Origin of the sequence: Paenibacillus glycinis (assembly GCF_009909185.1) — a bacterium.
Lineage (GTDB): Bacteria > Bacillota > Bacilli > Paenibacillales > Paenibacillaceae > Paenibacillus_Z > Paenibacillus_Z glycinis.
Genome location: NZ_JAAAMV010000002.1, coordinates 459,299 through 516,969 on the forward strand (window position 1 = coordinate 459,299; position 57,671 = coordinate 516,969).

General features: G+C 58.2%; 56 protein-coding genes (2 of these 56 running past the window's edge). 6 read left to right on the top strand and 50 right to left on the bottom strand.

What is annotated here, in order from left to right:
- The 5 genes from GT019_RS06120 to GT019_RS06140 all read right to left on the bottom strand — a co-directional run.
- Nucleotides 1-103 carry the start of an APC family permease gene (locus tag GT019_RS06120; protein WP_161741898.1) on the bottom strand. 1,604 nt of this gene lie to the left of the window's left edge, so the window shows 103 of its 1,707 coding nt (coding positions 1-103); it begins with the start codon at nt 101-103; its stop codon lies beyond the left edge, outside the window.
- A gap of 353 nt (nt 104-456) precedes the next feature.
- Entirely contained in the window at nt 457-1,026 is a 570-nt protein-coding gene (locus GT019_RS06125) for a response regulator (RefSeq protein WP_161741900.1), read from the bottom strand.
- A 19-nt stretch (nt 1,027-1,045) separates the two neighbouring features.
- Nucleotides 1,046-1,660, bottom strand: coding sequence for a DUF3298 and DUF4163 domain-containing protein (locus GT019_RS06130; protein ID WP_161741902.1), 615 nt, complete (start codon nt 1,658-1,660; stop codon nt 1,046-1,048).
- 86 nt (nt 1,661-1,746) lie between these two features.
- Complete coding sequence (locus GT019_RS06135) at nt 1,747-2,283, bottom strand: GNAT family N-acetyltransferase (RefSeq protein ID WP_161741904.1); 537 nt, start codon at nt 2,281-2,283, stop codon at nt 1,747-1,749.
- A complete protein-coding gene (locus tag GT019_RS06140; RefSeq protein WP_161741906.1) occupies nt 2,280-3,005 on the bottom strand; it encodes a phosphonate ABC transporter ATP-binding protein in 726 nt (241 codons plus the stop codon). The genes GT019_RS06135 and GT019_RS06140 overlap by 4 nt, the downstream gene beginning before the upstream one ends.
- A 171-nt stretch (nt 3,006-3,176) precedes the next feature.
- Here GT019_RS06140 and GT019_RS06145 point away from each other — a divergent pair, with 171 nt between their 5' ends.
- Nucleotides 3,177-3,398 carry a hypothetical protein gene (locus GT019_RS06145; RefSeq protein ID WP_161741908.1) on the top strand — a complete coding sequence of 74 codons (222 nt, stop codon included), beginning with the start codon at nt 3,177-3,179 and terminating at the stop codon, nt 3,396-3,398.
- 100 nt (nt 3,399-3,498) lie between these two features.
- Here GT019_RS06145 and GT019_RS06150 read toward each other — a convergent pair whose 3' ends face one another.
- Entirely contained in the window at nt 3,499-3,636 is a 138-nt protein-coding gene (locus tag GT019_RS06150) for a hypothetical protein (RefSeq protein ID WP_161741910.1), read from the bottom strand.
- Between the two features lie 124 nt (nt 3,637-3,760).
- Between GT019_RS06150 and GT019_RS06155 the strand changes: the two genes are divergently transcribed.
- Nucleotides 3,761-4,537, top strand: a complete 777-nt coding sequence (locus GT019_RS06155; RefSeq protein ID WP_161741912.1) for an HAD family hydrolase — start codon at nt 3,761-3,763, stop codon at nt 4,535-4,537.
- 92 nt (nt 4,538-4,629) lie between these two features.
- Here GT019_RS06155 and GT019_RS06160 read toward each other — a convergent pair whose 3' ends face one another.
- The 11 genes from GT019_RS06160 to pdhA form a co-directional block, all read right to left on the bottom strand.
- Nucleotides 4,630-7,206 carry a DNA topoisomerase 3 gene (locus GT019_RS06160; protein WP_161742159.1) on the bottom strand — a complete coding sequence of 859 codons (2,577 nt, stop codon included), beginning with the start codon at nt 7,204-7,206 and terminating at the stop codon, nt 4,630-4,632.
- 21 nt (nt 7,207-7,227) lie between these two features.
- The gene (locus tag GT019_RS06165) at nt 7,228-8,349 is read right to left on the bottom strand and encodes a glucosaminidase domain-containing protein (RefSeq protein ID WP_161741914.1); all 1,122 of its coding nucleotides are present in this window, start codon (nt 8,347-8,349) and stop codon (nt 7,228-7,230) included.
- Nucleotides 8,350-8,397: 48 nt separating this feature from the next.
- Entirely contained in the window at nt 8,398-8,721 is a 324-nt protein-coding gene (locus GT019_RS06170) for a hypothetical protein (protein ID WP_161741916.1), read from the bottom strand.
- 97 nt (nt 8,722-8,818) lie between these two features.
- On the bottom strand, nt 8,819-10,306 hold the full coding sequence (locus tag GT019_RS06175; protein ID WP_161741918.1) for a glutamate synthase subunit beta: 1,488 nt from the start codon (nt 10,304-10,306) through the stop codon (nt 8,819-8,821).
- A 206-nt stretch (nt 10,307-10,512) separates the two neighbouring features.
- Nucleotides 10,513-11,010 carry a type 3 dihydrofolate reductase gene (folA, locus tag GT019_RS06180; RefSeq protein ID WP_161741920.1) on the bottom strand — a complete coding sequence of 166 codons (498 nt, stop codon included), beginning with the start codon at nt 11,008-11,010 and terminating at the stop codon, nt 10,513-10,515.
- A gap of 45 nt (nt 11,011-11,055) precedes the next feature.
- Complete coding sequence (locus tag GT019_RS06185; protein ID WP_161741922.1) at nt 11,056-12,018, bottom strand: thymidylate synthase; 963 nt, start codon at nt 12,016-12,018, stop codon at nt 11,056-11,058.
- A 57-nt stretch (nt 12,019-12,075) separates the two neighbouring features.
- On the bottom strand, nt 12,076-12,564 hold the full coding sequence (locus GT019_RS06190; RefSeq protein ID WP_161741924.1) for an acyl-CoA thioesterase: 489 nt from the start codon (nt 12,562-12,564) through the stop codon (nt 12,076-12,078).
- A 136-nt stretch (nt 12,565-12,700) separates the two neighbouring features.
- A complete protein-coding gene (gene lpdA, locus GT019_RS06195; RefSeq protein WP_161741926.1) occupies nt 12,701-14,119 on the bottom strand; it encodes a dihydrolipoyl dehydrogenase in 1,419 nt (472 codons plus the stop codon).
- Nucleotides 14,120-14,123: 4 nt separating this feature from the next.
- A complete protein-coding gene (locus GT019_RS06200; RefSeq protein ID WP_161741928.1) occupies nt 14,124-15,437 on the bottom strand; it encodes a dihydrolipoamide acetyltransferase family protein in 1,314 nt (437 codons plus the stop codon).
- A 54-nt stretch (nt 15,438-15,491) separates the two neighbouring features.
- Nucleotides 15,492-16,469, bottom strand: a complete 978-nt coding sequence (locus tag GT019_RS06205; protein ID WP_161741929.1) for an alpha-ketoacid dehydrogenase subunit beta — start codon at nt 16,467-16,469, stop codon at nt 15,492-15,494.
- A 41-nt stretch (nt 16,470-16,510) separates the two neighbouring features.
- Nucleotides 16,511-17,578 carry a pyruvate dehydrogenase (acetyl-transferring) E1 component subunit alpha gene (gene pdhA, locus GT019_RS06210; protein ID WP_161741931.1) on the bottom strand — a complete coding sequence of 356 codons (1,068 nt, stop codon included), beginning with the start codon at nt 17,576-17,578 and terminating at the stop codon, nt 16,511-16,513.
- A gap of 352 nt (nt 17,579-17,930) precedes the next feature.
- Here pdhA and GT019_RS06215 point away from each other — a divergent pair, with 352 nt between their 5' ends.
- Nucleotides 17,931-18,671 (top strand): alpha/beta hydrolase, encoded by a 741-nt coding sequence (locus GT019_RS06215; protein ID WP_161741933.1) that lies wholly within the window; start codon nt 17,931-17,933, stop codon nt 18,669-18,671.
- 89 nt (nt 18,672-18,760) lie between these two features.
- Here GT019_RS06215 and GT019_RS06220 read toward each other — a convergent pair whose 3' ends face one another.
- Nucleotides 18,761-19,243 (bottom strand): low molecular weight protein-tyrosine-phosphatase, encoded by a 483-nt coding sequence (locus GT019_RS06220; RefSeq protein WP_161741935.1) that lies wholly within the window; start codon nt 19,241-19,243, stop codon nt 18,761-18,763.
- Complete coding sequence (locus GT019_RS06225) at nt 19,240-19,920, bottom strand: trimeric intracellular cation channel family protein (RefSeq protein WP_161742161.1); 681 nt, start codon at nt 19,918-19,920, stop codon at nt 19,240-19,242. The genes GT019_RS06220 and GT019_RS06225 overlap by 4 nt, the downstream gene beginning before the upstream one ends.
- A gap of 286 nt (nt 19,921-20,206) precedes the next feature.
- Between GT019_RS06225 and GT019_RS06230 the strand changes: the two genes are divergently transcribed.
- Nucleotides 20,207-20,848, top strand: coding sequence for a thiamine diphosphokinase (locus GT019_RS06230; protein ID WP_161741937.1), 642 nt, complete (start codon nt 20,207-20,209; stop codon nt 20,846-20,848).
- 37 nt (nt 20,849-20,885) lie between these two features.
- On the opposite strand, the gene GT019_RS06235 is transcribed toward GT019_RS06230, so the two are convergent.
- The 19 genes from GT019_RS06235 to metH form a co-directional block, all read right to left on the bottom strand.
- On the bottom strand, nt 20,886-22,856 hold the full coding sequence (locus GT019_RS06235) for an endonuclease MutS2 (RefSeq protein WP_161741939.1): 1,971 nt from the start codon (nt 22,854-22,856) through the stop codon (nt 20,886-20,888).
- Between the two features lie 465 nt (nt 22,857-23,321).
- Nucleotides 23,322-24,095 carry an MBL fold metallo-hydrolase gene (locus GT019_RS06240; protein ID WP_161741941.1) on the bottom strand — a complete coding sequence of 258 codons (774 nt, stop codon included), beginning with the start codon at nt 24,093-24,095 and terminating at the stop codon, nt 23,322-23,324.
- 39 nt (nt 24,096-24,134) lie between these two features.
- Nucleotides 24,135-24,803 (bottom strand): GNAT family N-acetyltransferase, encoded by a 669-nt coding sequence (locus GT019_RS06245; RefSeq protein ID WP_161741943.1) that lies wholly within the window; start codon nt 24,801-24,803, stop codon nt 24,135-24,137.
- Nucleotides 24,804-24,832: 29 nt separating this feature from the next.
- Nucleotides 24,833-25,495, bottom strand: a complete 663-nt coding sequence (locus GT019_RS06250) for a GNAT family N-acetyltransferase (RefSeq protein ID WP_161741944.1) — start codon at nt 25,493-25,495, stop codon at nt 24,833-24,835.
- 32 nt (nt 25,496-25,527) lie between these two features.
- A complete protein-coding gene (locus GT019_RS06255) occupies nt 25,528-26,391 on the bottom strand; it encodes a carbon-nitrogen hydrolase family protein (protein ID WP_161741947.1) in 864 nt (287 codons plus the stop codon).
- 24 nt (nt 26,392-26,415) lie between these two features.
- Entirely contained in the window at nt 26,416-27,774 is a 1,359-nt protein-coding gene (locus GT019_RS06260; protein WP_161741949.1) for a HAMP domain-containing sensor histidine kinase, read from the bottom strand.
- A complete protein-coding gene (locus tag GT019_RS06265; RefSeq protein WP_161741951.1) occupies nt 27,771-28,469 on the bottom strand; it encodes a response regulator transcription factor in 699 nt (232 codons plus the stop codon). The genes GT019_RS06260 and GT019_RS06265 overlap by 4 nt, the downstream gene beginning before the upstream one ends.
- 202 nt (nt 28,470-28,671) lie before the next feature.
- Nucleotides 28,672-30,309 (bottom strand): serine/threonine protein kinase, encoded by a 1,638-nt coding sequence (locus GT019_RS06270; protein ID WP_161741952.1) that lies wholly within the window; start codon nt 30,307-30,309, stop codon nt 28,672-28,674.
- 116 nt (nt 30,310-30,425) lie between these two features.
- Nucleotides 30,426-31,442 carry an SAM-dependent methyltransferase gene (locus GT019_RS06275; RefSeq protein ID WP_328803915.1) on the bottom strand — a complete coding sequence of 339 codons (1,017 nt, stop codon included), beginning with the start codon at nt 31,440-31,442 and terminating at the stop codon, nt 30,426-30,428.
- The gene (locus GT019_RS06280) at nt 31,439-32,221 is read right to left on the bottom strand and encodes an ABC transporter ATP-binding protein (protein WP_161741954.1); all 783 of its coding nucleotides are present in this window, start codon (nt 32,219-32,221) and stop codon (nt 31,439-31,441) included. Before GT019_RS06280 ends, GT019_RS06275 begins: the two co-directional genes overlap by 4 nt.
- 22 nt (nt 32,222-32,243) lie before the next feature.
- Nucleotides 32,244-32,549, bottom strand: coding sequence for a cyclic-phosphate processing receiver domain-containing protein (locus GT019_RS06285; protein WP_161741956.1), 306 nt, complete (start codon nt 32,547-32,549; stop codon nt 32,244-32,246).
- Between the two features lie 4 nt (nt 32,550-32,553).
- Nucleotides 32,554-33,387, bottom strand: coding sequence for a deoxyribonuclease IV (locus GT019_RS06290; protein WP_161741958.1), 834 nt, complete (start codon nt 33,385-33,387; stop codon nt 32,554-32,556).
- Between the two features lie 6 nt (nt 33,388-33,393).
- Entirely contained in the window at nt 33,394-34,233 is an 840-nt protein-coding gene (locus GT019_RS06295; protein WP_161741960.1) for an Fpg/Nei family DNA glycosylase, read from the bottom strand.
- Nucleotides 34,234-34,248: 15 nt separating this feature from the next.
- A complete protein-coding gene (locus tag GT019_RS06300; RefSeq protein WP_161741962.1) occupies nt 34,249-35,076 on the bottom strand; it encodes a TIGR01457 family HAD-type hydrolase in 828 nt (275 codons plus the stop codon).
- Between the two features lie 5 nt (nt 35,077-35,081).
- Nucleotides 35,082-36,575, bottom strand: a complete 1,494-nt coding sequence (locus GT019_RS06305) for a ribonuclease H-like domain-containing protein (RefSeq protein ID WP_161741964.1) — start codon at nt 36,573-36,575, stop codon at nt 35,082-35,084.
- An 87-nt stretch (nt 36,576-36,662) separates the two neighbouring features.
- A complete protein-coding gene (locus GT019_RS06310) occupies nt 36,663-38,912 on the bottom strand; it encodes a DEAD/DEAH box helicase (protein WP_407945062.1) in 2,250 nt (749 codons plus the stop codon).
- Nucleotides 38,913-39,244: 332 nt separating this feature from the next.
- Complete coding sequence (locus GT019_RS06315) at nt 39,245-40,219, bottom strand: metal-dependent hydrolase (RefSeq protein WP_161741966.1); 975 nt, start codon at nt 40,217-40,219, stop codon at nt 39,245-39,247.
- An 86-nt stretch (nt 40,220-40,305) separates the two neighbouring features.
- Nucleotides 40,306-41,244, bottom strand: coding sequence for a ribonuclease Z (gene rnz, locus GT019_RS06320; RefSeq protein ID WP_161741968.1), 939 nt, complete (start codon nt 41,242-41,244; stop codon nt 40,306-40,308).
- Nucleotides 41,245-41,343: 99 nt separating this feature from the next.
- Nucleotides 41,344-44,781 (bottom strand): methionine synthase, encoded by a 3,438-nt coding sequence (gene metH, locus GT019_RS06325; RefSeq protein WP_161741970.1) that lies wholly within the window; start codon nt 44,779-44,781, stop codon nt 41,344-41,346.
- A 227-nt stretch (nt 44,782-45,008) separates the two neighbouring features.
- Here metH and GT019_RS06330 point away from each other — a divergent pair, with 227 nt between their 5' ends.
- On the top strand, nt 45,009-45,545 hold the full coding sequence (locus GT019_RS06330; protein ID WP_161741972.1) for a 1,2-dihydroxy-3-keto-5-methylthiopentene dioxygenase: 537 nt from the start codon (nt 45,009-45,011) through the stop codon (nt 45,543-45,545).
- Between the two features lie 359 nt (nt 45,546-45,904).
- Here the strand turns inward: GT019_RS06330 and GT019_RS06335 are convergent, their stop codons facing one another.
- The 5 genes from GT019_RS06335 to GT019_RS06355 all read right to left on the bottom strand — a co-directional run bounded on the left by GT019_RS06335 (nt 45,905) and on the right by GT019_RS06355 (nt 49,125).
- Nucleotides 45,905-46,690, bottom strand: coding sequence for an HAD family hydrolase (locus tag GT019_RS06335; protein ID WP_161741974.1), 786 nt, complete (start codon nt 46,688-46,690; stop codon nt 45,905-45,907).
- 23 nt (nt 46,691-46,713) lie between these two features.
- Nucleotides 46,714-47,232, bottom strand: coding sequence for a hypothetical protein (locus tag GT019_RS06340; RefSeq protein WP_161741976.1), 519 nt, complete (start codon nt 47,230-47,232; stop codon nt 46,714-46,716).
- Nucleotides 47,233-47,281: 49 nt separating this feature from the next.
- Nucleotides 47,282-48,268, bottom strand: a complete 987-nt coding sequence (locus tag GT019_RS06345) for an aldo/keto reductase (protein ID WP_161741978.1) — start codon at nt 48,266-48,268, stop codon at nt 47,282-47,284.
- A 29-nt stretch (nt 48,269-48,297) separates the two neighbouring features.
- On the bottom strand, nt 48,298-48,495 hold the full coding sequence (locus tag GT019_RS06350) for a DUF896 domain-containing protein (protein ID WP_161741980.1): 198 nt from the start codon (nt 48,493-48,495) through the stop codon (nt 48,298-48,300).
- A gap of 177 nt (nt 48,496-48,672) precedes the next feature.
- Complete coding sequence (locus GT019_RS06355) at nt 48,673-49,125, bottom strand: LysM peptidoglycan-binding domain-containing protein (RefSeq protein WP_161741982.1); 453 nt, start codon at nt 49,123-49,125, stop codon at nt 48,673-48,675.
- Between the two features lie 115 nt (nt 49,126-49,240).
- Between GT019_RS06355 and lexA the strand changes: the two genes are divergently transcribed.
- Nucleotides 49,241-49,861, top strand: coding sequence for a transcriptional repressor LexA (gene lexA, locus GT019_RS06360; protein ID WP_161741984.1), 621 nt, complete (start codon nt 49,241-49,243; stop codon nt 49,859-49,861).
- A gap of 88 nt (nt 49,862-49,949) precedes the next feature.
- Here the strand turns inward: lexA and GT019_RS06365 are convergent, their stop codons facing one another.
- From GT019_RS06365 to GT019_RS06395, 7 genes are all read right to left on the bottom strand, one after another.
- Nucleotides 49,950-50,531 carry a hypothetical protein gene (locus GT019_RS06365; RefSeq protein WP_161741986.1) on the bottom strand — a complete coding sequence of 194 codons (582 nt, stop codon included), beginning with the start codon at nt 50,529-50,531 and terminating at the stop codon, nt 49,950-49,952.
- Nucleotides 50,532-50,831: 300 nt separating this feature from the next.
- Nucleotides 50,832-52,186, bottom strand: a protein-coding gene (locus tag GT019_RS06370; protein WP_161741840.1) for an IS1182 family transposase whose coding sequence is annotated in 2 segments (ribosomal slippage) — nt 50,832-51,616 and nt 51,616-52,186 — 1,356 coding nt in all. Because the reading frame shifts where the segments join, the coding sequence is not laid out codon by codon here.
- A gap of 145 nt (nt 52,187-52,331) precedes the next feature.
- Nucleotides 52,332-53,660 (bottom strand): type I glutamate--ammonia ligase, encoded by a 1,329-nt coding sequence (glnA, locus tag GT019_RS06375; RefSeq protein WP_161741988.1) that lies wholly within the window; start codon nt 53,658-53,660, stop codon nt 52,332-52,334.
- Nucleotides 53,661-53,708: 48 nt separating this feature from the next.
- Nucleotides 53,709-54,119 carry a MerR family transcriptional regulator gene (locus GT019_RS06380; RefSeq protein WP_161741990.1) on the bottom strand — a complete coding sequence of 137 codons (411 nt, stop codon included), beginning with the start codon at nt 54,117-54,119 and terminating at the stop codon, nt 53,709-53,711.
- Nucleotides 54,120-54,180: 61 nt separating this feature from the next.
- Nucleotides 54,181-55,449 (bottom strand): methionine gamma-lyase family protein, encoded by a 1,269-nt coding sequence (locus GT019_RS06385; protein WP_161742166.1) that lies wholly within the window; start codon nt 55,447-55,449, stop codon nt 54,181-54,183.
- Nucleotides 55,450-55,507: 58 nt separating this feature from the next.
- Nucleotides 55,508-56,800 (bottom strand): GTPase HflX, encoded by a 1,293-nt coding sequence (hflX, locus tag GT019_RS06390; protein ID WP_161741991.1) that lies wholly within the window; start codon nt 56,798-56,800, stop codon nt 55,508-55,510.
- Nucleotides 56,801-56,834: 34 nt separating this feature from the next.
- Nucleotides 56,835-57,671, bottom strand: the 3' portion of a protein-coding gene (locus tag GT019_RS06395) for an AAA family ATPase (RefSeq protein WP_161741993.1). Its footprint extends 147 nt past the window's final position; 837 of the gene's 984 nt are visible here — the last part of the coding sequence; its start codon lies beyond the right edge, outside the window; it ends in the stop codon at nt 56,835-56,837.

Consider the following 57,671-nt stretch of genomic DNA (forward strand, 5'->3'; position numbering starts at 1 on the left):
GATGGAGCGACCGCTTCATGTTCCCTTCCGCGACCCGCGCCAAGAAGAGCGACAGCCCGCATACCGCGGCAAAAACCGCGCAACCCATCCACAGCAGAATCATGCCTTCACCTCCTATTTGACTTTATGAGGCATCCCAATGCCTCAGCACACGCATAGGGAAAAAGCCGCCGCTGGCTTCGGCTTCCCCCGCTTCTTATCCCGGAGCCCCGGATCGAGCGAACTCATCCGGTACTTTGGCGGGAGTCCAGGAACGAGCGGCCGCTGCTAATTGCCCGGGAGTCCAGCATCGAACGGTCGCTGCCATCCGCGCTTCCTTCTCCCGCGCAGGACCAGCGAAGCCATGCCGCGGCGTCCGCGATACATGCGCGGATCGATTCCGCGCCTCTTCTTGCCATAAAAAAACGCCGGCAGAAGCTCTGCCAGCGGAGTATGCGGATCGTGAAGCCGGGCGGATCAGGACACTTCCCCTTCTTTGTATTTCACCTTCTTCAGGCTGTTCATAACATGCTTCTTCACGTTTTGGAGATCGAACGGCTTCATGAAGTACGTCTTGACCCCGAGCAGCTCGGCTTCGGCCAGCTGCTCCGGACTTCCGAAGCCCGTCATGAGCGCCGCGGAGACGGAATCGTTGATTCGGCGCATGCCCTTCAACGCTTCGATGCCGCTCATATCCGGCAATTTCAAATCCAGCAGCACGTAGTCGACGCAGTGCTTGCGGACGGCCTCGATCGCCGAAGCGCCGTCAGGCGCTTCGAACACCGTGACCCCGTCCTGCTCGAGCAGCTCCCTCAGCATCATGCGAATCAATGGCTGATCGTCCACGATAAGCACGGTTCCGGGGCAAGCGCCGAACGATTGGCCGTCTCCCGCGTCGTCTTCGGCTTGCTCTTCCCACGGCTTGATGCGCATTGGCTGAATCGTCTCATGCTTGACCAAGACCGGCCTGCCGTTCTCGCGCTGTCGCCGCCTTCCATAGAAAAAGGCGCCGATACAGACAAGCAGCACGATGAGAACATAAATCATAAGGATCTCCTTCTATCGGTTAATCGTTCACGTCCATCCTGCCGAGCGGTCCGTTCGGATTGACGATGTCGCTCAGGTCGTACACGGATATCGGAAAATACGGGAAGCCGTAAGCGTAAGGCGTGATTTCGTATAGCGCGAAGTAAATGACCAAGGAACGGTCCGCGATGTAGAACGGCTGATCCGGACGGATCGTCTTGAACGGCTCGAACGTCTCGATCTGCCGTTCCGCGATCTGCGCCCGGATCAGATCCGACAACCGTTTCGCGTAATCGCTGCCCGGCTTGAACAGCTCCGCGAGGGTATAGACCTTCCCCGTTCCCGAATCGAACGTGAGCGACTCCTGAAGCGTCAAGCCGTGCGCTCCGCCGGTATACGCATAATTAAAGAGGGAAAGGCTGAGCACGTTCTTTTCGTTCGTCTTCGTCTCGAAATACCCGATCATCTCCGCCCTCGGATCGGTCAGCGCGCCTTGGTCCTGCACGAGCTGGCGCTCGGTCTGGCGGATTTTGTTGTTGATCGCGTTGCGCGCCGAAACGTGAAGACCGTTCACAACGGGCACGTAGAGCTCGGCTTTGGGGAACGTCACCCGCGAGGATTGGATGACGGCCGGGGACTGGAATTGAAACGCCATGACGGAACACCTGCCTATTTAGGTTGATGTTTCATTCTATGCCGCATTCCCGCCGCCATTGACATCCGTATTCGTTGAAGTGCCGGTTACGCCAGCCGAAGCTTCATCTCATGCCACTGGATGCCGCCGTGCTCGGAAGCCGAACGTCCCGCATATCGAAAGCCGAGTCCCTCGTAAAATCCGATCAGATGCGCTTCGCACATGAGCACGACCGCTTCCAGCCTATCGGACGCCGCCTGGCGGATAAGCGCTTCCATGAGCGATTGCCCGATGCCGCGCCTCCTCCGGCCGCGATCGACGGCCACGGACAACACGCAGAGGAACCGTCCATCCGTTTCGGCGCCGTGAGCGCCTTTCACATGATCCGACTCGCTGCTGTCCTCGTTCGTCCGCACCCCGCAAGCCAGGCCGATCAAAGTGCCGTTCTGCCATGCGGACCAGAAATAGCCCGGGAAATGCTGCTGCCGAAACGCGAAGGCTTCCCGGCTTGCCGCCGCTTCCGGCGGATAACAAGCCAGCTCGAGCGCATGCGCCGCATCCAGTTCGCCTTGGCGGATGAGCCGCAGTTCGAACGGACGCGCGGATTCGTTATCGTTCGCCCGATGGCCGACGTTCGCGATCACAGCAGGTTTTTCTCCCGTTCCGTCATTCTTCGGCCTTTGATGTCGAGCACGATCTCGCCGTTGTTCAAGCCGATGATGCGGTCCGCGAACCGTTCGGCCCAATCGCCTTGGTGCATGACGGCTACGACGGATACGTCCTGGATCCGGCACATTCGCTTCAGATCGGAGAGGACCTGCTCGGCCGCGTGCGGATCGAGACCCGACACGGGCTCGTCGACCAGCAGCGTCTTGGCCCCGTGCGCGAGCGCCCTCGCCATCGCGATCCGCTGCTTCTCGCCGCCGCTCAGCTTGTCGCCTTTCTGATGGGCTTTGTCGAGGAGGCCCATTTTCTCGATCATGTCCATCGCGCCCATGTAATCGTCGTTGCGGACCATGCCGCTCATCCGGCGCCAGAACGGCGTTTGGCCCACGGCGCCGATCAATACGTTCTTGAGCGCCGTCCGGTTGCCGTAGAGCGTAGGCTTCTCTTCCAGGTAAGCGATCTCACGCCGGACCTTCAAACGGCCTTGGATGCCCTTGCCGAAGATATCGACGCCGTCGACGGCGTACGAACCGCCCGTCCACTTCTCCTTCAGCGCCAAGCATTTCAGGAGCATGGATTTGCCGCTTCCGCTGGCGCCTTTGACGGCGATGAACTCGCCGGGTTCTATATTGAACGTAATGCCGGAGAGAACCTTGGGCCCGCCCGGAATTTGTTTCGATAACTGCGATACTCTGATCATCATCGGTTCTCCTTGTCCGCTTGAATAGCGCTTCGTCTGCGTCATTATGAATTTCCTATGAATCTAGTGTAAGGGAAAAAAATAATAGTTTCCATACGAACAAATGTTTGCTATAATAAAAACAAGAACAAATGTTCTAATCTCCCTTTAACCGTTAGGAGGCTACCCATCATGACAAACTGTGAAAACTATCGTTTTATCGAGACGCATCGACCTTTCCGGGATCTCACCTTCAAGTTTTATTCCAACGGCTCGTTGACCATTATCGACAACAGTGAGGATGCGGTCATAAGCCCTCGCGAATTGAAGGGCGCCAGCTACGATTTCTACGTCAGGAAGCGACTCGCTTTCATCAAACAAGACCTTACCGCCAAGTTGAACAAATATGCGTAATGCCTTGTCCCGTGCGGCGCTATATGCCAGCCTGATTCCGCGTGAGTACCGCTGGCATATAGACGCCCCAATCTTCCGCCGACTGCTTCTCGATGTTGGTTTAAGGCAGCTGCTTGTTAATGCCGTTTAAGCTTGCCGGCCTGTTCGCCGCTTTTTCCGGCTTAAGGCTTACATAATACTCTTTCATCCCGGACTGACCGTCCTCTCGGTTTCGTTTGCCGTTCTTATTCAGCGCCACTCCTCATCACCTCCGGCTACAGTATTTGTAAATCATCCCAGCGGTATACGATTTGACGGCGAATCCCAAGATGCGGTAGATTGAATCTACAGCGAAATCATCCGGGGAAGGAGCCGTGCCTAAGATGAAACAAACCATTCTGTTCGATCTCGATGATACGCTTATTTACTGCAACAAGTATTTCTTCTTCGTCGTGGAACAATTTACGGATTGCATGATGGATTGGTTCCGGGGATATGGAGTCACGTCCGAGGAAATCCGCGACATGCAGACGGAAATCGATATTGCCGGCGTACATGTCGAAGGATTCAAGAGCGATCATTTCCCGCAGTCGTTCATTGAAACCTACCGTCATTTTTCCAACCTGCTGGGCCGTTCCACTTCCGCAACAGAAGAGGATTTCTTATGGAAGCTCGGGCACAGCGTATATGATTTTCAAGCGGAGCCCTATCCGAATATGGAGGAAACGCTCTACGAGCTGTCTTCCCAGGGTCACGAGCTGCACCTGTATACGGGCGGCGAGCTGCTCATCCAGCGCAAAAAAATCGACCAAATGCAGCTGGACCGTTATTTTGGTCCGCGCATCTACGTGCGCTCCAAGAAAAACACCGAAGCGATGGAAGGCATCCTCCAGGAAGGGAATTTCAACCGCAAATCGACCTGGATGATCGGCAACTCGATTCGTACCGACGTCATTCCCGCCTTGACGACCGGCATCAACGCCATCCATATGAAAACGGACGCGGAATGGGTCTACAATATCGTCGGGATCGACGTCGAACCGAAAGGCGCGTTCCTTACGTTAAACCAGCTGTCCGAGATTCCGGGCAGCATCCAGAACTATATCGTGCAGTTGTCGCGAACTCACGATCGCGATAAGGAACAGACGCACCTGACTTAGATCTGGGTCCGCATAACCCCTGAAACCGAATAAGCATTCGGCCGCTGCCTGACGACAGCTGGACGAATGCTTATTTTTATTGACTGCCTCTATCAAATTGACGGTTGGAATGCGATCGTTCCGGTCGATGGGTCGGTTAACCGCCACTTGCCCGATACGGTCGTACCGTCCCCGAGCTTGAACGTCGATTTCCGCGATTCGCCGCTCTCCGCCAGCGCTTTCGCCATGGCAGGCGTGATGGTCTTCCCCTGTTGTTCCTTCCAAATCACGAAGGTGCAGCCTTCTCTGAACCGCAGGCAGCCGTATCCGCGTTTGCCTTCGATCAATTGTCCGCCGCAGCCCGGGCGCGGACATGCCGCGAGCGTTCCGCGCGGAGCTACGGCCGATTGGGTCGCGCCTTGTTGAGTCGAGGCTGGTCGGACCGAGGTTGGCTGCTCGCTTCGAGTGTTTACCGTCGAGGTTGGCTGCTCGCTTCGGCTGTTTCCTGTTGCGGACAGTTCCTTGCTTCGGCTGTTAACCGCCGCGGTCGTCTTCTCGCTCCCGCTCCTTCCAGTCGCGCGAGAAGCGGAGCCTCTCGAAGCGGCAGCGCGCGCACCGGTTCCGCTGCTTGCCGCCAGCTTCGGTCCATCAGCCGTCGACGCGGATCTCGACGATCTCGTCCCGGCGGCGGCGGATTTGGATCGTGCACTGCCTCGTTCGGCAGAAGCGCCTGCTTTACGAGGAGACGCATCTTTGCGTGCGGTTGTCTTCGAAGTGCGGCCCTTCCCTTTGGCTCCGCTCTTGCCGGCCGATTCGGGTTCATCGAATAAGTTGGCCGCCGCCTGCTGCTGCAGCTTCACTTTCGCCACGATCATCTCCGCGAACTGTTTTACCTTCGCGATGAACTGTTCATCCGATGCTTCTCCCTTGGAGATTTGATGGAGCCGCTGCTCCCAGCGGCCCGTCATCTCCGGCGAAGCCAGCAGTTCGACGCCGGCGCCGCGTATCAGCTCGATGGCCGTGCAGCCTTTGATCGTAATATCGAGCCGCTTCCCCGCGGTCGTGATATAGCCGACCTGCTTCAGCCGTTCGATCGTCGCCGCCCGCGTGGCCGGCGTTCCGAGTCCCGTCTGCTTCATGGCATCGCGGAGCTCTTCGTCCTCGATGGATTTGCCGGCGCTCTCCATCGCCTTCAGGAGCGTGCCTTCCGTATAAGGTTTCGGCGGCTTCGTTTCCTTCTCGACGGCAGCCGCATCGTCGCAATGAACCGGCTGTTCGGCATTGACGGAGAACGGCCGGTCCGTCTCGACCAAATCATCCTCGCCATCATCCGTAGCGTCCTCGGATTTTTTCTTGCCTTTGCCTTTTGCCTTGGCCACGCTTCCTTCCGCTTGATCCAGCACGACGCGCCAGCCGATATCGAGCTGTTCCTTGGCCCGCGTGCGGAACGACTCGCCTTCGACCTCCGTGATGACTTCGTGATTGTTATACACCGCGGGCGGATAGTAGTGCGACAGGAAGCGCCGCACGATCATATCGTAGATATGCTGTTCCTCGGCACTCAGCGTCCCCGGCTTCTTCGGCGTCGGCAAGATCGCGTGATGGTCTTCGACTTTGGCCGGATTGCAGACCGCCCGGTTTCCTTTGTGCACGCGGCTGCGGTCGGCTCCGTTGGCAAGGTCCGCGTAAGATGTCCCTTTGAGCATTTGCAGGACATTGCCCATGACGGGGATATTCTCTTCCGTAACGTAGTTGGAGCTTGTCCGCGGATACGTGATGACTTTGTGCTTCTCGTAGAGCGCCTGCGCGATATCCAGCGTCTTCTTGGCCGGATAGCCGTATCTGCCGTTCGCTTCGCGCTGCAGCAAGGTCAGATCATAGAGACGGTACGGGTATTCCTTGGACTCGTTCACGGTGTAGCTGACGATGCGCCCGGGCTTCCCTTTCACTTTGGCGGCAAGCGCCTCCGCTTCTTCGCGCTTCGTAATGCGATCGCCTTGCCAGATCCCCTTATAATCAAAATCCAACTGGCTGAAGGCAGCCTGTACGATGAAGAATGTCTCGCTGTTAAAGGCCGTGATTTCCTTATGCCGATCGTAGAGCAGCGCCAGCACCGGCGTCTGCACGCGCCCGACGGACAGCAGCGCCTTGTGCCGGATCGTAAAGGCGCGGGACGCATTCATGCCGACCAGCCAATCCGCTTCGCTCCTGGCGCGCGCTGCGCGCGTCAGATCGTCGTATTCGGCGTCGCTGCGCAGTCCGTCGAAGCCGCGGCGGATCGTTTCCGGCGTCAGGTCGGATATCCATAATCGGTCCGTCGGCTGCGGCAGCTTCAAATACTGCCGTATGAGATGGAAAATAAGCTGACCCTCGCGCCCGGCATCGCAAGCATTGACCAGCCGGCCGCAGCGCTTCGACAGATCGCCGATGACCGTCAGCTGATCCTTCGTCCGCGCGTTCGGCCAAAGCTTGAACCGATCCGGAATAATGGGCAGATCAGCTTCGTTCCAACGTTTGTATTTCGGGTCGTATTGATCCGGTTCGGCCAAGCTGACCAGGTGACCGATCGCCCACGTAATGATGTAGCGCTCGCCTTCCAAATACGTGCGTTTATTTTGCGCCTTCGGTTCCACGACGGCGGCGATCGTCCGGCCCATATCGGGTTTTTCCGCAATGATTAATGTTTTCAGGACCATCCCTCTTCTTTATCGTTACTTGTCCGTCGTAATTTGGGCGATCATCGCTTTGAACAGGCTGTTCACGCCGTCCGACCAATTCGTATCCTCCGCGTATTCGCGGTTGATCCATTTGACGGGGTCGACATCGTCCGGCCGCTCGAAGCTCAAACGGTTAATCGTGTTGCCCGCGATTCGCGCGGATTCGTCGATCGTCGTATTGAACGACTTCCAGCTATAAAACACGTTGAAGGGGTTGTTGGCGATTTTGGCGGCGTTCTTGGCCGTTTTCGGCACGAATCCTTGCTCCTGGCCCGTAATCGCGAACATCAGCAGCGGATGGATGTCGTGGTCTTTAGCGGCCTTAATAATCGCGCTCAGATAAGGCTCCTCGGCGAGCAAGGAGGATTTGGTCCGCAAATACCGAACGAGCCGCTGACGGTCGACTTCGGCATAGCGCAAATGCTCCGGCAGCGCGTTCTTCAGCTTCACGACCGGAGGCGCCTGCACCGATACCCGCGTGACGACTGGCGATCGTTCGATCGCGACCGGCGCCGGCCGAAGCGTCCACCACCCGTAACCGAGCATCGCCAAGCAGAGCGCGACGGACATCGCCAAATAAACGCCCGGCTTCGTTCGCGTCCGATTCGCACCAAGCGAAGCGAGCGTACCTTCGATTCCAAGCGAGCTGCTGCCGGCGATACGCCCGGGGTCCTGAAGTCCGACGGTTCCGATCACCGCATCCCAGGCCGTTACGCCTATTTCGGGCGCGGACGCGATCCGCCTGCCTTCGGCTACGGCCTCCCGGAACAAATCCGGGGCGATGACGGTACCCAAGCGCTTCTCCGCCCAGACATGCAGCGCTTCCAGCAGCTCCGGCTCGCCGGCGTCGTCCAATTTCACGCAGGCTTCGAAAATAAACGAATCGTTGACGGGCATTCCTCTTCCGGCAACGACGTCCCGCAGCACCGTTCTCATGACGGTCTGCTTCTGTTCTTCCGGAAACTCCGGCAGCTGGCGCAGCACGATGCGCTGCATCGCGTCCGCGACGATTTCGGCGCGCCGTTCCGTCGGCAGGTCGCCGTGTTTATGATGGACGTAATGGCGGATTTTATGGATGTCAGCTCTCGTTAGCACGCCCGCGGCATTGCTGTACATGACATCGCCCTCCTGAACAGTCAAGATCTCAGGATAATAGTACCACAGCTAGTCCTCGCTGCGCGCTAGATTTGCAATGGCAGCCTGCATCTCGCTGCTTTCGACGTAAACGCTGATCTGCTCTTTCTCGTCGGACGTGAACTGGAATTCGCAGTCCGTTCCTTCGTCGAGCGGCACGATTTGCGCGATGACGCCGCCGTGCGTGCAGATGACGAGCGCCGTTAATTCCGCCAGTCCTGCCGGTACCGGCGTGCGATCCTCGACCTCTACCGCGAGCTCGATATCGATCCACTGGTTGTCGCGGCGCTCGAGACGCGGCTTGAACGATCGGAACTTCAACTGCGTGATGGTTTCGGAACCATATTGTATCACGATGGACACTCCTTTCAAGTAGGCGCAACGAAATAAAAAGCGCCCGAGGGCGCTTTATTTCATAAATCGATTACGTTGGATTGCGATGAAGGTGAATTTAAGGAAGCATCGAGGAGCCCATCAAATAGCGGTCCACTTCGCGGGCAGCCTCGCGGCCTTCGTTGATTGCCCACACCACGAGGCTTTGTCCGCGGCGCATATCGCCGGCGGCGAACACTTTATCCACGTTGGTTCTGTATTTGCCGTAAGCCGCTTTCACGTTGGAACGACGATCCTGCTCCAAGCCGAGCTTCTGGATCAGCGTGTTCTCCGGTCCTTCGAAGCCAACCGCGATCAGTACGAGATCGGCCGGCCATACTTTCTCCGTGCCCGGGATCTCTTTGTAAATCTTGCGGCCGGTTTCGTCCACCGTACGCTCGATTTGCACCGTGTGCAGCTCCTTCAGGTTGCCGTTCTCGTCGCCGACGAATTTCTTCGTCAGCACGGAGAAAGCGCGCGGGTCTTCGCCGTACAGCGCGCGAGCTTCCTCTTGCGCATAATCGAGCGTATAGACGTTCGGGAACTGCGGCCAAGGGTTCTTGTCGTTGTCGCGCGTAAGCGGAGCTTTGCCGTGCGTACCGAATTGGGTCACGGTTTTGCAGCCGTGGCGGAGCGCCGTAGCCACGCAGTCCGTGCCCGTATCGCCGCCGCCGATGACGATGACGTCTTTGCCTTCCGCGTTGATATAGTTGCCGTCTTCCAGATTGGAATCCAGGTAGCTCTTGATCGTGCCGTTCAGGTAATCCATCGCCATATGAACGCCGTTCAAATCGCGGCCTTCGATCTCGACGTCGCGCGCTTTCGTGGCGCCTCCGCAAAGGACGACGGCATCGAATTCGTTCATCAGCTGCTCGGCCGGAACGTTCGTGCCGACTTCGGCGTTCGTCACGAAATTAATGCCTTCCGCTTCGAGAAGATCGACGCGGCGCTGCACGACCTTCTTGTCCAGCTTCATCGTCGGGATGCCGTACGTGAGCAATCCGCCGATTCGGTCGGCGCGCTCGTAGACGGTAACGGTATGGCCCGCTTTGTTCAATTGCGCTGCCGTCGCAAGTCCCGCGGGACCCGAACCGACGACCGCGACTTTCTTCCCGGTACGCATATGAGGCGGCTGCGGTACGACCCAGCCTTCCTCGAAGCCTTTATCGATGATCGCCGATTCGATCGTCTTGATCGTGACGGCGTCGCCGATGAGGCCGACGGTACAGGAGCCTTCGCACGGAGCCGGGCATACGCGTCCGGTGAACTCCGGGAAATTGTTCGTTTTATGCAAACGGTCGAGCGCTTCGCGCCACAGTCCGCGATAAATGAGATTGTTCCATTCCGGGATCAGGTTGTTGACCGGACAGCCGGAAGTGCCGCCCGGAAGCTCGATGCCGGTATGGCAATACGGCGTACCGCAATCCATGCAGCGCGCGCCTTGCGTTTTCAGTTGATCGTCGCTGAAATGCTTATGAAATTCATTCCAATCCTTGATCCGTTCCAGCGGATCCCGGTCAGCCGGCAGCTCGCGTTTGTAGTCCATAAATCCTGTAGGTGTAGACATGATCGCTTTCCTCCATCCATTTTCCCATTGCCGAATGTTCGTATTCTCTCTCAAAACTATATCGAGAAAACCACTATTATTCAATATCAAACTTTCCCATAAACTATTTCCAATATCGTAGCAATAAGGACCTATTCATTAAATGGATTTTCCGTACAATCATTTGCACTTTGTAACATAATGTTCGACGTTTGGCGCAGCAGCCTTCAGTTGGCCGACTTCGTTCTCACGTAGGTAACGATGGTGAAATCATAAGCGTTTTTCTCGTCCCGGGCATGGAAATCCCGGTTCTCGACCCGCCACTCCGTCTCGTCGAAGTCCGGAAACCGGGTATCGCCATCGACGGATGCCTCCACCTCGGTAAGCAGCAGCTTGTCCGCATGGGGCAGGAATTGCTCGTAGATCTCCGCGCCGCCGATAATCATCAGCTCGTCTTCCCCGCCGAGCGACGCGATCGCGTCTTCGACGGAATGCACGGTCTCCGCGCCTTCCGGCGCATAAGTTTCGCTGCGCGTCAGCACCACGTTCCGCCTGTTCTTGAGCGGACCGCCGAACGATTCGAACGTCTTCCTGCCCATGATCACGGTCTTGCCGGTCGTCGATCTGCGGAAATGGGCCATCTCCGCCGGCAGATGCCACGGCATCGCATTGTCGATGCCGATGACGCGGTCGCGGGCCATGGCGGCAATCATCGTCATGCTCATCTTCCGGTCACGCTCCTTTCGGTTTTTCCTTCTAAGCTTCGATGCTTATACCGCGACGGGCGCTTTAATGGAAGGATGCGGCTCGTAGCTTTCGACTTGAATGTCGTCGACTTCGAAATCGAAGACGGACGAAACGTCCGGATTCAGCTTCAACGCCGGCAGCGGCTTCGGCTCGCGTGCGAGCTGGGTATCGATTTGGTCCAAGTGGTTCAAATAGATATGCGCATCCCCGATCGTATGCACGAACTCGCCGACGTCCAGTCCGCATTCCTGCGCGATCATATGCGTCAGCAGCGCATAGCTGGCGATGTTGAACGGAATGCCGAGGAAAATGTCGCCGCTGCGCTGGTACAGCTGGCAGGACAGTTTATTGTTCGCCACGTAAAATTGGAACATCGTATGGCACGGGGGAAGCGCGGATCGCTGCGGCGTCGCGTCTTCCGGCGACCAGGCCGTCACGAGCAGCCGTCTGGAATCCGGATTGCGCTTGATTTCCGCGATGACGTTCTGCAGCTGGTCGATCGTCTCCCCTTGCGACGTCTGCCATCTCCGCCACTGCTTCCCGTACACGTTGCCGAGATCCCCGAATTCGGCCGCGAAATGCTCGTCGTTCAAGATGCGTCCCACGAACAGCTGCTCCTGTTCCTGGTAGAGCCGGTTGAACTCCTCGTCCTGCTGCGACCGCAAGCCGAAGTTCGTCATGTCCGGCCCGTCATAGGCTTCGCTCTCGACCCATTTTTTGAATGCCCACTCGTTCCAGATATGGTTCCGATGCTGAAGGAGGTAACGAATGTTCGTATCGCCCTTCATGAACCACAGGAGTTCGCTCGCGATCAAGCGAAGCGGCACGCGCTTGGTCGTCAGAAGCGGAAAGCCCGCCTGCAAATCAAAGCGCATCTGGTAACCGAAGACCGACAGCGTCCCCGTTCCGGTCCGGTCTTCCTTCCGCGCGCCGTGCTTCAATACATGCCGAAGCAAATCCAAGTATTGCTGTTCGCTTGTGCTCAACCTCATTCCACTCCCGTTCCTCAGCGAATGACGCCGAATGCTATTTCTGTTATTTTATCACTTTATGTCGGTTCTGTCCCGCTTTCGCTGCATGCGCAGCTCATATCGGGCAGGCGCCGAGTCGTGAAGCGCCCGTTCCTCGTCCGTCTCCGGAATCACCGCCGCGACCGGCTTCGGCTTGCCGTTCTCGTCCAGCGCGACGAACGAGAAGAACGCGGTGACCGCCGTTTTGCGCTCCCCCGTGTACAGGTTCTCCGTCTCCACCTTCACGTAAATTTCCATGGAGCTTCGGTGGGTCCAGGTCACGTAGGCCTCGACGTCGATCACGTCGCCCACCCGGATCGGCGCGACGAAATCCAAGCTGTCCGTCGATGCGGTCACGACCGGCCCTCTGGCATGCCGCATGCTGGTGATCGCCGCGATTTTGTCCATGTACTCCATGACCTTGCCGCCGAACATGGTGCCGTGATAGTTCGTATCCGACGGAAAAATCAGCTGCATCATGGTGGATCGGGATTCGCTGGTCGGTTTGCTGTTTTCGGACATGCCGCTCACCACTCCTTCTGTTCTGCTGCCGAACCGAGGCCCGGCTATGTAAAAAGAGGCCCGCCGCAGAACAACTGCGGCGTGACCTCTTCGCTCTTATCCGTAATAAGCTATGCGATTGTTCCGGTATGCGTGATTATTTCTTCGCGATGGCGTGAATCGGGTGACCAAGCGCGACTTCGACGGCATCCAGGACGATCTCGCCGAGCGTCGGATGCGCATGGATCGTAAGCGCGATGTCTTCGAGCGTCGCGCCCATCTCGATCGCCAAGCCGAGCTCCGCGATCATGTTGGACGCTTCGATGCCGGCGATTTGCGCGCCGAGAACGATGCCGTTATCCGCATCCGCGATGATTTTGACGAAGCCTTCGTTTACGCCGAGCGACAAAGCGCGTCCGTTGATGTTGAACGGGAATTTGCCGACTTTGACGTTATAGCCTTTTTCCTTCGCTTCCTTCTCGCTGTAACCGACGCTGGAGCATTCCGGATCGGAGAAGACGACGAGCGGGATGCATTTGTAGTCGATTTTGCTCGGCTGTCCGGCAATGGCTTCAGCCGCGACGCGGCCTTCGTACATCGCCTTGTGCGCAAGCGCCGGACCCGGAATGATGTCGCCGATCGCATAGATATGCGGAATGCTTGTCCGGCATTGGTCGTCGACCTCGATCAGACCGCGGTCCGACATCTTGAGGTTGATCAGGTCGAGGCCAAGCTCGCCGTCGGTATTCGGACGGCGTCCGACCGTTACGAGCAAGTAGTCGGCCGTGACTTGTTTGTCTTCGCCGCCGACCGTGTAGGTCACGGTGACGTCTTTGTCCGTTTGCTCCGCGCTCTTCGCTTGCGCGCCGGTCACGATCTCGGCTTTAGCGCCTTTGAGTTTCTTGGCGACAAGCGAGGACATGTCGGAATCGAAGCCTGGCAGGATCGTATCGGAACCTTCGATGATCGTCACTTGCGTGCCGAATTTCGAGTACATTTGGCCAAGCTCGATACCGATGTAGCCGCCGCCGATCACGACGAGGCTCTTCGGAATTTCCGGCAGCGACAGCGCTTCTGTCGAAGACACGATGCGACCGCCGTAAGGGAATGCTTTCAGCTCGATCGGACGGGAGCCCGTCGCGATGATGCAGTTTTTGAACCGGTAACGAGGCGCTTCCTGCTCGTTGAAGACGCGGGCTTCGTTCTCGCTGATGAACATCACTTCGCCGGCGAAGTATTGAATTTTGTTCGCTTTGAGGAGCGAAGCGACGCCGCCCGTCAATTTCTTGACGACGCCGTTTTTGAATTCCTGCACCTTGCTCCATTCGACTTTCACGTCGGATGCCGTGATGCCGAACTCGGAAGCGTGGCTGATGGATTCATATTGATGGGAAGCGGAGATGAGCGCCTTGGACGGGATGCATCCGACGTTCAAGCACACGCCGCCGACATATTGTTTATCTACGACCAATACGTTTTGACCGAGCTGAGCCGCGCGGATCGCCGCAACGTAGCCCCCCGGTCCTGCACCTATGACAAGCAAATCGATATCGAGTGATGCGTCGCCTACGACCATGGTTTTAGACCTCCATTACTAGTAATTGCGGATCAGCAAGCAGCTGTTTGATGTAATTCATGAAGTGTTGAGCTGTCGCGCCGTCAATCAGACGGTGGTCAAAGCTTAGGGACAGCGCCATGACTTGGCCAATAACGATCTCGCCGTTCTTGACGACCGGCTTCTCGGAGATCCGGCCCGTGCCGAGGATCGCGACTTCAGGGAAATTGATGACCGGCGTAAAGAACATGCCGCCAGCGGATCCGATGTTCGTGATGCTGATCGTGCTGCCGCGCATTTCCTGCGCGCTCAGCTTGCCGTCGCGCGCTTTGACCGCGAGATCGCGAATCGCGTCGGCGACCATCCAGACATTCTTGCGATCGGCATCCGGAATGACCGGAACGACCAGACCGTTATCCGTATCGGTTGCGATGCCGATATTGTAGTATTTCTTGTACACGATCTCTTGCTTCTCTTCGTCGAGCATCGCGTTCACGATCGGGAACTCGCGGCAGGCCGCGACGAGCGCCTTCACGATGAACGGCAGGTACGTCAGCTTGACGCCTTTCTTCTCGGCCAGCGGCTTCGCTTTCGCGCGAAGCTCGACAAGCGCCGTCACGTCCACTTCGTCCATGATCGTGACGTGCGGAGCCGTATAAACGGATTTGACCATCGCGTTCGCGATCGCTTTGCGGATCCCTTTGAACGGAACGCGCTCTTCGACGCGGTCGCCGATAGGGGCTGCCGCTGCCGGAGCGGATTTCGTCTCGGCTGCAGGAGCTGCCGCCGAATCTTGGGATGCAGGCGCGCTTGCCGTGCCGCCGCCCGAAGCAAAGGCCGTGATATCTTCGCGCGTGATGCGGCCGTTCTTGCCCGAGCCAGCAACGTTCGAGATATCCACGCCTTGCTCGCGGGAGAATTTGCGCACGCTCGGCGTCGCCAGAACGAGCCCGCCCGCCGTTTTAGGGGCCGGAGCCGCTGCCGTGACTGCCGCCTTCGGAGCTTCCGGTGCAGGCGCTTCGGCTTTCGGCGCTTCCGCTGCCGGTGCTGGAGCACTGTCGTTGCCGCCTGCCGGAGCGGCTTGTTCAGGCACTTCGCCTTCTGCGTCGATAACGGCTACGATATCGCCTACGTGGCAAACTTGGCCGTCTTTCACGAGGACTTCCAGCACTTTGCCGTTTACTGGACAAGGAACCTCGACGATCGCCTTGTCGTTCTGCACTTCCATGATGATATCTTCGTCCGTTACCGTATCGCCGGGCTTGATATGCATTTTCACGATTTCGCCTTCATGCAGGCCTTCGCCCAACTCCGGGAAACGATATTCAAACTTTGCCACGTCCCGTGACCTCCTTCCAGGTCTCACGACCTGTCTTTGTCGTCTAGCGATGCTTTAAAAGTTAAGAACTTGGTTAGCGGCTTTCACGATGCGATCCACGTTCGGCAGCCAGCTGTCTTCGACTTGAGCGAATGGATACACCGTATCCGGACCCGCGACGCGAAGGACCGGCGCTTCCAGGTGAAGGATGGCATGCTCGTTGATTTGCGCGATGATCTCGGCTGCGGCGCCGGACGTTTTTTGCGCTTCCTGCACCACGATGGCGCGATTCGTTTTCTGAATGGAAGCGACGATCGTCTCGATATCGAGCGGAAGCAGCGTGCGAAGGTCGATGACCTCGGCCTTGACGCCGTTTTTCTCGAGCTCGTCGGCTGCTTTCTGCGCCGTATGGACCATCAGGCCGTAAGCGATGATCGTCACGTCGGCGCCTTCCCGAACGACGTTCGCTTTGCCGATCTCGACCGTGTACGCTTCTTCCGGCACTTCAGCGCGGAAAGCATGGTACAGGTTCAAGTGTTCCATGAAGAACACGGGATCGTTGTCGCGAATCGCCGCGACGAGAAGGCCTTTGGCGTCGTATGGGTTCGAAGGCACGATGACTTTGATGCCCGGCGTTTGGATCGCCAAGCCTTCCAGCGAATCCGTATGGAGCTCGGCCGCTTTGACGCCGCCGCCGAACGGCGTGCGGAATACGATCGGCGAGTTGTAGCGTCCGCCGGAACGGTAACGCATGCGCGCCGCCTGAACGAACATTTGGTCTAGGGCTTCATAGATAAAGCCCACGAATTGGATCTCCGCCACGGGGCGGAAGCCTTGAATCCCCATGCCGACCGCCATGCCCGCGATCGCGGATTCCGCCAGCGGCGTATCGAATACGCGCTCTTCCCCGAATTCCCCTTGCAGGCCTTCCGTCGCGCGGAAAACACCGCCGACTTTACCGACGTCTTCACCGAAGACGATTACGTTCGGATCGTTCTTAAGCTCCACGCGCATTGCATCGCGGATCGCTTCTTTCATGTTCATTTGAGCCATTGTCGCGAGTTCCTCCTTAGCTTGCTTCTATATGCATCCCATTATTGAAAATCGGCTTTTTGCGCTTCCAGATAAGCGGGCGTCGTCTCGAACATGGAGTCGATCAAACCGCCGACCGTCATTTTCTCCGTCGCTTCCGCTTTTTTGATGTTCTCGTTGACGGACGCTTTCGCTTCCTCTTTCACGCGGGCCGTGTCTTCTTCCGTCCACAGGCCTTTCTTCTCGAGGAATTTGGCGAAACGCGCGATCGGATCCTTCAGGCTCCATTCGCCTTCTTCGTCCTTCGTGCGGTATTTCGTCGTGTCGTCCGCCATGGAATGCGGACGGAAACGGTACGTGATCATTTCGATCAGCGTCGCGCCTTCGCCGTTGCGGCCGCGCTCGGCTGCTTCGGATACCGCTTTATAGACGGCCAGGACGTCCATGCCGTCGACTTGCACGCCGCGAACGCCGGCAGCCAGCGCTTTGTGCGCGATGGATTGCGCGGCCGTTTGTTTCGCGAACGGCGTCGTGATGGCATAACCGTTGTTTTGCACGACGTAAATGACCGGAAGCTTGAAGGCGCCCGCGAAGTTCAAGCCTTCGTAGAAATCGCCCTCGGAGGAACCGCCGTCGCCCGTATACGTGATGGCTACGCGTTTCTCGCCTTTCTTCTTAAAGGCCATCGCAACGCCAGTAGCGTGCAAAATCTGTGCGCCGATGATGATTTGCGGCATAAGTACGTGAACGCCCTCGGGAACCTGGCCGCCGTGCTGATGGCCGCGGGAGTAGAGGAACGCTTGGTACAGCGGTAGGCCGTGCCATACGATTTGCGGCATGTCGCGGTAGCCCGGGCAGACGAAATCGTCTTTGTTCAGGGCGTATTCGCTGCCGACCATGGACGCTTCCTGACCGGAAACGGGCGCGTAAAAGCCCAGGCGTCCTTGACGGCCCAGGTTGACGGCGCGTTCATCCCACGTGCGGGTAAAAACCATGCGGTACATTATTTCTTTCAATTGCTCGTCCGTCAAGTTCGGCATGTACGCCTCGTTAACGACTTCTCCTTCAGGAGACAAGACGGAAAGCGGGGTTACCGGCTCCGAATGAACTTCGTAAGGCAGCTTGCTCATATTGTTCACCTCAGTTGAATATTTGAAAAAACATGTAGCTCTGTTATAGAATGATTATAAACCTGTTTAACCGAAATGGTCAAAGCATAAAGAACTAAAAACCGCTGTACTCGCCAATATTTTCTCTATAAACCTGCTAAATTGTATATGTAACAGATAATATTTATTCATAGTACAGCATAATACAACAGCAGAAAATCCCATTGGACAACCTTGGTTAGCCTCCCTATTGTTTACCCAAACTGTTCCTAATCCATGCAAGGCCATTCAGCCAACGTTATCCAAACGCCGCCTTCAAACAATCTGTATCGGATATTCGAACATTCGAACTATCGAAAGGAGATTTCACCTCATGACGGATCAACGCTATTTAAAACGAACGGTCGTGAAAGAAGTCGTAACCAGCCGTTATTTGCCGGAAGAATCCCGCAGCCTCCGCGTTTATTTGCCGCCGGGCTACAGCGATCTTTTGAGCTACCCCGTCGTCTATTGCCAGGACGGCGAGCAATTTTTCAATTTCGGCCGGATCGCGACGATCGCGAACCAGCTCATACTCGACGAGGGCGTCGAGCCCTTTATCATCGTCGGCGTCGACGTCGACTTGAAGCTCCGGACGGCGGAATACGCCCCGGATGGCGCCAGGCATCACGCGTACGTATCGTTTTTCGGCGAAGAACTGATTCCTTTCATCGAAGGCAAATATCCGATCCGGCAAGAGTCGGAGTCGCGCATATTGGCGGGCGATTCGCTCGGCGGCTCGGTCAGTTTTCATATCGCGCTGGCTTATCCCAAATTGTTCCATCAAATTATTTCCTTCTCGGGCGCCTTTTATCCCGCTTCGCTCGAAATCGCCGAACAGGCAGGCGATCTCAGCCCGCTCGCGCTCTATATGATCGTCGGCCTCCAGGAGACGGCCTTCAAATCCGACCACGGCGTCTTCAATTTCGTCGAGTTGAACCGCGAGATGCGGAAGATCCTCGAGAGCAAGGGCGCATCGACCATCTACGGCGAGCATGACGGCGATCACATTTGGGGCTTCTGGCAGCAATTCATACCCGAGGCGCTCCGCACGTTTCTGCGCATGGAAAGTTAACGCTCGTCCTTGCCCGCGCGCATCAAAAAACCGGAAATCCCCAAGCGGGACTTCCGGTTTTTTGTCGTTGCCGCAAGCACGGAAATTCGTTAGGCGCGTTCCGGATGCTCTTGCAGGATTTTCGCCAGCAGGTTTCTGCATCCTTCCTCCACCAGCGCGTACACTTCATCGAAATTGCCGGTATAATACGGATCCGGGACGTCGTTGCTTGTTTTGCCAGGCACGAGATCCATGAACTTGAACACCTTCGCGCTGCCGTCCGCTCTGCTTCCGAACACTTTTCTGACGTCGCGCTCGTTGGCGCTGTCCATGCACACGATATAGTCGAATTCGTTGAAATCGTCCAGGAGCACCTGCCTGGCGCGAATCCCTTCGTACGAGATGCCGTACCGGTCCAGCAGCGCGCGCGTCCCTTCGTGGGGAGGCTTGCACAGATGCCAGTCTCCCGTTCCCGCGGAATCGACCTCGATCCTGCCTTCCAGTCCGCCCGCTTGCAGCTGATGCCGGAATACCGCTTCCGCCATCGGCGAACGGCATATATTGCCGAGACATACAAACAATATTCGAATCATGGCCGATCTCCTTCCTGATGCTCGTTCTTTGCGGCCGCCGCGCGTTCTTCTTCCGCGAATACCGACTGCGACAGCGCGTATTTCAGCGAACGTCTCGGCAGCCGCCACCCGTGATGCACCGACAGCATGCGGAACGCGATCACGATCACGAAGAGCACGAACAGCTGCACCGGCGATTTGAACCAGCCAAGACCGATCGCGGCGCCGGCGCACATGGCCCAGACCGCGTAAATCTCGTCCCGCAGCACGAGCGGCTTCCGGCCGGCGAGGACGTCGCGGATCATGCCGCCGCCGATGCCCGTCAGCATCGCGGCCACGATGACCGCGCTGATCGGGTATTTGCCCGTCGCGTACAAGGCGCCTTGGATCGCGAAGGCCGACAGCCCGATGGCATCGAAGAACGCTTCGCTCTTTTTCCAGGTTCGAATCCATTTGAGCGGGAGAACGAACGCGACGGTCATCGCGATGACGGCCGTCTTGAGGAGCATGCCCTGCGTCCAAATCGTCGTGATCGGCATGCCGATCAGAAGATTCCGAATGATGCCGCCGCCGAATGCCGTTACGAGTCCGAGCACGTAGACGCCTAGAATATCGTACTCTTCTTCCATGGCCACGATCGCGCCGCTGACCGCGAACGCAATCGTGCCGATAATGCTGAATACCGTAAAAATTTCCATATTCATCGCTGCATTCATCTCATGTTGCCTCCGAGAACTCCGCACTATTCTTAAATCCTTTCTATTTTAGCCGCGGGGGCCGCAATCTTCAAGCGTAAATTCCTGCATGGCGTCTGTTCAACGGCGGCAGGCGGACGTATACTGGCTAAAGCGGGTTCAGGCCTATAAAACAGGCTCCACACGAATACTGTGCACTTGCGATGAGAACGGGGCATTTATGCGGAATAAACGCGGCACGACTCGCACATCGCAGCATTCATACTATCGAAAGGCGGCAACAACGAACATGAAGGATAAACGCATCGTCATCGTGACGGGCGGCCGGCTGGGGGATTGGACGCTTCCCTTGATCGCCCCCGACGATTACATCATCGGAGCCGACGCGGGCGCCCTGTTCCTGGTCCGTCACGGGATTCGGCCCGATATCGCGCTCGGCGATTTCGATTCCGTCACCGCGGAGGAATTCGAATGGATTCGCCGGAACAGCGCAGAAACGCATGCTTACGACCCCGTGGACAAGGACTATACCGACACCGAGCTCGCCTGGCGTCTCGCGGTCTCCAAAGGGCCGCGCGAGATCATGATGGTCGGGGCGCTGGGAACGCGTTTCGACCACACGCTTGCGAACGTGCACCTGCTTCGCTTCGCGGCGCGGGAAGGCGTCCCGGCCGTCTTGGCGGACGAACACAACCGTATTCGGATCGCTTCCGGAGAGCTGCGGCTGACCAACGGGGGGTTCGCTTACATCTCCCTGCTGCCGCTGACCGAAACCGTAACGGGAATCACGCTGACCGGCTTTCAATACCCGCTCAACGAGGCGACCATCGAAATCGGACAATCCATCGGCATCAGCAACAAATTGTTGGGCGAAGAAGGAACGATCGTCCTTAGCGAAGGGCTGCTGCTCGTCATCGAAAGCCGGGACTGAGGGCCGGCTGCGGCGTATTTCGAACAGCTTGGCACCATCACTTATCCGCATCCTCGGCGGGCGTGACGATCGCAATGCCCGGCGAGTGCTTCCGTCCCATCAGTTTGCGTTTTTTCCGGTTTTCTTTCGTATCGAAGACGATATCCATGTCATAGTCACCTTCCGGATAAAGCTCCGATCCGGCAATGTAGAGCGACAACCGTTTACGGTTGAACGTCAGCTTGTTCCCCTGCACGTGCACGACGACCTCCCCCCGCTCGTCAGCCGCGCGGTAGACGATCCCCGTCCTCCGAAGCGGATAGATCCATACGCAGTCCCCGACCTCGAAAGGATGCTTCGGCTTTCGTTCTTCCGCGTCGCCCGAATCGGAATGCCCGGTCGCGGGCTTGCTCCGACTTAGCGAACTCGCATGCCGTTCCGCCAACGGCAAAGTGCCAAATCCGGAATCCGCAACGCGCGGTTCCTGCCCAGCCAGCTCGCGCACCGATTGTCCGGCACGTTGTTCCGCTCGGGTCACGACCCGATCCGGCAGGCCGAACCGCCGGGCGATGGCGAAAGCGTAGCTGTCCCCGGCCTCGCCGATCTCCAATCGGTAGAGCGGCATCAGCGTGCCGGCGTCGAACGCCATCCGTGCATTCGTGCAGCCGTCCGTAACGGCAGCAAACCGTTTAATCTCGTTAAAATGCGTCGTCGCCGCCACGAGCGATCCCCGCTGCAGCAATTCTTCCAGTACCGCGATCGACAAGGCGATTCCTTCGCCGGGGTCCGTGCCCGCGGCAAGCTCGTCGAGCAGGATGAGAGATCTGCCGTTCGCGGCTTTCAGCATTTCGCTTAAGCATGCCATATGCGCGGAGAAGGTGCTAAGCGACTGCTCGATGCTTTGGCCGTCGCCGACATCGGCGAGTATGACCTCGAACAGACCCATTTCCGTCCCCCGTTCCGCCGGAAGCAGCAAGCCCGATTGGCACATCAAGGCGAAGAGCCCCAACGTCTTGAGCGCGACCGTTTTGCCGCCGGTGTTCGGCCCCGTGATGATCAGCTGCCGCCAGTCGCCGCCGATCTCGACGGACAACGGCACGGCCTGCTCGCCGAGAAGGGGATGCCGCGCGCCTTCCAAGCGAACGAAAGGACGGTCCGCGAGCTGGGGCGCGATCCCCGCGTACGTCCTGCCGAGCTTGCCGCGCGCGAAAATAAAATCGAACGTCGCCATCGCCTCGGCATTCCAACGGAAGGCATCGGCATGCGCTTCCGCCAAGTCCGACAACCCGGCCAGAATCAGCATCCGCTCGCGATCCTCCTCGCTCTTCCACAGCTGCAGCTCCGCCTGCAAATCGGACACGTCGGCAGGCTCTACGAACAACGTTTGGCCGCTGGCCGATTCGTCCCATACGGTTCCCGGCACCTGCCTGCGCAGATCGCGCTTGACGGGAATGACGAATCGTCCGTTCCGTTTGCTGACCAACTGCTCCTGCAGCGCGCTCTTGTATTTGCCCAGCAGCTGAGTCAGCTTCCGTTCGATCCGGTCCTCCGCGGCCGCGATATGGCGCCGGATATCCGCGAGTTCCGGACTCGCCTGGTCCGTCAACGCGCCGTGGCGGATGCAGCGCGCGAGCTCCCGGACGAGCTCCGGGCATTCCTGCATGGAATCGGCATAGCTGCTGATGGTCGGAGCCGCCATGCGCTTGTTGTCCATGTAGCGCTTCATCTGCGCCACGGACGTCAGCCACACGGCAAGCTGGCCAAGCTCCTGTTCGGCGAAAAGTTTGCCTTTCCCGAGCAGCGACAAGAACGGTCCGATGCCTTCCATCGCGGAGAGCGGCACGCTGGCACCCATCGCGAGCAATGCCGCCGCTTCCTCCGTTTCCTTTAGCCAAGCCTGGACCTGCCGATGCCGATAACTCGGCTCGAGCCGCTCCGCCAACGCCTTGCCGGCGTCCGATACGGCGTACGAGACCAGCATGGCTTTTATCTTTTGGTATTCCAAGGCATTCATCGTCGTTTGATTCATTACGGCATCCATCCTATTCGTTTCGATTTTCGATTCGGCGATCGTTTCAAGCGCAAACACAAAAAAACAGGAACGGAAAAGCGCATAAACGCCTTCCGTTCCTGTTCGTGGACACGGTGATGCATGCACAAGCAGACCCCTCCGATAGGCGGAGAAGGGCCGCAAAGCATGAAAAAGCGTGCTCGAAGAGCACGCTTTTTCACCGTCCAGCAGGCGGGAAATCGTCATGTTCTTAACTCATTGGCGACGGGAGATCCGAATCCGGCACAACGACATAAACCTGCCCCATTACGGGCAAGCCATCTTGCACTCACATTCGGTTCCGTCCCTGGAGACGCCAAGCGTCCCAGGATTTATCCAATTTTAGAAGTTAAGAACACCGACACTCATCAAAAATTTCCCCTTGCTGCATAAAGTTAGTTCTATCTTAGCGGCTGCGTGCCGCAAAAGTCAAGCGGCAGCCGCCTATACGATCACCGTCAGGCCGGTTCGCGCGAATGCCGTACCGGCCGGAAGACCGTAGTCGCGGGTAACGTCGATATCATGCGACATATGGGTAAAATACGTTTTTCCGGGCTTCAGCCGCTCGACAAGCTCGAGCGCTTCCTTTACGTCATATACGGAGCGCGACTCGAAGGGATAGGGTTCCTCGTAAAAGCTCGTCCCGAGAATGAGCACATCCACCTCGCGCATCGGATCAAGCTCATCGCCCCGCAAGTCAATGGAATCCGAGCAGTACGCGAAGCTGCGGCCGCTGGCCGAATCCGTGAAGCGAAACGCGTAGGCGAAGCCGTTCCTGCCGTGATTGACCTTCCAGCAGGAGGCCTGCCAGCCGCCGAACTTCATCTCCCCGGCAATCGGCACGAATTCGATATGCGCGTTCAGCCACGGATAACGGACGAGTATCTCGTCGATGACGTCCGGCATCGCGAATACCCTGCCCTTGCAGCCCAGCCACCTGCACATGTCCGCGTATTCCGGCAGCCCCGCGATATGGTCGAAATGCGCGTGGGTAATCAGCATGCCGTCGATATGGCGCAGCTTCGCCGCCTCCATGCCGGTTCGCCAGTCCGGCCCGCAATCGATGAGCAGCGTACCGAACGCGTCGTCCGCGAGCTGCACCAACGAACGGTATCTCCGGTTTTCCCCTCCGTTCCTCGCTTCTTCGCAAACCCCGCATGAACAATAGACGCGCGGAACGCCAAGGGCGTCTCCCGTCCCCCAAAAGGTGATGAACAAGCTGTCGCGCCTCCCCTCGAAATTGCGTGTAAGATTTTGTTACAACGGCAGCAGGCGCAATTTGTCGGTCGACTTCAACCGGTCCATCATGGCGTGCCATTCATCCGGCTTGTTCGGCAGCGCGGAGTAATATTGGGTCAAAAAATCCGTAACGAGCGAGGCCGGCAGTTCCGCAAGATCCTCGTCGGCCGGCAGGAAGCTGAGATTGAGGCCGCCGACAGCCGATCCGTCCTCTTCCCAGGAAGGGTGCACGTAGGGGAAGTCCAGGCGCTGGTAACCGATATGCGAGAGCACTTCGCGCCGAACATAGGGGTTCATGGGATAGATGCCGCCGAATTCATAGGTTGCTTGCGCGGGATCGTAGATTTCCGCGAACATGCCGAGAGAGACCGTTCCGCTCTCCGCCGCCAACCGCTGCAGGTCTCGCGCGCGGTTACGCAGCAGGAAGCGGCCGATCCCAAGGCCGGGACGACCGACGATCGTGAAGTCCGTCATGGCTACCCGAAGCGCCGGGTAATACCGATACTCGGTCGTGCCGACCACTTCGCCGTCATGAACGGCAACGTAGACATGGATGCCCTCGTCTTCCAGCGGCGCGCGCCATTTCTCGAACGCCAGTACTTCTTCGGGCGGAAATACGGTCTTCATCAAAGCATGCATGTTCGCGAACAGCGGATGATCGATCGATTGAATGCGTATGTACTCCATTTGTTTCGCTCCTTTAACGTTATGAATGGTTAAGCCAGGAAAGGATTCCGCCACTCCATGAGGGCGGCATGATTGCGGGACTCCTCGTCTTCCAAGTAATTCGGCACGACGCCGACGGGCATTCGTCCGCATCGCAGAAGAAACGTGATGACGGGATCGTTGTACTTGCCGGACAATACGCCTGCCAAGTACGCTTCCGGAGTCACGACGTCCGCTACGCGGTGGTAGCCCGGCATGCGCCCGCCGCCAAGCAGCCTTTTCAGACCTAGATGGACGACCGTTTCGTACATGCTCTGCATCAGCCATTTGCCGATGCCGGCTTTACGCATCTCCGGAATGACGCAAATATCCACGATATATAAGGTGTCGCCTTGCGGATCGTGATTTCGGATATAGCCGCCGTCCGTGACGGACGCCCAGCTGTGGTCGGCATGCAGCTGCGCCTCTCCGACCTTGAGTCCCGTGACGGATCCGATGAGCCGTCCTTCGATCTCGGCGCATAACGCCCCCTCCGGGAATCGCGCGACATGCTCGCGAAGCTGCGCTTCGTTCCACCAGAGCTCGGAAGGAAACGGCGGCGGAAAGCTCTCCCGCTGAATATCGATCATGCCGGGAAAATCGGAACACGTATAATTGCGGATAACGATCTCGATCGGCTTGCCGTCCGCGTACACGATCATTTGCTTTCGCATGTCGGCCTTACCTCCTTCAAGCCAGCGCCCGATTAAGACCAGTCGCCGTACAGATCGACGCGGCGGTCCCGCCATGTCGTAACCGAGCCTGCGGCCCGAACGTCGTGCAGCAACCCGACGTTCACGTCCGCGACGACGAGCATGTCGTCGTTGATAACGCCTTCGGTCATGATGCCCGCCGGCGGAAACGGAATGTCGTTCGGCGAGATGACGGCCGCCTGCCCGTAATTCGCGCGCATGAAATCGACCTTCCGCAGCGAACCTACCGTGCCGGTCGTCACGATGTATACTTGATTCTCCACGGCTCTGGCATGGCAGCAATACCGCACGCGATAGAAACCGTGCCGGTCGTCGGTGCAGGACGGACAGAAGATAATGTCCGCGCCCTTGGCTCTTGCCATCCGCACGATTTCCGGGAATTCGATGTCGTAGCAGGTCAGCATCGCGATCGTTCCGAACTCCGTGTCGAAGACCTGCAGTCCGTCGCCCGGCGACATGTTCCATTCCTCGCGCTCCGTCGGGGTCATATGCAGCTTCGCCTGCTTCTCCACGCGGCCGTCCGGATAGAACAAATGCGCCGTATTGTTCAGCTTGCCGTCCGCCAACGCGACGACATGCGTGCCGCCGACGATATGGACGCGATATTCCGCCGCCAACGACTGAAACAGCGCTATGTACGCATCCGTAAACTCCGGCAGCTTATCGATGGTCAGCGCGGCGCCGGCCTCGTCCCCGATCGAGAGCAATTGCGTCGTGAAAAATTCCGGAAACAATATCGCCTGCACGCCGTACTCCGAAGCGTTCCTGACGTAGTGCCGCGCTTGAAAAGCGAATTGATCGAAGCTCTCGATATCGGCGAGCTTATATTGCACCGCGCATACGCGTAAACCGCTCATGGTCCTCTCCCCTTGACTGCATCGTTATTTTTTCTGCGGAAGCGCGATCGAGATCGTCGTTCCCTGCTCCGGCTTGCTGAACACGTCGATCTGGCCTTCGTGCATGTCCACGATCCGCTTCGCGATGGACAATCCGAGCCCGACGCCGCCCGTCGCTCGGCTTCTGGCCCCGTCCACCCGATAAAAGCGCTCGAACAAATACGGCATCTCGTCCTCGGGAATCCCGATGCCCTTGTCCGCCACCGCCAGACGCACGACGTTCTTGTGCATGGAGATGTTGATGTCGATCGGATCCTTGCTGTATTTAATGGCATTATCGAGCAAAATGACGAGCAATTGGCGGATTTTCTCTTTGTCCGCGCTAAGCCGCACGTCTTGCTTGCCGGTCGTGTGGACGCGGATCAGCCGCTGGAACGTCATATGCAGCATATCCGCCGTCTCGTCGGCCAGCTGCACGAGATTGAACGTCTCCAGCTTCAGCCAGTCCTCCTGCTCCGCCTGCGCCAGCTGCAGCATGGACTTCGTCAGATTTTGCAGCCGCTGCGATTCTTTGCTGATCGCCTCGATCGCCTCTTCGCGAATATTCACGTCGTCGCGGCCCCAGCCCTTCAGCATCCCCGCATAGCTGGTGATGACCGTAATCGGCGTCTTCAGTTCGTGCGAAGCGTCGGCGACGAACTGTTTCTGGCGCTCGAAGGTGCGGTCGAGCCGATCGATCATTTGGTTGAACGCCCTGGCAAGCTGCAGCAGCTCCGCGGATTGATCCCGCTGGGAAAGCTCGATTTTGCGCAGCTTCCCGCTCCGGTCGATTTCCCGCATCGTCTGCACCATATGCTGTATCGGGGAAGTCAGGCGCGACGTGAACCAATAAGTGCCGAAAATCGCAAAGAGAATCGCCCCGATGCTCGTAATCGTCAGCGCGATGACCAATACCTTCAAGTAACTGTCGAGCAGGGTGAGCTTCCGGTACAGCTCGAGCGTTCCGATGACCTCGTTGTCGTGAAAGAGCGGCACCTTCATGTACAGCACGCGCCGTCCCTCGATAAAGAACATGCCCGTGTCGTGCCGCGTGGAGAAATCCGGCTTGAGCGCAAGCAGCTCCGGGTCGGAACCCTGCGTATTGACTACCTTGCCGCTGCTGTCCACGACGCGCATCAATTCGCTGACGTTGTAATAGTCCCGCAGCAAATCGCTGTTCGCCAGCTGACTGGGATCATTGATACGGGGATCCTCGAGCAGGATGTTCACTTTATTCGTCAGGAGCTGGTCCTCGCTGCGAATGGTGATCTTGATCACGAATAGGTATACGAAAATATTGAATAAAATCAGAATAAAGATGAGCCAAAAAATGGTGAAGAACGTGAACCTTCGGCGCAGCGTCATGCATCCGGCTCCTTAAGCATGTAACCGACGCCGCGGACGGTATGAATGAGCTTGTGGCGGTAACCTTTGTCGACTTTCTGCCGCAAGTACCGGATATACACGTCGACCAGATTCGTTTCGCCGATAAAGTCGTAGCCCCACACCTCGGATAAGATATCCTCCCGGGACTTCTCCTCGTTCCGGTGCTCCGCCAAATATACGAGCAGCTCGAATTCCCGCGGCGTCAGCTCGATCGGCAAATCCTTGCGGAACACCTTGCGCGTCCGGAGCTCGATCGAGAGATCCGCGGCTCTCAGCACGTCCGGGCTCTCGGGCTCCTTGGGCTGCTGTTGGAAGATGCGAAGCAGGTTGCGCACGCGCGCGAGAAGCTCCTCCATCGCGAATGGCTTCGTTATATAGTCATTGGCGCCGTGCTCGAACCCGCTCACTTTATCCGGAATCGTGTCGCGCGCCGTAATCAGAATAATCGGAATCGAATTGCCCGCCTGCCGAATGCGCCGCAGCACTTCGATGCCGTTCAAGCCGGGCAGCATGACATCAAGCAGCAGCAGGTCCCATTCGCCGTTCATGGCCTGCTCCAATCCGCTTCTGCCTTCGGATGCGCGGCCGACGAAATAGCCCTCATGCTCCAGTTCAAGCTGGAGAATCCGCGCAATGCCGTCTTCATCCTCGATGACAAGAATGCGTTCGTTCATACTCGTTTTGCACCTACCTTGCTCTAGTCGTATTGCGGATCCCGGCGGACCCGTTCCCATAATCATAATTAAGCATGTCCGCCAATGCAAGCATGCGGCCGGCGCTCGCCTTCACGCCGGGAAGCGCGCAACCAAGCCTCGTAAACGCCGTTCGCCTCGCCCGCACGCACATCATTGTAGCACAGAATCGCCCTCTTTGGCGTTATGCCGGGGCCAAGATCGCGTTCACGACGGGCGAAAGCGCGCGTTCGAGCAGCGCGTGCCAGCGGCGGTTCGACGTCGCCCATTTGCCTGCCCACATCTGATCGGTCCATTCATCGGCATGCAGCAGCGGAATCGAACAGCTCGGCTTGGCCGGCATCGCGGCGAGCCAGGCGCCGCGCGCGCCGAATTTGCCGTCCTTGTTGGCGACCCAGTAGGTGCCTTTGCCGGCGGCTTCCCGCTCGAAGCAGATCCGCTTTGCCGCGGCCAAACGCTGAATCGTCCATTTCGACGGAAAAGGATCGGCGACGAACAGCAGGCAGTCGCAGGCCGCGAGCTCCCGCTCCATCTCCGTCGACAGCCAGCGGCTGGACACGTCGGTGACGACGACCGGCGCTTGGATGGCCTGCAGCATCAAGCGGTGCTTCAACTGCAGCTCCGCTTCCTGCGCGGCCGCGGCAGACGACGACGGATCCAATCGATACCATGCCATGTTGGCGGAAGGCGAAGTCGTGATGACGTAACGCCGGTCAGGCGAAGCCTTGCCTTGAGAATTCTGTTTCCCGGCCGCGGGCAGCAGGGCATGCCATTCCGGTTCGAGGACGGGGTGCTCGACGGCCGCGATCGCCGGGCCTCCGGGCCGCTCCAGCAAATGCGCCAGCGTGATCGCCGTGAAGGTCCCGCCTGCGCCGGGAGACAACGAGGCGACCATGACGGTTTGCCGGCGCTGCGCGGTCGGAACGCGAGATATCGGATGTCCGGCTTGCGTTCCCCTGCCGTTCTCGGCATCGCCGTACAAGCAGCCTTCGAGCGCCTTGCACGCTTCTTCCATCGATTCGTAACGCAAGGCGGGAACGGGATCGGTCATGCGTCCGATGACGGCTGCCAATGCAGGCGGCCCGCCGAGCAGCCATGAACCGTCGAGTCCGGGTTGACCGGCGGCCGCCTCGAAGCCGCCTCGGCTCTTGCTTCCGCCGGCCTTCGACGTCCCTCCCGCAAGCAGATAATGCAGCAGCGCGCCAAGCCCGAACACGTCCGTCCTCGCATCGCTCTGCCGGTCTCCTTCCTGCTCCGGCGCCGCAAATCCGGGCGTGCCCAACGTGACCGTGTCTTTCAGCTGTCCCGGCTTGAATTCGCGGGCGATTCCGAAATCGATCAGGCGCACGAAGCCGCTGCGGTCGATCATGACGTTCGTCGGCTTCAAATCCCGATGAATGATGGCCGGCTGTTGGCCGTGCAGATAGCGAAGCGCCTCTGCAAGCTGCATCCCGATTTCAATGACCCGCGACGCAGGCAGCAGCCCGCCGTGCCGTTCCATATAAGCCTGCAGCGTGATGCCGTCGATATAATCCATGACCATCAGCTCGACCGCCTCGCTGCCCGAAGGCGGAAAATAATCCACGATCAGCGGCAAATGCGGATGATTGAGCCGCATCAGCAGCCCTGCCTCCTCCGCGCTGCGCAGACCCGTTCCCACCGAGGAACGATTCACCTTCAAAGCGCGAATCTTGCCCTGCAGGCGCATATCCTCGGCCGCGTACACTTCGCCCATGCCGCCTCTGCCGATCAGGCCGTGGATGCGGTAACGACCGCCGATCACCGTTCCGCTCTCGAAAGTCACGTTATTGCCTTGTTCCATGAGTGCCAACCTCCCGCGTAACGCAAATAAAGCACCCCGAACGCGCAGACCATAGGCCTGCTAGTCCGGGATGCTTTCCCGCGCGTGTATTGGATCTGATCCACGAGCCCGATCAGTTATCTTTTCACCAAGTATAGCGTAATTTCGTCGCGATTGTGAAACAATTGTTTCGCTTTGCGCAGCTCGAACGCCGTCTCCAGCTTCGCGATGACGTCCTTGATCGTCTGCAGCGGCTTTTTGTGCATCAGCTTGACGGTGATTACCGCGGAGGCTCCCTGCCGCAGCGCATCGGTCTTCTCCAGCACCAGCTTCGCCATTTGCATCGGGCTCCAGCTCATGTCGCAGACGAGCAGATCGAACGTGTCCGGCGCAAATTGAACGTCCGAAGCGTTTTTCTTAAGCGCCGTCAAGCGCGGGTAAGCCGACAGCTTCGGATGCAGGTCCGCCGGATCGACGGACGTGACGCGGAGTCCGCGTTCGAGCAGCAGCTGCGTCCACCCCCCCGGAGCGGCGCCGATGTCGAGCGCTTCCCGGAAATTCTCCAAGTACAGCTTGAATGCCCGTTCGGCTTCCAGCAGCTTGAACTTCGCGCGCGAGATCTGACCGTCCTCGCGCTGGAACCGGACGGCGCCGCCCGGCCAGTCGGACAGCTGCTCCGCCGGTGTTCCCCAGCCGACGTACAGCTCGTCCGCGCCGGCGAAGATGGATAAGATCTGCTCGGGCGACTGCATGGTCGTTTCGGCGCCCAGCTCCATGATGACCGCATCCAGCACCGCTTTCGTATCCGCTGCCGAATACGGGAACCGCGTGCCTTCGACGCGCCTGAGATGGACGGCGGTCGAACCTCGCTCGCAGCGCGTTCGGGCGTGCCGCACCAGCTCGGACAGCGCCTGCAGATCGTCGGCGCTGCCTTGAATCGGCAGGATCCGGTCGATCGGCTGGATATGCCGCAAAAAGATCGGCTCGTTCGTCCCGAGCAGATCGAACATCTCTTCGCGGCTCAGCGGAACTTCGATCCGAAATACTTCGCCGGCGATGAGTTGCGTAAATTTAATTTCCTTTATCATTCTGCGAAGCTCTTCCATCGCAAGCGAGGCGAAGCCGTGATTCGCCGTTCCAATCCATTCCGTCACTGCGTTCTTCCTCCCGGTAATGCCCGAATCCACGGGCGGTCATCTGCCCAATGCACATCCACGGGCCAGTCGTATGCGGCGCTTAGCGATTCGGCGCTCAGCACTTCTTTCTTCGGCCCGGCCGCCGCGATTTCACCGTTTTGGACGAGCGCGACATGCGTGAACAACGGAATGATTTCTTCCATATGATGCGTCACGTAGACGATTGCCATATCGCGCCGGCCGAGGCGTCCGAGATCGATGAGCAGCTTCTCGCGCTCGTAGAGATCGAGTCCCGCGCACGGCTCGTCCATGATGAGCAGCTTCGGCTCGAGCATCAGCGCGCGGGCGAGCATCACTTTCTTCCGCTCCCCTTGCGACAGCGAACCGAGCGATTGCTCGGCCGTGTGAAGCAGCCCGACTTCCGCGAGCAGCGACAGCGCCTTCAGCCGCACGCCTTCGTCGATCTCCTGATAGAACCGGAGAAAAGCGTATTCGCCGGTCGCCACGACTTCCCATACCGGATCGCGCAAGGTCAATTTCTCCATGACCGACTGGCTGATATAGCCGATTTGTTTGCGAACCTCGCGCACGTCGCACTCGCCGTAGCGGTTGCCAAGCACGTCCACCGTGCCGGAGGTCGGAAATTCATAACCCGTCATCATCTCGAGCAGCGTCGTCTTGCCGCAGCCGTTGCGGCCGAGAATGACCCAATGCTCCCCGTCGTTCATATGTAAATTGATTCCGTTCAAGATTTGCCTTTCCCCGCGTCGGAACGTGATGTCCTTCAAGGAAATCATCGCCATTTCCCTCCCCCAATTATTACGCCTTCATCGGTCCATGATGGATGACCACTTCCGGAGGCGCATGCTGCGTCAGCAGATGAATCATGCCGATGCGTCCCGCGGCGCTCGACGTATGAAAGTAGCAGCTTCGCGGATAACGTCCGCTGTCCACGATGAACTGCACGACGGCCAAGCCGTTCGGCTGCCCCCAGCCCAGCTCGAAGTCCAGCGAAAGCACGTCCACTTCCTCGTGTTCCAACAGCAGGATGCATTCTTCAGCCGATTTCGCGAGCACGAAGCCTGGCGGACATGGCCTATAATCATCCAAATAGACGTTGATCATGCGATCAGGATCCTCCCATGCGCCGAATAAGTTCCAATTGTCCATGATGCGTGCCGTCAGTCCCCGAAGGCGTTTCCAATACGAACGGCGTGTCCGCCAGCAATGGATGCCCGAGCAGCCACGTTAATCCGGCGCCCCCGATGCAGCCTTCTCCGATGACCGCGTGCCGGTCCCGCTTCTCCCCGCACGGATAGAGGGAATCGTTCAGATGAACGGCGCTTAAGTGCCCGATTACCCCGAGTTCGATCGCCTTGTCCATCCAAGGCGCGTCCGGACGACCGTCCCAGACGCCGCTTGCGAACAGGTGGCACGTATCGAGGCAGAAGCCGATTTTGTCGTTATCCGCGCACAAGCTGCGAATCTGCGCCAGTTCTTCCATCGTCGTGCCCATGAACGTATGCTCGCCGGCTTGATTCTCGATCAGCAGTTTCGCCTTGCCGTCCCATTGGCGCGCGACCGCGCTCAGCGTCAAGACCGCGTTCCGGTAGCCTTCCAGCGGATCCGGCCCTTTGTAGACGCCGAAATGAACGACGACGCCCAGCGAGCCGCAGGCTTCGGCGATATCCAGGTCGTTGAGCAGCGACATCGCCGTCCGTTCGCGATGATCGGCATCCTCGGAGGCGATGTTCGTCGGGTACGGCGAATGGGCAATCGATACGATGCCACGCGACGCGCAATACTCCGCGCATCGGTTCGCCTCGCCGCGGTCAAACGGCTTGACTGTCAGGCTGCGCGGATTTTTGGGAAAGTATTGATAGGCTTCCGCGCCGTACGCAGCCGCCCGCTTCGCCGCCTCGCGGTAGCCGCCCCTCGTGGAAACGTGAACGCCGGCGCGCATGCTGGATCACCGGTCCTTCTGGCAGGACGGGCAATAGAACAGCTTACGCGCATTCAGCTCCGTCTGCACGATCGTGCCGCCGCACCGCGGGCAGGTCTCGCCGCCGCGGTCGTAGACGCGGCAATGGTCGTTATACCCGCCCGTCACCGTATCGTCATTGGTCAACGGAAGCTCCATGTAGCCGCCCTTGGCGACGGCATCCTTCAGCACGGCGTGCATCGCGTTATAGATTCGCTCCCAGGATTCGGATTCGATCTCGGCGAGCTTGGCGTCGGGCCGAATGCCGGCCTCGAACGCGATCTCGTCCGCATAGCAGTTGCCGATGCCCGCAATGACGCGCTGCTCGACGAAAGCCGTCTTGAGCGACCCGCGTTTTCCTTTGAAGCGCGCCTTGAAGCCCTCCAGCGTCAGTCGGCTGTCGAACGGTTCCGGACCCAGGTCGGCGAGACGGGCGAGCGCTTCTTTGACGGTGAGCAGATGGATATAGCCCAGCCGCAAGCCGATGAAGCACAGGTCCGCGTCCGGAAAACCGATCGTGACCTGCACGGAACGATCCGGCCGTTCCTGCGGCAGGCCTTCCGCCGTCGGCGCATGGGATTCATAACGAATGAGGCCGCCCAGCATGAGATGCAGGAGCAGCCGCTTGCCGTTGTCGAGGTGGAAAAGCAGCATCTTGCCCCGCCGTTCCACGAACCAAACGGTCCGGCCGATGAGCTCGCGCTCAAAGGTTTCCACCGGGACGTTGATGGACTTGGGCCTAGTGACGATGACGTTCGTAATGGGCTGGCCGGCGACGCGTTCCGCCAGCAGCCTGCGGTAATGTTCCATTTCCGGATATTCCGGCATGCTAAGACTTCCTTCCTATCGGCTCTGTCTCTGCTGTTCCAGCCGGCTTGTCAGCCACGACTGCAGGCGGTACAAATCTTCGAAGACCTCGTTGGCCTCGCAGTCCGCCGACGACAGCAGCGCTTTATAATTGTCGGCTGTTGCCAGCCCGGTTAATACCAAGGCCGAGGGACAACCTACGGCTTTTCCCGCCGCGATGTCGGTTGCCGGGTTATCGCCAACGACCCAAGTCTCGGCTGGCGCCAAACCCAACCGCTTCAGGGCAAAATGCATCTGAATCGCGGACGGCTTGCCGATCACGATCGGCTGGACGCCCGAAGCCGCCCGCAGCATGGCCGAAATCGATCCCGCGCCGGGGATCAGCCCATGCTCCGAAGGCAGCAGCAGGTCGGGATTCGTCAATATGTATTGCGCCCCGCCGCGAATATGCTTGACGGCAGCCGCCGCCTTCTCGTAGGTCAGCGCCCGGTCGATGCCCTGCACGACCAGCTCCGGTTCGTCGTCCGTCAGACGAAGGCCGGCTTCCCGCAGCGCGGCGAGCAGTCCGGACTCGCCCACCGCATGCACGCTGGCGCCCGGCTGACGTTCCGCGATGTATGCGGCCGCCGCCTGCGCGGACGTGCACACATCCGACGGCTCCGCCGGAATGCCCATGCCGTTCAGCCGCTCCGCCACGGTATCGGGCGAAGCGGACGAATTGTTCGTGACGAACAAATACCGTATCTCTTCCCTGCGCAGCAGCCGGATGAATTCATCCGCGCCGGGAATCATGTTGCCCCCGTGATACAGCGTGCCGTCCAAATCGATTAACAACCCCCGAAGGCGTGTCGCGCCGAGTCCCATGCCGTTCACCCCTTCGATCTTTTCAAGCGCAAGCGGTCGATCCGCTTGCGAATCAAGTCAAGCTCGGTTCTGCGCTTGCCTTGCGGCCGCAGACCGCCATGGCGGCCATCCGCCAGCTCGAAAGCCCGTTCCGCCAGCAGCAGCGCTCGCTCCAGCTCTTTGGTCTTATGTTCGTAATACATCGCAAGCGCGATATGCGCATCATAGTTCGGCCATACCGCATCCTCCGACGCGCGCACAGCCTTCTGCCACAATAACACAGCGCGGTTCCAATTTCCACATTTCTTGTCGCGTTCCGCAAGCAGGCACATCGTTTTGGCGGATGCGCCCGAATGCTCGGCGAATCGGGCATACAGCGGCTCGGCAAGCTCCGCCTTCCCCATGCGTTCGAGCCACAATCCCGTGCGAAGGAGCTCTTCGGCTTCATTCGGCACGGGAACGAGGGTTCCTACGCCGCCGCCAAGGAAATGGCCGAAACGGATCGCAAGCGCGGCGAGCGAGAGCATGTCGGTCTCGTTATGCTTAAAAACGCCGAGCAGCGGCTCCGGATTCCCGTCCGTAAGGTATTGAAAGTAGATCGCAGGCGCAAGCGATCCCGGCACGTCGTCGCTTCGCATGATGCCGAGCCGTTCCTCCTCCACATGGCTGAGCTTGCAGGAAACAAGGGTATTTCGCCATATCGACCGCGAAGGATGGAGCAAATCGATGTGCACCGGCTCCCATTCAAACGTTCGAAAGCCGTGCAAAACGAACCGATTGTACAGAACCGGCCAATCGAACGTCCGGCCGTTGTACGTCACGAGATGCGTGAAGCTCGGCAGCATGGCGCACAAATAACCGATCATCGCCCGCTCTTCGGCCGGATGGCGAATCAGCATCTGCTCGACGACGAATGCCTCCTCCTGCAGATAGGCCAACCCGACCATGAAGGGCACGTTGCCCGCGCCGACGCCGAGTCCCGTCGTCTCCAGATCGAGGAAAAGCAGGTTCGCGCCGTCGGGATCGACGCTGCCTGCTTGGTCGAAGGCGCCCAATGCCCGCTGAACGACCGGCAATTCGGCGAGCTGATGCACCCCATGGCGATGCGCGAGCGGATATCGGCTTTCCCTGACGAGAAACTCCCCTTCCGTGGACGCGACGACGCGGACGCCTATCTCGCCCCATTCCGGCGGCAATTCGTGCTCGTTATCCGCATCTACGGCGTTGTATACGGACGCTTCGCCTGCGCGATGTGCCTTCTCCGGAGCCGCAGCGGAACAAGCGGTACTCCTCGTGCCTAACTCGAGCTCGGCGGCATCGGCAGTCCGAGCCATCGCTCCGGCTTCGTCTTCCGCGCCGGCTTGCGGATCGTGCTCGTGCTCATGTGCCGGCACGTTGCTCTGGGCGTATTCGTCCCGTACCGCAGCTTCCGCCGGTCGTTCCACCATGCCCGCCATCCGCTCCGCCTGCGCGGCCTGCGAGCTGCGCAACCGGAGCAGCCGGTCTCTCAGCCCGCTCATGACGGCTCTCCCTCTTCTTCGATGACCGCTTGCGTGGACGGGTTAAGAGCCCGTTCATTCGTTACATTGGATCCGAAACCATTCATCTTATAACCCCTCCAATAGCTGAAGGCTCTTCTGCTTCGCGTTCATGCCTTCGATCTCCGAACTGATGCACGACGGGCAGCCGTCCTCGCACGGGCATTTCCGAATCAAGTCGATCGCGGCGGCTTTGACCTCGTCGAATCGTTTGTACACGTCGTCGGCAAGCCCGATACCGCCCGGGTAATGGTCGTAAATGAAGATCGTGGGCAGCCCGGTATGGTCGGCTTTGATTTGCGACACGACATGAACGTCGCTGCGATCGCACATGACGAGCACCGGCACGATATGGTTGAACACGTTCGCGATGCCAAGCAGCAGCTGTTCCAGCGTCTTCGTCCCCAGCTGCGGGTCGGCTTCGCTAATTTCCAGCCAGGCCGCGCTCGTGTGCAGCTCTTGCTCCGGGAGATGGATCGGACTCGAGCCGATATTTTCCCCCGTCGATAAACGGATTTTTTTGTAAATGGTCGGAATTGCGGTTACGCTGACATCGCCATAACGGATCGTTCCCATCTTCCGGGCGCTGGTCCTGTCGATCTCGAGCACTTTCGTATGTACGGCCAGGTTCGCATCCGTGTAGTACTCGACGTCCACTTCGCGCACGTACGCCTTCCGATGGTCCCAATCCAGCTTCTCGACTTGGAATTGGACGCCCTGGTGCAAATAAATCGCTTCGTCGTGCAGCAGCGTCATCGCGCTGAACCGGTCCATCTCCCCGATGATCTTCACGTCGCCCGTAACGGATTGGTCGATGATGACGACGTTCTCCTGGGAGGCGGACCGCAAACTGACGTTGCTTGCCGGGAAGGCCAGATTCGCCCAATAGTACGTATCCTTGTTGCGGTTCAGCACCCGTTCCTCCACCAAGTATTCCATGATGTCCTTCACGTCCAGCGGTCCGAACGCTTCCGTTTCCTTGAACGGCAGCTCGTAAGCCGCGCATTTCAAATGATCGACGAGAATGAGCAGGTTTTCCGGGTTGATCCGCGCGTACTCCGGGGTGCGATCGAAAAAGTAGTCGGGATTTTGAACGATGTATTGGTCGATCGGCGTCGAGCCGGCAACCATGACGATCAGCGCTTCGCCGTGCCTGCGTCCTGCCCGCCCCGCCTGCTGCCACGTACTGGCGATGCTTCCGGGGTAGCCGGTCATGATGCACACCTGCAATTGCCCGATATCGACGCCGAGCTCGAGCGCGTTCGTGCTGACGACGCCGAGAATGTCGCCGTCCCGAAGCCCCTTCTCGATCTCGCGCCGCTGCTTCGGCAGATAGCCTCCCCGGTAGCCGCGAATCGATTTCGAGCCCAATTCGTTGCGAACGAGCTCTTGAATATGGCTTAAGATCAGCTCCACGCGCACCCGGCTGCGGGCGAATACGATCGTTTGGATCTTGTTTCGCAGAAAATCGCGCGCCAGCCGGTTGACCTCGACGGTCGCGCTTTTCCGGATGTTGAGCGGCTGATTGACGATCGGCGGGTTATAGAAGACGAAATGCTTTCGGCCGCGCGGCGCGCCGTTATCGTCGATCAAGCGCATCGGATTGCCCGTCAGCCGCTCGGCCAGCTCCTTCGGATTCGCGATCGTCGCCGACGTGCAGATGAAGACGGGATCGCTGCCGTAGAATTTGCAGATGCGCTTCAGACGGCGAATGACGTTCGCGACATGGCTGCCGAAAACTCCGCGGTAAGTATGCAGCTCGTCGACGACGATGAATTTCAAATTCTCGAACAAGCTCACCCATTTGGTATGATGCGGCAAAATCGCCGAATGGAGCATGTCCGGGTTCGTGATGACGATGTGGCCCGCTTTGCGCACGGCCTGCCGGATCGTCGGCGACGTGTCGCCGTCGTAGGTGTAGCTTTTGATATCGACGCCCATCTCGGCGATGATCTCGTTCAATTCGCTTTTCTGGTCTTGGGCCAGCGCTTTCGTCGGGAAGATGTAGAGCGCGCGGCTCGTCTCGTCCGTCGCGATGGCCTGCAGCACAGGCAAGTTGTAGCACATCGTCTTGCCGGACGCGGTAGGCGTGACGGCGACGATATTTTCGCCTTTGTTTACCGCTTCGTACGCGGAATGCTGATGCGTATACAGCTCTTGGATGCCTCGCCGGACCAACGCGTCCCGAATGCGGTCATCCACGCTGTCGGGGATCGGTCTCGCTTTCGCTTCTTGCGGTTCTATTTCATGCCAGTTGATGACATTGTCGTTGTCGCGCAATTCTTCGATCAGTTCTGGCAACGTTTTCCTGTTCAGCATGAAGGGCTCACCTCTTTATATGCACCATTTTAGCGAATATCTGTTCGCTTGACTAGGGAGAAGTAGAATCAGGTATGAATCGACGGATTCGAAGCGCCTAGACAGGTCGAGCAGATGACCGATTTGGCAAATAAATGCCGTTCTCGGCAGCCGGCGCCTGCCGGAAAGGCAAAAGGCACTCGGGAGGGCCGACCTGCCGGAAAACGCGAAAAAGCCCTCGGAAGGGCCGAAGCATGCGGCAGCGTTGAACAACTATTCAACGGATGCCGGTCAAGTTCCAGCAAACCTTCCAAGGGCTTTAAATTAGAATCTGCTTTATGCAATGGCTATGATCACACGAAAGGCGGCTGCCATGATTTCTTGTTCCAGCCGATGTGTTCGCTGAGCACGTTCATGTTGCGGTCCAGCGTGACGGCCGCGCTGAACGGCATGCCGTGGTGATGCCAGAACCGGACGTCGCTCCACGTCACCAGGTACCCGTCGACCTTCTCCTGCACTTTCACGTGGATGCGGTTCGAGAAATGGTGGAACGCGCGCACGCCGTCGGCGCCCATCGTCGCTTTCGCCGCGTCCGCGAGGTTTTCCGGCTTCGCTTTCGAGAGGCAGGCGACCTCGTTCACCCGGCCGTTCCGGTAGTAACCGGTCAGATATTCGTCGCCAAGGTCAGCCACGAACTGCCAGGATGCGCCGAGCAGCGTCGGGAGCATCGTGATCCGCGTGTCTTCCAGTTGGTATTTCGCGCTTAGCTTGCCGATGACGCTTCGGTACACCGCGAGCCGCCAGGCCAGATAAACGGCAGTTAACCCGTAGACGAGCCGGAATACGAGCACGGCATGCGGGTAGCCGAACAGCCATAGCATAGCCGCCGTCCCGTGCGCCGCGAACAGATACGGATCGAATAGGCTAAGCACGTCGAGGTGCAGCCATTTTTGCGTGAACGGCCTTAAGCATTGCACGCCGTACGCGTTGAACAAGTCCAGGACGATATGAAAACAAACCGCGATCAAGGTCCACAGGACGACGGTCCCGCTCCATGCTTGCGCTCCGAACAACCACGCGATGGGCAGTCCGAGCAGCGGAGCCCATAGAAACGGCGCGGGCAGAGAATGCGTCAAGCCCCGGTGATGCCTAATGTACGCGGAAGGCCCGCGCAGCCGCATGACGGAGTCGAAATCCGGAGCGTGGCTGCCGATCAACGTCGCCGCGAGCACGGCATGCTGCAGCTCCGGATGAGCCGCAACGACGGGATTCGCAATGGCCAAGCCTGCAAGCGTAACGCCAAACAAGAGATGACTTCCGGTATCCATGCATCATCGTCCCTTCGTCTGCTGTATCGTCGTCGGTCTTCGGCAACATCGTATCAGCGGACTGTCAAGGGAGCGTTTGCGAATTTTTACGAATTTGTAAGGGGCGGCCTCGGGATGAGAATATCGGTCATCTCGACGGCGGGCTCGATCTCCGCGAAAATGTCCTTCACCCCGTTCGCCAGCTCCGCCACGGCCTCGTCGTCGTATCGGGAGCTGAAGTGCGTGACCACCAGCCGTTTCGCTCCGGCATCCCGGGCGATCTCGGCGGCTTGCGTGAACGTCGAGTGGCCGTAGGCGGCCGCCTTCTCCTCGAGTCCACCGGCAAACGTGGCCTCGTGCACGAGCAGATCGGCGTTCATGGCAAGCCTTACCGCATTGTCGCAGGGTCGCGTATCGCCGAGAATCGTCACGACGCGGCCCGGCTGCGGGGTTCCGGCGACGTCCGAAGCGGCGATGCTGCGGCCGCATTCCAGCGTAATATCCTCCCCGCGCTTCAGCTTGCCGTAGAGCGGCCCTGCCGGCACGCCCAGCTCGCCGAGCCGCTTCAGATTCAATGGCCCCGGCTGCGGGCGTTCCGTGATCCTGTAGCCGAAGCAAGGCAAGCGATGCTGCAGCTCGGCCGCTTCGACGACGTAACGGTCGTCCGCGACAACCTCGCCTTCGGCGATCTCGACGACGTTCAATTCATAGCCCAAATGAACCCCGGTCAGCTCGAAGATACCGGCCAAATACCGGCGCAGCCCGGACGGACCGTAAATGGTCAGCGGACCCGCGCCTTCGAAATACCCGCGGCTGCTGAGCAAGCCGGGCAAGCCGTAAATATGATCGCCATGCAGATGCGTGACGAAGATCCGTTCCAGCTTGTTCAATTTGAAACGGCTGCCGAGCATGCGGTGCTGCGTGCCCTCTCCGACGTCGAACAACCAGAAGCCGCATTGCGGCTCCGGCAGCGACAGGGCGATCGACGTGACGTTGCGCGTTCGGGTCGGCCTCCCCGCGCTGGTACCGAGAAACGTTAGCTGCAAGCTGTTCCCTCCATTTCTTCCGCCATTACCCATTCTTATAAAATACCCTCCGGAAGGCAGGGTTCATACCATGCTCCGGAGGGTACGCCGTCATTCGGCTTATACTTTCTCGACGTTAAAATATTGCGCTTCGGGATGCGCGAAGACCATCGCGGATACGGACGCCTCCGGCTCCATCATAAAACCTTCCGTCAGCTGCACGCCGATGTCCTCGGGACGCATGAGCTCGAACAGCGGTTCCTGGTCTTCCAGGTTCGGACACGCCGGGTAGCCGAACGATACGCGAATGCCTTGATAACGCGCGCCGTGGCGCTGCTTCATCGTCATCTCCGGCGGATCCGGGAAGCCCCACGTGTCGCGCATCAGGTGGTGAACGCGCTCGGCCATTGCTTCCGCGACCTCGAGCGCCACCGATTGCAGCGCATGGGAACGCAGATAATCGCCGTTATCCTTCAGCTCGCTCGCTTTCTCGCGCACGCCCTCGCCGGCCGTGACGACGAGGAAGCCGACATAATCCATGACGCCGCTCTCCACGGACTTGAGGAAATCCGCCAGGCACAGGTACGGCTCCACCTGCTGCCTCGGGAACGTGAAGCGCTTGATCTCCACGCCCGGCTGCTGCGGATCGTACACGATGATGTCGTTGCCCGAGGACTGCGCCGGGAAGAAACGGTACATCCCATGCGCCTGAAGCAGCCCTTTCGCCGCCTCGTCCAGCAAGGTGTCGACCGTCTCCTTCAGATTGACCGCCTTCTCGTTGCCTTCCTTGAGCAGTTGATCGACGTTGCCCTTGAGGCCAAGGTGATGACCGAGCAGCATCTGCATGTTGACGTAAGGCACGATATGCGGGATCGGCACGTTACGCAGGACATGGCGCTCCAGATCCGGCGGGATATAGACCGGCGCATCCGGCGAAATGGTCGATTTCACCGCGCGGGTCAATTCCGGCAGCGGCTTCTTCACTTCTTCTTCCAGGCCGCCGGATGCCTTGAACGCCGCCATTTCATCCTCGTAGATCCGGCGCTGATCGGTATTCATAAGCTTGTTCGCGATATCCAATCCGTCCATCGCGTCCTTGGCGTACAGCACGAGGCCGTCGTATTCCGGGCCGATCCGCGTCTTGGTGAATTTCCGCGTCAGCGCCGCGCCGCCGACCAGAATCGGCGCATCGATGCCGGCATTGCGCAAATCCTGCGCCGTCACGACCATCTGCTGCGCCGACTTGACGAGCAGGCCGGACAGACCGATCGCGTCGACCGGCTCCTTGCGATAGGCTTCGATCAGCTGCTCGGGCGGAACCTTGATGCCGAGGTTGATGATCTTGTACCCGTTGTTCGACAGGATGATCTCGACCAGATTCTTGCCGATATCGTGCACGTCGCCCTTGACGGTCGCGAGGATGATCTTCCCTTTGACCGCGGATTCCGTCTTCTCCATATGCGGCTCGAGGTAGGTGACGGAGGCCTTCATGACCTCGGCGCTCTGCAGCACTTCCGCGACGATCAGCTCGTTGTTGTTGAACAGCCGGCCGACCTCTTCCATGCCCCGCATGAGCGCGCCGTTGATGATGTCGAGCGGCGGGTACTTCGCCATGGCAAGGTCAAGATCCGGATAGAGTCCTTCCTTCGTGCCTTCCACGACGTAGGAAGCGAGCCGCTCCTCCAGCGTCAACGTCGAGATCTTCTCCTTCTTCACGACCTTCTTCTCGCGGAAGGCGGCCACGAAAGCGGCGAGCGTATCGTCGTTCGTATTGTAGATCAGTTCTTCCGCCAAGCGGCGTTCTTCTTCCGGAATCGACGCGTACCGCTCCAGCTTCTCCGTATTGACGATCGCGTAGTCGAGGCCGGCCTTGGTCGTGTGATACAGGTAGACCGAGTTCAGCACCTCGCGGCCCGCGTCCGGCAGACCGAACGAGATGTTGCTTAGGCCGAGAATCGTCTTGGCCCGCGGGTATTTGGCTTTGATCATCTTGATCCCTTCGATCGTCTCCACGGCGGAGCCGATGTACTGCGGATCGCCGGAGCCGACCGGGAACATGTTCGGATCGAAAATGATGTCCTCCGGCTGCATGCCGTACTTCCCCGTGAGGAGCTCGTACGAACGCGTGGCCACTTCCATCTTGGCTTCGCGCGAGACCGCTTGTCCGCGCTCGTCGATCAGGATGCACACGACCGCCGCGCCGTAGCGGTGGATGAGCGGGAGAATCTTCTCGAACTTCGTTTCGCCGTCCTCCAGGTTGATGGAGTTGATGATCGCTTTGCCTTGCGAGTATTTGAGCCCCAGCTCGATGATGTGGTCGTAAGTCGAATCGAGCATGAGCGGCACCTTGATTTTCTTCACGACTTCCGGCAGAAACCGGTGCACCGCGTAGGACTCGTCGATGTCGGTGTCTTGCAGGTTGATGTCGATGACATGCGCGCCGCCCTTCACCTGGGCGCGGGCGATCTCCGATGCCTCGTCGAATTTCTCTTCCTTGATCAGGCGCTTGAATTTGCGCGAGCCGGAAATGTTGGTCCGTTCCCCGATCATGATCGGCCGGTTATCCTCTTCGATGAACACCGTCTCGATTCCGGACACCGCCGGCGGATGATCGCCGTACTGCCTCCGCGGCGCATAGTCAGCCAGCGTCTCGGCCAGCGCGCGAATATGGTCGGGTGTCGTTCCGCAGCAGCCGCCGGCGATGTTCAGCCAGCCGTGCTCGGCGAAATCCGCGATCTTCTTCGCCAGCGACGCCGGCGACTCGTGATAGTTTCCGTTCTCGTCCGGGAGACCTGCATTGGGGTAGCAGCTGACCGCGGTACGCGCGATTTCGGAGAGCGACCGGATGTGGTCGCGCATGAATTCCGGACCGGTGGCGCAGTTCAAGCCGATGGAAATCGGGTTCATATGCTCAAGCGAGATATAGAACGATTCGATGTTTTGGCCGGCCAGCGTCGTGCCCATCGGCTCGATCGTGCCGGAAATCATCAACGGCAGCGCGGTGCCGGTCGCCTCGTAGGCTTTGTGAATGCCGATCGTGCCGGCCTTGACGTTCAACGTATCCTGCGACGTCTCCAGCAGCATCGCGTCCACGCCGCCTTCGATCAAGGCCAAGGCTTGTTCATAATAGTCGTCCACCAGTTGGTCGAACGTCACGCCGCCCGTGACGGACAACGTCTTGGTCGTCGGTCCGAGCGCGCCCGCTACGAATCGCGGCTTGTCCGGCGTCGAATATTTATCCGCCGCCTCGCGCGCGAGCTTCGCCGCGGCCAGGTTGATCTCCCGCGCTTTCTCCGGAATGTCGTATTCCGCCAGCACGACGCCTGTCGCGCCAAATGTATTCGTCTCGAGAATATCCGCGCCCGCGGCCAAATATTCCTCATGGATGTCGCGGATGACATCCGGACGGGTCAGCACGAGCATCTCGTTGCAGCCCTCCAGCTCTTCGCCGCCGAAGTCGGCCGGACCCAGATCGCGCTGCTGAATCATCGTGCCCATCGCGCCGTCCAGAATGAGGATGCGTTTCGCCAGCATGTCCTGTATCGTCGGTTTCGTCATTGATGCACTTCCCTTCCGAAGCTGCCGCTCATCGCCGACCTGAAGCAGGGCTTGCCCCACGGTTCGACAAAAAGTCATTTCCCTATACTCTACCAGAATTCCAACCTTGTGAAAAGGCATGAACGCCCGTTTTCCCATGCGGCCTCGACTCGGTCGACAGGGCTACCAATATGTTTTATAATTATTCTTATCGGAAATACGATTATCATTTGAAACGAGGGATTCGCATGGCAGAGATCCGTGTACGCAGCACGAACGAACGCATCAGCGGCGAAGAGAACGTCCGCGCGTTTTTGGACAAACAAGAGGTCTTGTACGAACATTGGGACGCTTCCAAGCTTCCTGCCGAACTTCATAACAAATTCGTGCTGAGCGACGAAGAGAAAGCGACGATCCTTTCCACGTTCGATTCCGAGATCCGCGACCTGGCCGCTCGCCGCGGTTATCAGATCTGGGATGTCATCTCCTTGTCGGACGCAACGCCGAACATCGAAGAGCTGTTGAAGAAATTCGAGCAAATCCACACGCATACCGAGGACGAAATCCGCGGCATCGTTTCCGGACGCGGCATCTTCATCATCAAAGGCGACGAGAACACCGGCTACTTCGACGTCGAGCTCGAACCCGGCGACGTGATCTCCGTTCCGGAGAACAAAGCGCATTTCTTCACGCTGATGGACAACCGCGAGATCATCGCCGTTCGCCTGTTCATCGAGAAGGACGGCTGGATCGCGAACAATATCGAAGATCCGACGTTCGCTTAAAAGCATTTCGAAGGGAGTGACCTGCGGTCGGTATGGGTCTGCGATCGCTGTTGTAGTTCTGATTTCTTTGATTATGTATAAGATTAGCGGTTGAAATCAGACTACAAAGGCGACCGCTGACGCTGCTTCAACTCCATACCGACCTCCGGTCACTATTTATTCGCGATGCATTTCGCTCTCTAAAAGAAAACAAAGAAAAAGGAGACCTTTCCGCGGATTGGTCTCCTTTTTCTTTGTTTGATGACAAAAGCTCCATTAAGAAATTGCGTACAAAGTCCCTGCGCTTTTCGATGGCGATTGAAGGCGGTGAACCAAGCGATTTCGGAATTTGCTTGCCGCCTGCCCCCTCGCAGTGCTGCTTAGAGCAGCAGCGGCAGCAGTTCTTCCAGATGCTTGATTTCATGGGTAGGAATGATTTCATCCGTGCGCGTCATGCCGTGGCGGTTGATCCATACGGACGACATGCCGATGGTATTCGCGCCGAGAATATCGGTCGTCAGCTTGTCTCCGACCATGATGCCGTGTTCCGGTTCGATGCCGAGACGTTCGAGCGCGTGGCGGAAAATGTCCGGGGACGGTTTTCCTTTGCCGAATTCGCCCGAAATGATGATGTGATCGAAGTAAGGCGCGATGTTCGGCACGCCCGCCAGCTTCTCGCGCTGCAGATCGGGGGAACCGTTCGTAAGCAGCAGCAGCTTGTAGCTGCCTTTCAATTTATCCAGGACGGCGAACGTCTCTTCGTAGACGTACGGCCGTTTCCGGCGTTCGGCCGGAAACCGTTCCGCCAGCTGGGCGCCGAGCGCTTCGTCGTCGATGCCGAGCGCATTCAGGCCGCGCGTCCACGCTTCCTTCCGATACTCCGGCGCCAGCTGCTGAAGCTGGCGGAACTCCGCTTGCTCGCCTTCCAGGAAATTCGCCCACAATCCTTCGAACGGGTTGATGCCGATCATCTTCGTGAACGGGTACGTCTCGTAGGATTCGTAGAGGGCGCGGGCTTCGCGCCGCACCGCCTCCTCCAATGCTTTTGCATTCACGCCCGTCTGGGCTGCAGCCGCTTCGCAGGTCGCGTCGAACGCCTCCTGCACGCTGCGGTCGTCCCACAGCAGCGTATCATCCAAATCGAACAGAACTGCTTGTTTCGCCATGGTTTCTCGTGCACTCCACTCTGTTATTTTTCGGTAAACGGAATTCCGTGCTGCTCGGCAAAGGCTTTCAATCGCGTCGCCATCGGTTCGATCGGATATCGGTTCATGACTCGCGAGAAGACCCAATTGCCGCCCTTATGCTGCTCGATGACGATGTAGCCTTTCTGCGTGTTGATCGCTTTGATATTGCTGACGTATACGTTGCGATCGCCGGCGAAACGACGGGTACGAACGTAATCGCTTCCGACCGACAGGTACGGTCTGCGCAGCAGGAACAAGCACGCAAGGACCACGTAACAGGCAATCGTGACCCAGAACATCGTGTCGGCTTGCTTGAACGCGTCGGAATTGATCGTCACGATCACATAAAACAGGATGAAAAGCAGCAGGAACGCCGGCATCAAATAACTGCGGCCTTTGAACGTATCCAGCGCCGCCTTGCCGGACTTTGCCGACATCAGCGGCCCTTGTCCGTGTTTCTTGCGCTGCTTGTTGATTTGCTCTTGATTCTTTTGTACTTTACGCTGCCACGATCTTGACACGGATGATCCCCCTTAGCAATCTTCGAACATTCTCTGGTTTGGCGACCGCTTAGTACGGCCGAGCGAACTTGGCGATAAAGCGGTTCGGGTATTCGCTCGGAAGCGCGCTCGCTTCGTCGAGCGCATTCCATACCGAATCCGGCATGGTCCAGCCGATGGCGCCCATGTTGTCCCGGTACTGCTCCAACGTGCTTGCGCCGAAGATCGGCGAGGTAATGCCTTTGCGCTGCAGCAGCCAAGCAAGCGCGACCTGCGACGGCGTTTTATCCAGTTCCGCGGCGGCGGACCGAACGGCATCGAGCACGGCGAAATTTTTATCCGACGCCCGAAGCGCCCACGAGCTCTCGCCCAGCTTCGACGTCAAGCGTCCGCTGGTCGGTTCTTCGCGCGTATAGCGGCCCGTCAGGAAGCCGCCTCCGAGCGGCGCCCAAGGAATGATGCCGACGTTCTCCTCCAAGCAGAGCGACAGCATCTCGCGATCCATTTCCCGGCTGACCAGGCTGTATTGCGGCTGAATCGAGATGAACCGCGCGTACCGTTCGCGGTCGCTCGTTGCAAGCGACTTCATCAACTGCCAGGCGAAAAAATTGGAGCAGCCTATGTAACGGACCTTCCCCGCCGAGATGAGATCGTCCAGCGCGCGCAGCGTTTCTTCGATCGGCGTGGCATGATCCCACACATGCACTTGATACAGATCGATATAGTCGGTATCCAGCCGTTTCAAGCTGGCTTCCGCCGCGTCCATGATGTGCTTGCGGGAGACGCCGCCGCTGTTCGGATGCTCGCCTGTCATGAACCGCACTTTCGTGGCCAGTACGACTTCGCTGCGCCGGCCTTTTATCGCTTTGCCCACGATCTCTTCCGATTTGCCCTGGACGTACACGTTGGCCGTATCCAGGAAATTACCGCCGCGGTCCAGAAAATCGTGCGTCATCGTGATGGAATCCGATTCTTTCGTCGTGTTGCCGAAGGACATCGTGCCGAGACATAATTCCGAGACCGCAAGCCCGCTGCGACCTAATAGCCGATATTGCATTCGGTTTCCCCTCCTCGAATAGAAGATGATTAATGCTTGATACTTCCCCCGTTTTCTTCCTCGTCTTCCGCCCATTTGATCGTATCCAGCTGGTTGCGGAAATTCCGTTTGAAATTATCCAGGTACATGCGGCGCAGCTCGTCTCGCTCCGCCAGCTCTTCCGGCGTCAAGCCGACCGTTTTATTCTTTCTCGAAAGCTCGTTGATGCGAGCGATGATTTTCTCCATTCCGCGTTTCTCCTCTCGTCTTTCGGGCCAACATCACATCCTTTACTTTGACATTTTTAATCCTCCATTGTCAAGGCGAAGCGGCCTTTCGTCAAGCTGTCCGGCAGCTCATGATAAAATAGAAAAAGACCGAACGCATGAGTTCGGTCTTCGTTCCATTTATATGCGGATGACGGCTCAACGATCGGCAGGGACGATAAGCCTTTGTCCTGCTCTCAGCTCGCTGGAGCTTAAATTGTTGCGTTTCTGCAGATCGTATACGGTTCTGCGAATATCCTCGTCTTCCGTTCTTACGCTGCTGGCGATCTCCCATAGCGTATCCCCTGAACCGACAATGATCACTTGTTCCGATGCCGTCGGCACGGAGGGCTGCTCGCTGTCCGCATGCCCGGTCAATAAAGAGAATCCGACGAACAAGAGCATGAAGAATAGAGAAGCGGCAGCCAATCTGATGAGCAGTCTTTCCGTTGCCCGTTCCTTCCGTACGGCGCGAGTCTTTGGCGCAGTAACCGGTTTATCATTATAAGCAGTCGAGTATGTCGATATTGTTTGCATCATGATCAGCACCCCAAACGTTTGTTCTGTTCTTGTGAAATCAGAATAACACGAACATCCGTTTGCAGTCAACATGATTTAGAACATTTGTTCGCCGGGAAATGCGAACTTGTGTTTCTCGAACTTATGTTTGTACGAACTCCGGTTCTGTGCTATAATTTTACACAAATGAACCTTTGGAGTGATTTCGGTGTCGAAACTTTCAAACCGCCAGCAGGCGATACTTGAATTCATTAAGACGGAAGTCCGGGAGAAAGGCTATCCGCCTTCCGTCCGCGAGATCGGCGAAGCGGTCGGACTTGCTTCCAGCTCGACCGTACACGGCCACCTGGACCGTTTGGAGAAGAAAGGCCTGATCCGCCGCGACCCGACCAAGCCCCGCGCGATCGAAATATTGGACGGGGACGACAATGAAATTCCGTTCCCGTTGGCCATAGCCAAGGTACCGGTTGTCGGCAAAGTCACCGCCGGCGTTCCGATTACCGCAACGGAGAATATCGAGGAATATTTTCCGCTTCCAGCCGATAAAGTCGGCGACGATAACGTCTTCATCCTTAGCGTTATCGGAGAAAGCATGATCGAAGCAGGCATTCACGACGGCGATTACGTCATCGTCCGCCAGCAGCAGAGCGCGATCAACGGCGATATCGTGGTCGCGATGACGGAAGACGACGAAGCGACCGTCAAGACCTTCTATAAAGAGAAGGATCATATCCGGCTTCAACCGGAGAACTCCACTATGGAGCCGATTCGCCTGCGCAACGTCAGCATTCTCGGCAAGGTCATCGGACTCTTCCGCGATATTCATTAATTCGTACGTTAAAGGGGCAGTCACACCGCTTTCCAAGCGGTATGACTGCCCCTTTCCCATGCGCTCCCGTCCTCTGCGCCTCGGGTACTTAAGATCCGATTTCGCGGAACAGCAAGTTGCGGTACGTAAATCGGCTGCTCTTGAATTTGAAATTGAGTTCGACGCCCGAAAAACGGATCGCGACCGATTTGAGCGCGCAGGACGTTACCTTTCGTCGAACGAGGCAGCGCACGCGCGCGCCATCCTTTGCATTCACCGCAGCCGCCAGAGCGGCCGCGTATGCCTTCGAGCCCGCCAATGCCTTGTAGAACGGAAGAACGGCTCTGGCGATCGCCCGATGGATCGGCGTCGAGAAAGAGAACTGCGTGGAGCCCGGCGGAATGGTCGTGCCATTCGTATATTGAAGAACCGGCGCCGGAAACGCGAAATCGATAAAATACCCGATTCCGTTGGTGGAAAAGCCAGCCAGCTTAGCCGGCTTCGTCACCGCTTTGAACAGCGCGATCAGCGTGTCCAGATCGCCTTGCCTTACCGCTTTCGACCATCGCAGCGCATAGTTCCGATCGCGCGCGATCTTCTTATAGAAGGGAATCATGATGGCAGCCACATGGGATAGAATCGGACCGGTCAGCTTAAACGCCCCGCCCTTGGCTTCCGGTTTCCCGGCCATTCCCGCCACACCCTTTCGCTAGCTTCTAGTATGGCATTATATGCCGGCGCGAGCGAACGAGTGCGGAGCCGAGGGCGGCAGATTCGAAGGGTAACCGGCAGCCGGCAGTCCAAGTCGCAGATGCCGGCCAAGACTTGCCCTTACCTCCAAGGCAATCAATCCCCCGTTCCTATAAACGCAAAAACCCTTGGCATGTACATGCCAAGGGTCAGATTGTAGAGAAACCCACGTTTTTCAAAACAGTGAGTTTCTCTTTTTAGATTTCGGTTCAATTTTAGGGCTTCGTAGGGTGAATTCCCCCTACGAAGCCCTCCTTTCTAGATGGAGGGCAATCTTCTTCATGTTCTGTACAGCGGCGGTCATAAGCGCCTGTTCCATCACGTTCTGCACCCCCCGCAAACGGCAATAGCGAAACCCATGGAGCTCTTTAGCATCCGCGAAGCTTCGCTCAATCGTTTCTTTTCGTTTTCGGTATAGCTTTTTGCCCGACTTGCTCAGGCGGTTTAATCGTACTTGCTCTTTGCTGTCCTCCCAGACGTGCCTGGTGACAATTTTTCGTTTGTTGCGGGAGCGCGTACACTTCTCCAGCATCGGGCAGGACGCGCATTGTTTCGGATCCGAAGCATAATGCCGGTATCCTTCACGGTCTGTCGTTCGGTAGGGCAACTCTTGTTGTTGCGGACATACGTATACGTTCCGCTCTGCATCATAGGTGAACTTCCACTTGGGGAATAGTCCTTGTGTTGGTTGAAATCTGCGGTGTGCAATGACGCCGAAGATGTTGCGGTCTTCAAGTCCCTTACAAATAGGCGTTGCCATATAACCAGAATCAAGGGCAACGGCTTCTACTGCAAAACCAAATCGGTTACGTTGGCGGTCCAAGCGTGAGAGATACGGCACGGAATCATGCACATTGCCTGCGGTGACGAAGACATCGGTAATGAGGTTGTGCTTTGCATCGACGGTGCGGTGATCGAGATAGAAGAAACCTTCCGGCTTGCCTTCTCGGAACATATATCCGCTGTCCGGGTCCGTTGTGCTGACCTTCACTTCTTTGTCTTCATTCACCTCCTCTCGTGGTTTAAGGGCTTTTTTCCTTGCGCTTTGCGGTCAACCTCGACAGCGGCGTTCAACTCATCCAAATAGTCGCGGGTGTTCTGCTGAACCTGCTCTTTAGTGAATTTGTGTTTATTCGCATTGGCTTTCACGTGCGTGGAATCGGAAATGAGCACACGACCGCCAACCATTCGATGCGAGATGGCCTGCAGCACAATTTCATCGAAAATATCTTGGAAGACCGAGGTATCTTTGAAACGCGTACGACGGTTCCAACTGATCGTGGTGTGGTCTGGTACTCGGTCAGTTAACCCAAGTCCTAGAAACCAGCGGTAGGCCAAGTTCGTCTGAACTTCGCGTTCAAGTTGACGTTCGGAACGAATGCCATAGAAATAACCTAAAAAGATCATTTTGAAGAGAACAAGGGGATCGATAGCTGGACGTCCGTTGTCTTGCGAATAGAGATGGCGAACCTTTTCATCGATAAAGGTGAAATCAATATACTTATCGATCTTGCGGAGCATGTGATCCGCAGGCACCAAATCTTCAATGGAAACCAATTCATAATTCTGCTGTTTCTCTTTATTCGACCGTAGCATAGCAGCACCATCCGTTCATATATGTTATCTATATTATAACATATTAACGCGGTGTCGTGCTAAACTAAATAGACAAAGTGAAGGCTGCCGAGACTTTCTCGACAGCCTGACCCTTGGCATGTACATGCCAAGGGTTTTGAAGGTTCTAGTAGAGCGCCAAGTATTGGTCTCTCTCCCACTCGTGGACTTGCGTGCGGTACATGTCCCACTCGATTTCTTTCAACTCGTAGAAATGAGCCAGCGCATGATCGCCCAACGCGTCGCAGATGACTTCGCTGCGAAGCAGCTCGGTCAGCGCTTCTTTCAGATCGTCCGGCAAGCTCGGAATGCCTTCGTCGATCCGCTCTTCCTCGGTCATGACGTAGATGTTGCGATCCGTCGGCGCCGGCAGCGGCAACTTGTTGCGGATGCCGTCCAAGCCTGCTTTAAGCATGACTGCCAATGCGAGGTACGGGTTAGCTGCCGGATCCGGGCTACGCATCTCGACGCGCGTGCTGAGGCCGCGGGAAGCCGGTATGCGGATCATCGGGCTGCGGTTGCTGGCGGACCAGGCCACGTAGACAGGCGCTTCATATCCCGGTACGAGACGCTTGTACGAGTTGACCGTCGGATTCGTGATCGCCGCGAACGCGCGGGCATGGCGCAGCAAGCCGGCCATGTAATAACGCGCGACCTGACTCAGGCCGAGCTTGTCGCTCTCGTCGTAGAAAGCGTTCTCGCTGCCGCGGAACAGGGATTGATGGCAGTGCATCCCCGAACCGTTGACGCCGAATAACGGCTTCGGCATGAACGAAGCATGAAGGCCATGCTGGCGGGCGATCGTTTTGACGACCAGCTTGAACGTTTGGATCTGATCGGCCGCTTTGATCGCATCCGCGTATTTGAAGTCGATCTCGTGCTGCCCCGGCGCCACTTCATGATGGGAAGCTTCGATCTCGAAGCCCATTTCTTCGAGCGTCAGCACGATCTCGCGGCGGCAGTTCTCGCCAAGGTCCATCGGAGCCAGGTCGAAGTAACCGCCTTGATCGTTCAGCTCCGTCGTCGGATTGCCGTTGGCGTCCGTTTTGAACAGGAAAAATTCCGGTTCCGGACCGACGTTCATGGACGTGAAGCCAAGCTCGTCGGCTTCTTTGAGCACGCGCTTCAGGATACCGCGCGGGTCGCCGGCGAACGGCGTGCCGTCCGGCATGTATACATCGCAGATCAGGCGGGCGATGCGATCTTCCGCTACCCAAGGGAACACGACCCAAGTGTCCAGATCCGGGTACAGGTACATGTCGGATTCTTCGATGCGCACGTATCCTTCGATGGAAGAGCCGTCGAACATCATTTTATTGTCCAATGCTTTCTCGAGCTGGCTGACGGGAATTTCGACGTTTTTGATCGTGCCCAGCAAGTCGGTGAACTGAAGACGGATAAAACGGACATTTTGTTCTTTCGCGATACGTCTGATGTCATCTTTGGTGTAGCTCACGGAATCAGCTCCTCTGTTATGGTGGTGTAAGGATTGCGTGCGGTGTCGTTATTTCTTGTTATAGAAACGGGACAGCTGGCCTTGGATCAAAGAGGCTTTGCCCGGTCTCTTCTCAAGCAGCTGCTGTTTCAACAGGCGGTGAAGCTGTGCGTCGGACAACTCGCGTCTCTTCACTTCTGACAGCTCACTGACGACCGTGGCATCCTCCGATTCCTTGGAAACCGGGTTCATCACCTGCTTGATGCCGGCAATATTCACGCCTTTCTCGATCAGCGACTTGATCTCCAGCAGACGCTCCACGTCGTTGAACGAGAACAATCGCTGGTTGCCGCTCGTGCGCGCGGGTACGATCAACTCGTGCTGCTCGTAGTAGCGAATTTGGCGGGCGGTCAAGTCGGTCAGCTTCATTACGATGCCGATCGGAAAAAGCGCCATATTTCTGCGTATTTCGTCACCCATGTCGCATCAACCTTCCAGTATCTGATATATGCTCTCATTGTACCGCCATGCCAAATACATGTCAAGTTGTGTGAGGTTTTGTGTAAGGTTTAATTACAACCAACTCTCGTTCGGCTAGCACGGACAACGCATTCAGAACACCGTATTTGACATGGGCATACGTAAGCCCGCCTTGCATATAGGCGATGTAAGGCTCGCGGATGGGCGCATCCGCCGACAATTCCAGGCTGCCGCCCTGCATGAACGTTCCCGCCGCCATAATGACGGGATGCTCGTAGCCGGGCATGTCCCACGGCTCGGGCACGACGTGGGCATCTACCGCGGAGGCGCGCTGCACCCCCTGCACGAACGCGATCAACTGTTCGGCGCGCTCGAAGCGGATCGCTTGGATCAGATCGGTCCGGGGCGCATCGAAGCGCGGATTGCTTTCGAAGCCGAGCAGTTCGAACATCGCCGCGCCGAAGACGCTGCCCTTGAGCGCTTGTCCCACGAGATGCGGCGCGAGAAACAAGCCTTGATACATCGCGCGCAGCGTCCCGAGCGTCGCGCCGACTTCCCCGCCGATGCCCGGCGCCGTCAGCCTGTACGCGGTGAGCTCCACCGCTTCCTGCGTGCCGGCAACATAGCCGCCCGTGGGCGCGAGTCCGCCCCCGGGATTCTTGATCAAGGAACCCGCCATCAGATCGACGCCGGCCTGCGTCGGCTCCGATTCCTCGGTAAACTCCCCGTAACAGTTATCTACGAACACTTTGACGTCGGGTTTCAGCGCTTTGACGCGCTGCACCATCTCGCCGATCTGCGCGACCGTGTAGGATGCCCGCCAATCGTAGCCGCGCGAGCGCTGAATGCCGATGACGCGCGTGCGTTCCGTTATATGCGCCGCGACGCCGTCCCAATCGATCTCGCCATTCGCAAGCGGCGCGACTTCTCCGTAGCCGATGCCGAAGTCCTGCAGCGAGCCTTTGCCGTCGCCCGGCTTCCCGATGACTTTATGAAGCGTATCGTAAGGACGGCCCGTGATGTAGAGCAGCTCGTCCCCCGGGCGAAGCAGCCCGAACAGCGCGCAGCTGATCGTGTGCGTGCCGGATACGAAATGCGGTCGGACAAGCGCCGCTTCGGCGCCCATGACATCCGCGTAGACGAGGTCGAGCACCTCTCTTCCCCGGTCGTTATAGCCGTAGCCGGTCGAGCCATTAAAATGATAATCGCTTACCCGATGCTTCTGGAAGGCATCGATGACCTTCCATTGATTCCGCTCCGCGATGCCGTCGAGCGAACGAAAAACAGGGGCGGCCTGCCGTTCGGCAGCCTCCGCCCACATCGTCAACATTTGCCAATTCTGTCCTTGCTGTCTCAATGTCCGGTCTCTCCTCGTGTTAGCAGCACGCTTAATGATGCAGGACGTACGCGTCGAGCTTACGCCCGTGCACCTCGTAATCCTGTTTGTTCAACAACACCTTCAAGATCATGGCTTCGCCTTCGACGGATTGCTCGAGCACATCGCCCGTCCGGTAAGCCAGCGCGATCAGATCGCCGCGCTCCGCCGGCAGCGCGAAGGTCCTCGTATCGCCCGTCAACTTGTCCTGAACGGCTTGGCGGAGCCGTTCCAAGTCATCGCCGTTATAAGCGCTGACGGCCAGCGTGCCGGGTCCGTTCGCCGGAACCGACTGCGGTCCGCCCGCGCCGCACAAATCGATCTTGTTGTAGATCTTCAACTGGGGTTTGCCTCCGGCGCCGAGCTCCTGCAGAATCCGATCCACGACCGCGATCTGCTCCTCTCGCATATCGGACGCGCTGTCGATGACGTGCAGCACGAGATCGGCTTCGTTGACCTCCTCGAGCGTAGCGCGGAAAGCCGCGATCAGATCATGCGGCAGATTCTGAATAAACCCGACCGTGTCGGTCAGCACGACTTCCATCCCGCTCGGCAGCTTCCAATTCCGCGAAGTCGGGTCGAGCGTGGCGAACAACTGGTTCTCGACGTAGACATCGGCGTGGGTCAGCTCGCGCAGCAGCGTCGATTTCCCGGCATTCGTGTAGCCGACCAGCGCAACCTGCTGCACGCCGGCTTTCCGCCTGCGCTCGCGATGCAGCGTGCGGTGGCGGACGACTTCCGCGAGCGTATGCTTCAGATCCGTGATGCGACCGCGAATGTGGCGGCGGTCGGTCTCCAGCTTCGACTCGCCGGGGCCCCTTGTCCCGATGCCCCCGCCGAGCCGGGAAAGGTTCTTCCCGTGCCCGGACAGCCGCGGAAGCAAGTAGCTGAGCTGCGCCAGTTCGACCTGGATGATGCCCTCCCTGGTTTTGGCACGCTGGGAAAAAATATCCAGAATGAGCTGCGTGCGGTCGATGATTTTTAGGTCCAGCGCTTCTTCGAGGTTGCGTACCTGCGCGCCGGACAGCTCCTGGTCGAAAATCGCCGTCGTCGCGCCGAGCTCATCCGCGGCCGCGCGCAGCTCCTGCACTTTTCCTTTGCCGATGAACCATTTCGTATCGACTTTCTCCTTATTCTGCGTGACGAACGTCAGCACCTCGACGCCTGCGGTTTCCGCGAGGCTGACGAGCTCCTGCAGCGACTGCTCCGGATCTCCGGAGCTCCGCTTGATATCCGGCGTGACCAAGCTGACGAGAATCGCCCGGTCCTTCAAATCCGTATCGGTGTCGTAGGTTGTTTGCCGCATCTGTCGTGTACAGCTCCTTCTGGATCGGTGACTGCTATTTCTCCCACTTCAGATCCTCGGGCCGCACGGCCATCAGTTCCTGCTTGCCCGGGGATCCGGAGGGATATTGGTTCATTAAACGAACCGCCTGATGGCGAAACGCCTTCTCGATCACGTTGCGCACGTAACGCGCGTTGCTGAACGCGAACATCGACATCGTCTTCTCCAGCATCAAGTGCTGGCGAAGCTTGAACAGCGATTGCGGCATCAGCGCATAGTCCCGGTCCTTGGCCATCAGTTCGGCGATCTGGATCAGCTGGTCGACGGAGTAATCGGGAAATTCGATCTGGATCGGAAAACGCGAGGGCAAACCCGGGTTCGTCAGCAGGAATTGCTCGATTTCGAGCGGATATCCAGCCAGTATTAGCACAAACTGGTTGCGGTAATCCTCCATCGCCTTGACCAGCGTGTCGATGGCTTCTTTGCCGAAGTCCTTCTCCCCGCCCCGCGCTAGGCTGTACGCTTCGTCCACAAACAGCACGCCGCCGAGCGCCTTGCGCACCAGATCCCGCGTTTTCTGCGCGGTATGGCCGATATATTCGCCGACGAGATCCGCCCGCTCCACTTCGATCATATGTCCCTTGGAGAGCACGCCCATCTTCTGGAACAGCTTCGCGACGATGCGCGCGATGGTCGTCTTGCCCGTGCCGGGATTGCCGGTGAAAATCATGTGATACACGTGCGATCCGCCGGACAATCCGGCATCCGAACGCATCCGGCTGATCTGGAGCAACGCATAGATTTCGTAGACCAGCAGCTTTACGTTCTCCAGTCCCACCATCGGATCGAGCTCGCGCTGAATATCGAGAAAAGGATCGCCGGGCGTAAGCGG

Bases quoted from the DNA above. Each gene is read 5' to 3' on its own strand.
- GT019_RS06125 (WP_161741900.1), bottom strand. From the start codon at position 1,026: ATGATTTATGTTCTCATCGTGCTGCTTGTCTGTATCGGCGCCTTTTTC.
- GT019_RS06130 (WP_161741902.1), bottom strand. From the start codon at position 1,660: ATGGCGTTTCAATTCCAGTCCCCGGCCGTCATCCAATCCTCGCGGGTG.
- GT019_RS06140 (WP_161741906.1), bottom strand. From the start codon at position 3,005: ATGATCAGAGTATCGCAGTTATCGAAACAAATTCCGGGCGGGCCCAAG.
- GT019_RS06145 (WP_161741908.1), top strand. From the start codon at position 3,177: ATGACAAACTGTGAAAACTATCGTTTTATCGAGACGCATCGACCTTTC.
- GT019_RS06155 (WP_161741912.1), top strand. From the start codon at position 3,761: ATGAAACAAACCATTCTGTTCGATCTCGATGATACGCTTATTTACTGC.
- GT019_RS06165 (WP_161741914.1), bottom strand. From the start codon at position 8,349: ATGTACAGCAATGCCGCGGGCGTGCTAACGAGAGCTGACATCCATAAA.
- GT019_RS06175 (WP_161741918.1), bottom strand. From the start codon at position 10,306: ATGTCTACACCTACAGGATTTATGGACTACAAACGCGAGCTGCCGGCT.
- folA (WP_161741920.1), bottom strand. From the start codon at position 11,010: ATGAGCATGACGATGATTGCCGCCATGGCCCGCGACCGCGTCATCGGC.
- GT019_RS06190 (WP_161741924.1), bottom strand. From the start codon at position 12,564: ATGTCCGAAAACAGCAAACCGACCAGCGAATCCCGATCCACCATGATG.
- lpdA (WP_161741926.1), bottom strand. From the start codon at position 14,119: ATGGTCGTAGGCGACGCATCACTCGATATCGATTTGCTTGTCATAGGT.
- GT019_RS06205 (WP_161741929.1), bottom strand. From the start codon at position 16,469: ATGGCTCAAATGAACATGAAAGAAGCGATCCGCGATGCAATGCGCGTG.
- pdhA (WP_161741931.1), bottom strand. From the start codon at position 17,578: ATGAGCAAGCTGCCTTACGAAGTTCATTCGGAGCCGGTAACCCCGCTT.
- GT019_RS06215 (WP_161741933.1), top strand. From the start codon at position 17,931: ATGACGGATCAACGCTATTTAAAACGAACGGTCGTGAAAGAAGTCGTA.
- GT019_RS06220 (WP_161741935.1), bottom strand. From the start codon at position 19,243: ATGATTCGAATATTGTTTGTATGTCTCGGCAATATATGCCGTTCGCCG.
- GT019_RS06225 (WP_161742161.1), bottom strand. From the start codon at position 19,920: ATGGAAATTTTTACGGTATTCAGCATTATCGGCACGATTGCGTTCGCG.
- GT019_RS06230 (WP_161741937.1), top strand. From the start codon at position 20,207: ATGAAGGATAAACGCATCGTCATCGTGACGGGCGGCCGGCTGGGGGAT.
- GT019_RS06235 (WP_161741939.1), bottom strand. From the start codon at position 22,856: ATGAATCAAACGACGATGAATGCCTTGGAATACCAAAAGATAAAAGCC.
- GT019_RS06245 (WP_161741943.1), bottom strand. From the start codon at position 24,803: ATGGAGTACATACGCATTCAATCGATCGATCATCCGCTGTTCGCGAAC.
- GT019_RS06250 (WP_161741944.1), bottom strand. From the start codon at position 25,495: ATGCGAAAGCAAATGATCGTGTACGCGGACGGCAAGCCGATCGAGATC.
- GT019_RS06255 (WP_161741947.1), bottom strand. From the start codon at position 26,391: ATGAGCGGTTTACGCGTATGCGCGGTGCAATATAAGCTCGCCGATATC.
- GT019_RS06260 (WP_161741949.1), bottom strand. From the start codon at position 27,774: ATGACGCTGCGCCGAAGGTTCACGTTCTTCACCATTTTTTGGCTCATC.
- GT019_RS06265 (WP_161741951.1), bottom strand. From the start codon at position 28,469: ATGAACGAACGCATTCTTGTCATCGAGGATGAAGACGGCATTGCGCGG.
- GT019_RS06270 (WP_161741952.1), bottom strand. From the start codon at position 30,309: ATGGAACAAGGCAATAACGTGACTTTCGAGAGCGGAACGGTGATCGGC.
- GT019_RS06280 (WP_161741954.1), bottom strand. From the start codon at position 32,221: ATGATTTCCTTGAAGGACATCACGTTCCGACGCGGGGAAAGGCAAATC.
- GT019_RS06285 (WP_161741956.1), bottom strand. From the start codon at position 32,549: ATGATCAACGTCTATTTGGATGATTATAGGCCATGTCCGCCAGGCTTC.
- GT019_RS06290 (WP_161741958.1), bottom strand. From the start codon at position 33,387: ATGCGCGCCGGCGTTCACGTTTCCACGAGGGGCGGCTACCGCGAGGCG.
- GT019_RS06295 (WP_161741960.1), bottom strand. From the start codon at position 34,233: ATGCCGGAATATCCGGAAATGGAACATTACCGCAGGCTGCTGGCGGAA.
- GT019_RS06300 (WP_161741962.1), bottom strand. From the start codon at position 35,076: ATGGGACTCGGCGCGACACGCCTTCGGGGGTTGTTAATCGATTTGGAC.
- GT019_RS06305 (WP_161741964.1), bottom strand. From the start codon at position 36,575: ATGAGCGGGCTGAGAGACCGGCTGCTCCGGTTGCGCAGCTCGCAGGCC.
- GT019_RS06310 (WP_407945062.1), bottom strand. From the start codon at position 38,912: ATGCTGAACAGGAAAACGTTGCCAGAACTGATCGAAGAATTGCGCGAC.
- GT019_RS06315 (WP_161741966.1), bottom strand. From the start codon at position 40,219: ATGGATACCGGAAGTCATCTCTTGTTTGGCGTTACGCTTGCAGGCTTG.
- metH (WP_161741970.1), bottom strand. From the start codon at position 44,781: ATGACGAAACCGACGATACAGGACATGCTGGCGAAACGCATCCTCATT.
- GT019_RS06330 (WP_161741972.1), top strand. From the start codon at position 45,009: ATGGCAGAGATCCGTGTACGCAGCACGAACGAACGCATCAGCGGCGAA.
- GT019_RS06335 (WP_161741974.1), bottom strand. From the start codon at position 46,690: ATGGCGAAACAAGCAGTTCTGTTCGATTTGGATGATACGCTGCTGTGG.
- GT019_RS06345 (WP_161741978.1), bottom strand. From the start codon at position 48,268: ATGCAATATCGGCTATTAGGTCGCAGCGGGCTTGCGGTCTCGGAATTA.
- GT019_RS06350 (WP_161741980.1), bottom strand. From the start codon at position 48,495: ATGGAGAAAATCATCGCTCGCATCAACGAGCTTTCGAGAAAGAATAAA.
- GT019_RS06355 (WP_161741982.1), bottom strand. From the start codon at position 49,125: ATGTTGACTGCAAACGGATGTTCGTGTTATTCTGATTTCACAAGAACA.
- GT019_RS06365 (WP_161741986.1), bottom strand. From the start codon at position 50,531: ATGGCCGGGAAACCGGAAGCCAAGGGCGGGGCGTTTAAGCTGACCGGT.
- GT019_RS06380 (WP_161741990.1), bottom strand. From the start codon at position 54,119: ATGGGTGACGAAATACGCAGAAATATGGCGCTTTTTCCGATCGGCATC.
- GT019_RS06385 (WP_161742166.1), bottom strand. From the start codon at position 55,449: ATGTTGACGATGTGGGCGGAGGCTGCCGAACGGCAGGCCGCCCCTGTT.
- hflX (WP_161741991.1), bottom strand. From the start codon at position 56,800: ATGCGGCAAACAACCTACGACACCGATACGGATTTGAAGGACCGGGCG.